At 62.6% G+C, this 56,870-nt stretch carries 50 protein-coding genes, 6 tRNA genes and 1 riboswitch (1 of these 57 only partly in view); of the genes, 25 read left to right on the forward strand and 31 right to left on the reverse strand.

What is annotated here, in order from left to right; genetic code table 11:
• Positions 1–761, reverse strand: partial view of a transporter substrate-binding domain-containing protein gene (locus tag AC1DLO_RS12535; protein WP_441437359.1) — the 5' portion only. 196 nt of this gene lie to the left of the window's left edge; the window shows 761 of its 957 coding nt (coding positions 1–761); its start codon is at positions 759–761; its stop codon lies off the left edge, out of view.
• Positions 762–1,217: 456 nt separating this feature from the next.
• Between AC1DLO_RS12535 and AC1DLO_RS12540 the strand changes: the two genes are divergently transcribed.
• Positions 1,218–1,805 (forward strand): DUF1349 domain-containing protein, encoded by a 588-nt coding sequence (locus AC1DLO_RS12540; RefSeq protein WP_441437360.1) that lies wholly within the window; start codon positions 1,218–1,220, stop codon positions 1,803–1,805.
• A gap of 70 nt (positions 1,806–1,875) precedes the next feature.
• Here AC1DLO_RS12540 and AC1DLO_RS12545 read toward each other — a convergent pair whose 3' ends face one another.
• Positions 1,876–3,414, reverse strand: coding sequence for an alpha-L-fucosidase (locus AC1DLO_RS12545; RefSeq protein WP_441437361.1), 1,539 nt, complete (start codon positions 3,412–3,414; stop codon positions 1,876–1,878).
• A gap of 156 nt (positions 3,415–3,570) precedes the next feature.
• On the opposite strand from AC1DLO_RS12545, the gene AC1DLO_RS12550 reads away from it, so the two are divergent.
• From AC1DLO_RS12550 to AC1DLO_RS12600, 11 genes are all read left to right on the forward strand, one after another.
• Positions 3,571–6,003 carry a carbohydrate binding domain-containing protein gene (locus tag AC1DLO_RS12550; RefSeq protein WP_441437362.1) on the forward strand — a complete coding sequence of 811 codons (2,433 nt, stop codon included), beginning with the start codon at positions 3,571–3,573 and terminating at the stop codon, positions 6,001–6,003.
• A 151-nt stretch (positions 6,004–6,154) separates the two neighbouring features.
• Complete coding sequence (locus tag AC1DLO_RS12555; RefSeq protein ID WP_441437363.1) at positions 6,155–7,159, forward strand: LacI family DNA-binding transcriptional regulator; 1,005 nt, start codon at positions 6,155–6,157, stop codon at positions 7,157–7,159.
• A 499-nt stretch (positions 7,160–7,658) separates the two neighbouring features.
• Complete coding sequence (locus tag AC1DLO_RS12560) at positions 7,659–8,969, forward strand: ABC transporter substrate-binding protein (protein ID WP_441437364.1); 1,311 nt, start codon at positions 7,659–7,661, stop codon at positions 8,967–8,969.
• A 69-nt stretch (positions 8,970–9,038) separates the two neighbouring features.
• Positions 9,039–9,914: a carbohydrate ABC transporter permease gene (locus AC1DLO_RS12565; RefSeq protein ID WP_441437365.1), complete on the forward strand. Its 876-nt coding sequence runs from the start codon at positions 9,039–9,041 to the stop codon at positions 9,912–9,914.
• A 1-nt stretch (position 9,915) separates the two neighbouring features.
• Positions 9,916–10,827, forward strand: coding sequence for a carbohydrate ABC transporter permease (locus AC1DLO_RS12570; RefSeq protein ID WP_441437366.1), 912 nt, complete (start codon positions 9,916–9,918; stop codon positions 10,825–10,827).
• A gap of 2 nt (positions 10,828–10,829) precedes the next feature.
• Complete coding sequence (locus AC1DLO_RS12575) at positions 10,830–11,789, forward strand: glycoside hydrolase family 43 protein (RefSeq protein WP_441437367.1); 960 nt, start codon at positions 10,830–10,832, stop codon at positions 11,787–11,789.
• A 75-nt stretch (positions 11,790–11,864) separates the two neighbouring features.
• Complete coding sequence (locus AC1DLO_RS12580; RefSeq protein WP_441437368.1) at positions 11,865–13,772, forward strand: beta-L-arabinofuranosidase domain-containing protein; 1,908 nt, start codon at positions 11,865–11,867, stop codon at positions 13,770–13,772.
• Entirely contained in the window at positions 13,765–14,559 is a 795-nt protein-coding gene (locus AC1DLO_RS12585; protein ID WP_441437369.1) for a ThuA domain-containing protein, read from the forward strand. Before AC1DLO_RS12580 ends, AC1DLO_RS12585 begins: the two co-directional genes overlap by 8 nt.
• Positions 14,556–15,827, forward strand: a complete 1,272-nt coding sequence (locus AC1DLO_RS12590; RefSeq protein ID WP_441437370.1) for a Gfo/Idh/MocA family protein — start codon at positions 14,556–14,558, stop codon at positions 15,825–15,827. The genes AC1DLO_RS12585 and AC1DLO_RS12590 overlap by 4 nt, the downstream gene beginning before the upstream one ends.
• The gene (locus AC1DLO_RS12595) at positions 15,814–16,833 is read left to right on the forward strand and encodes an acetylxylan esterase (RefSeq protein WP_441437371.1); all 1,020 of its coding nucleotides are present in this window, start codon (positions 15,814–15,816) and stop codon (positions 16,831–16,833) included. The genes AC1DLO_RS12590 and AC1DLO_RS12595 overlap by 14 nt, the downstream gene beginning before the upstream one ends.
• A gap of 88 nt (positions 16,834–16,921) precedes the next feature.
• Positions 16,922–17,224, forward strand: a complete 303-nt coding sequence (locus AC1DLO_RS12600; RefSeq protein WP_441437372.1) for a hypothetical protein — start codon at positions 16,922–16,924, stop codon at positions 17,222–17,224.
• A 677-nt stretch (positions 17,225–17,901) separates the two neighbouring features.
• Here AC1DLO_RS12600 and AC1DLO_RS12605 read toward each other — a convergent pair.
• Positions 17,902–17,983 (reverse strand) — tRNA-Leu (locus AC1DLO_RS12605).
• 195 nt (positions 17,984–18,178) lie between these two features.
• Between AC1DLO_RS12605 and AC1DLO_RS12610 the strand changes: the two genes are divergently transcribed.
• On the forward strand, positions 18,179–18,784 hold the full coding sequence (locus AC1DLO_RS12610; RefSeq protein ID WP_028266834.1) for an ANTAR domain-containing response regulator: 606 nt from the start codon (positions 18,179–18,181) through the stop codon (positions 18,782–18,784).
• A gap of 158 nt (positions 18,785–18,942) precedes the next feature.
• Here AC1DLO_RS12610 and pyk read toward each other — a convergent pair whose 3' ends face one another.
• The 11 genes from pyk to hisI all read right to left on the reverse strand — a co-directional run bounded on the left by pyk (position 18,943) and on the right by hisI (position 34,215).
• On the reverse strand, positions 18,943–20,445 hold the full coding sequence (gene pyk / locus AC1DLO_RS12615; RefSeq protein WP_476890153.1) for a pyruvate kinase: 1,503 nt from the start codon (positions 20,443–20,445) through the stop codon (positions 18,943–18,945).
• A 57-nt stretch (positions 20,446–20,502) separates the two neighbouring features.
• Positions 20,503–21,960, reverse strand: a complete 1,458-nt coding sequence (locus AC1DLO_RS12620) for a glutamate synthase subunit beta (protein WP_476890154.1) — start codon at positions 21,958–21,960, stop codon at positions 20,503–20,505.
• Positions 21,953–26,566: a glutamate synthase large subunit gene (gene gltB / locus AC1DLO_RS12625; protein ID WP_476890155.1), complete on the reverse strand. Its 4,614-nt coding sequence runs from the start codon at positions 26,564–26,566 to the stop codon at positions 21,953–21,955. Before gltB ends, AC1DLO_RS12620 begins: the two co-directional genes overlap by 8 nt.
• A 262-nt stretch (positions 26,567–26,828) precedes the next feature.
• Positions 26,829–28,031, reverse strand: a complete 1,203-nt coding sequence (gene lgt / locus AC1DLO_RS12630) for a prolipoprotein diacylglyceryl transferase (RefSeq protein ID WP_476890156.1) — start codon at positions 28,029–28,031, stop codon at positions 26,829–26,831.
• 19 nt (positions 28,032–28,050) lie between these two features.
• Complete coding sequence (gene trpA, locus AC1DLO_RS12635) at positions 28,051–28,863, reverse strand: tryptophan synthase subunit alpha (RefSeq protein WP_476890157.1); 813 nt, start codon at positions 28,861–28,863, stop codon at positions 28,051–28,053.
• Positions 28,863–30,245: a tryptophan synthase subunit beta gene (trpB, locus tag AC1DLO_RS12640; protein ID WP_476890158.1), complete on the reverse strand. Its 1,383-nt coding sequence runs from the start codon at positions 30,243–30,245 to the stop codon at positions 28,863–28,865. Before trpB ends, trpA begins: the two co-directional genes overlap by 1 nt.
• Before the next feature lie 111 nt (positions 30,246–30,356).
• Positions 30,357–31,175, reverse strand: a complete 819-nt coding sequence (gene trpC / locus AC1DLO_RS12645; protein ID WP_476890159.1) for an indole-3-glycerol phosphate synthase TrpC — start codon at positions 31,173–31,175, stop codon at positions 30,357–30,359.
• A gap of 2 nt (positions 31,176–31,177) precedes the next feature.
• Positions 31,178–31,450, reverse strand: coding sequence for an HGxxPAAW family protein (locus AC1DLO_RS12650; RefSeq protein ID WP_184739185.1), 273 nt, complete (start codon positions 31,448–31,450; stop codon positions 31,178–31,180).
• Between the two features lie 89 nt (positions 31,451–31,539).
• The gene (locus AC1DLO_RS12655) at positions 31,540–32,145 is read right to left on the reverse strand and encodes a Trp biosynthesis-associated membrane protein (RefSeq protein ID WP_476890160.1); all 606 of its coding nucleotides are present in this window, start codon (positions 32,143–32,145) and stop codon (positions 31,540–31,542) included.
• Positions 32,142–33,731 carry an anthranilate synthase component I gene (locus tag AC1DLO_RS12660; RefSeq protein ID WP_476890161.1) on the reverse strand — a complete coding sequence of 530 codons (1,590 nt, stop codon included), beginning with the start codon at positions 33,729–33,731 and terminating at the stop codon, positions 32,142–32,144. The genes AC1DLO_RS12655 and AC1DLO_RS12660 overlap by 4 nt, the downstream gene beginning before the upstream one ends.
• Positions 33,732–33,786: 55 nt before the next feature.
• Positions 33,787–34,215, reverse strand: coding sequence for a phosphoribosyl-AMP cyclohydrolase (gene hisI / locus AC1DLO_RS12665; protein WP_184739181.1), 429 nt, complete (start codon positions 34,213–34,215; stop codon positions 33,787–33,789).
• Between the two features lie 89 nt (positions 34,216–34,304).
• Between hisI and AC1DLO_RS12670 the strand changes: the two genes are divergently transcribed.
• The gene (locus AC1DLO_RS12670; RefSeq protein WP_184739179.1) at positions 34,305–34,949 is read left to right on the forward strand and encodes a TIGR03085 family metal-binding protein; all 645 of its coding nucleotides are present in this window, start codon (positions 34,305–34,307) and stop codon (positions 34,947–34,949) included.
• Positions 34,950–35,037: 88 nt separating this feature from the next.
• Here AC1DLO_RS12670 and hisF read toward each other — a convergent pair whose 3' ends face one another.
• The 14 genes from hisF to AC1DLO_RS12740 form a co-directional block, all read right to left on the reverse strand.
• A complete protein-coding gene (gene hisF, locus AC1DLO_RS12675) occupies positions 35,038–35,814 on the reverse strand; it encodes an imidazole glycerol phosphate synthase subunit HisF (RefSeq protein ID WP_476890162.1) in 777 nt (258 codons plus the stop codon).
• 31 nt (positions 35,815–35,845) lie between these two features.
• Positions 35,846–36,706 carry an ATP phosphoribosyltransferase gene (gene hisG, locus AC1DLO_RS12680; RefSeq protein ID WP_476890163.1) on the reverse strand — a complete coding sequence of 287 codons (861 nt, stop codon included), beginning with the start codon at positions 36,704–36,706 and terminating at the stop codon, positions 35,846–35,848.
• A gap of 129 nt (positions 36,707–36,835) precedes the next feature.
• Positions 36,836–37,099 (reverse strand): phosphoribosyl-ATP diphosphatase, encoded by a 264-nt coding sequence (locus AC1DLO_RS12685; RefSeq protein WP_078105460.1) that lies wholly within the window; start codon positions 37,097–37,099, stop codon positions 36,836–36,838.
• Positions 37,100–37,216: 117 nt separating this feature from the next.
• Positions 37,217–37,702: a 6,7-dimethyl-8-ribityllumazine synthase gene (gene ribH, locus AC1DLO_RS12690; protein ID WP_476890164.1), complete on the reverse strand. Its 486-nt coding sequence runs from the start codon at positions 37,700–37,702 to the stop codon at positions 37,217–37,219.
• A gap of 57 nt (positions 37,703–37,759) precedes the next feature.
• Positions 37,760–38,461, reverse strand: a complete 702-nt coding sequence (ribA, locus tag AC1DLO_RS12695) for a GTP cyclohydrolase II (protein ID WP_184739170.1) — start codon at positions 38,459–38,461, stop codon at positions 37,760–37,762.
• Complete coding sequence (ribB, locus tag AC1DLO_RS12700) at positions 38,458–39,078, reverse strand: 3,4-dihydroxy-2-butanone-4-phosphate synthase (protein ID WP_476890222.1); 621 nt, start codon at positions 39,076–39,078, stop codon at positions 38,458–38,460. Before ribB ends, ribA begins: the two co-directional genes overlap by 4 nt.
• A gap of 71 nt (positions 39,079–39,149) precedes the next feature.
• Positions 39,150–39,788, reverse strand: coding sequence for a riboflavin synthase (locus AC1DLO_RS12705; RefSeq protein ID WP_476890165.1), 639 nt, complete (start codon positions 39,786–39,788; stop codon positions 39,150–39,152).
• Complete coding sequence (gene ribD / locus AC1DLO_RS12710) at positions 39,788–40,936, reverse strand: bifunctional diaminohydroxyphosphoribosylaminopyrimidine deaminase/5-amino-6-(5-phosphoribosylamino)uracil reductase RibD (RefSeq protein WP_476890166.1); 1,149 nt, start codon at positions 40,934–40,936, stop codon at positions 39,788–39,790. Before ribD ends, AC1DLO_RS12705 begins: the two co-directional genes overlap by 1 nt.
• Complete coding sequence (pnuC, locus tag AC1DLO_RS12715) at positions 40,933–41,631, reverse strand: nicotinamide riboside transporter PnuC (RefSeq protein ID WP_476890167.1); 699 nt, start codon at positions 41,629–41,631, stop codon at positions 40,933–40,935. Before pnuC ends, ribD begins: the two co-directional genes overlap by 4 nt.
• 85 nt (positions 41,632–41,716) lie before the next feature.
• A riboswitch (FMN riboswitch) is annotated at positions 41,717–41,871 on the reverse strand.
• Positions 41,872–41,950: 79 nt separating this feature from the next.
• Positions 41,951–42,613: a ribulose-phosphate 3-epimerase gene (gene rpe, locus AC1DLO_RS12720; RefSeq protein ID WP_184739409.1), complete on the reverse strand. Its 663-nt coding sequence runs from the start codon at positions 42,611–42,613 to the stop codon at positions 41,951–41,953.
• A 93-nt stretch (positions 42,614–42,706) separates the two neighbouring features.
• Complete coding sequence (locus AC1DLO_RS12725) at positions 42,707–44,254, reverse strand: RsmB/NOP family class I SAM-dependent RNA methyltransferase (protein WP_476890168.1); 1,548 nt, start codon at positions 44,252–44,254, stop codon at positions 42,707–42,709.
• On the reverse strand, positions 44,251–45,171 hold the full coding sequence (fmt, locus tag AC1DLO_RS12730; RefSeq protein WP_476890169.1) for a methionyl-tRNA formyltransferase: 921 nt from the start codon (positions 45,169–45,171) through the stop codon (positions 44,251–44,253). The genes AC1DLO_RS12725 and fmt overlap by 4 nt, the downstream gene beginning before the upstream one ends.
• Positions 45,168–45,734, reverse strand: coding sequence for a peptide deformylase (def, locus tag AC1DLO_RS12735; protein ID WP_476890170.1), 567 nt, complete (start codon positions 45,732–45,734; stop codon positions 45,168–45,170). The genes fmt and def overlap by 4 nt, the downstream gene beginning before the upstream one ends.
• A 50-nt stretch (positions 45,735–45,784) precedes the next feature.
• Complete coding sequence (locus AC1DLO_RS12740) at positions 45,785–46,666, reverse strand: cytochrome (protein ID WP_476890171.1); 882 nt, start codon at positions 46,664–46,666, stop codon at positions 45,785–45,787.
• A 152-nt stretch (positions 46,667–46,818) separates the two neighbouring features.
• On the opposite strand from AC1DLO_RS12740, the gene AC1DLO_RS12745 reads away from it, so the two are divergent.
• Entirely contained in the window at positions 46,819–47,967 is a 1,149-nt protein-coding gene (locus AC1DLO_RS12745) for a GGDEF domain-containing protein (RefSeq protein ID WP_476890172.1), read from the forward strand.
• Between the two features lie 76 nt (positions 47,968–48,043).
• Here AC1DLO_RS12745 and AC1DLO_RS12750 read toward each other — a convergent pair.
• Positions 48,044–48,118, reverse strand: a tRNA-Val gene (locus AC1DLO_RS12750).
• 327 nt (positions 48,119–48,445) lie between these two features.
• On the opposite strand from AC1DLO_RS12750, the gene AC1DLO_RS12755 reads away from it, so the two are divergent.
• The 7 genes from AC1DLO_RS12755 to AC1DLO_RS12785 all read left to right on the forward strand — a co-directional run bounded on the left by AC1DLO_RS12755 (position 48,446) and on the right by AC1DLO_RS12785 (position 52,293).
• Positions 48,446–48,518 (forward strand) — tRNA-Gly (locus AC1DLO_RS12755).
• A gap of 55 nt (positions 48,519–48,573) precedes the next feature.
• Positions 48,574–48,644, forward strand: a tRNA-Cys gene (locus tag AC1DLO_RS12760).
• A gap of 41 nt (positions 48,645–48,685) precedes the next feature.
• Positions 48,686–48,760 (forward strand) — tRNA-Val (locus AC1DLO_RS12765).
• A gap of 58 nt (positions 48,761–48,818) precedes the next feature.
• Positions 48,819–48,894 (forward strand) — tRNA-Gly (locus AC1DLO_RS12770).
• 257 nt (positions 48,895–49,151) lie between these two features.
• The gene (locus tag AC1DLO_RS12775) at positions 49,152–50,561 is read left to right on the forward strand and encodes an amino acid permease (RefSeq protein WP_476890173.1); all 1,410 of its coding nucleotides are present in this window, start codon (positions 49,152–49,154) and stop codon (positions 50,559–50,561) included.
• Between the two features lie 110 nt (positions 50,562–50,671).
• Positions 50,672–50,884: an antitoxin gene (locus AC1DLO_RS12780; protein WP_476890174.1), complete on the forward strand. Its 213-nt coding sequence runs from the start codon at positions 50,672–50,674 to the stop codon at positions 50,882–50,884.
• 191 nt (positions 50,885–51,075) lie between these two features.
• Entirely contained in the window at positions 51,076–52,293 is a 1,218-nt protein-coding gene (locus AC1DLO_RS12785) for a benzoate/H(+) symporter BenE family transporter (RefSeq protein ID WP_476890175.1), read from the forward strand.
• 11 nt (positions 52,294–52,304) lie between these two features.
• On the opposite strand, the gene zapE is transcribed toward AC1DLO_RS12785, so the two are convergent.
• Positions 52,305–53,342: a cell division protein ZapE gene (gene zapE / locus AC1DLO_RS12790; RefSeq protein ID WP_476890176.1), complete on the reverse strand. Its 1,038-nt coding sequence runs from the start codon at positions 53,340–53,342 to the stop codon at positions 52,305–52,307.
• 208 nt (positions 53,343–53,550) lie between these two features.
• On the opposite strand from zapE, the gene AC1DLO_RS12795 reads away from it, so the two are divergent.
• The 3 genes from AC1DLO_RS12795 (at position 53,551) to ybaK (ending at position 55,541) form a co-directional block, all read left to right on the forward strand.
• Positions 53,551–54,474, forward strand: coding sequence for a sulfurtransferase (locus AC1DLO_RS12795; RefSeq protein ID WP_184739145.1), 924 nt, complete (start codon positions 53,551–53,553; stop codon positions 54,472–54,474).
• A gap of 101 nt (positions 54,475–54,575) precedes the next feature.
• The gene (locus tag AC1DLO_RS12800) at positions 54,576–55,031 is read left to right on the forward strand and encodes a SufE family protein (protein ID WP_184739143.1); all 456 of its coding nucleotides are present in this window, start codon (positions 54,576–54,578) and stop codon (positions 55,029–55,031) included.
• An 18-nt stretch (positions 55,032–55,049) separates the two neighbouring features.
• A complete protein-coding gene (gene ybaK / locus AC1DLO_RS12805) occupies positions 55,050–55,541 on the forward strand; it encodes a Cys-tRNA(Pro) deacylase (RefSeq protein ID WP_476890177.1) in 492 nt (163 codons plus the stop codon).
• A gap of 47 nt (positions 55,542–55,588) precedes the next feature.
• On the opposite strand, the gene AC1DLO_RS12810 is transcribed toward ybaK, so the two are convergent.
• Positions 55,589–56,839 carry an alpha/beta hydrolase family protein gene (locus AC1DLO_RS12810; protein WP_476890178.1) on the reverse strand — a complete coding sequence of 417 codons (1,251 nt, stop codon included), beginning with the start codon at positions 56,837–56,839 and terminating at the stop codon, positions 55,589–55,591.
• Positions 56,840–56,870: the final 31 nt, after the last annotated feature.

The raw sequence follows: 56,870 nt of genomic DNA on the forward strand, positions 1-56,870 counted from the left end.
TACAGCGGATCGCCGGGCAACACCGTCAGGCCCGGGTTGTTGCGGAGCCCGTTCATGACATTGAAGATCGATGCCAACGTGATGTCCGCACGGCCCGAAGCAACCTCTGCGATAGCCACAGTTGCATCGGCCAAAGCAACGAACGTTGCCCTGGGGTATCGTTGGGCGCCGATAATGGCCTGCGAGGATCCCTGGATCACAGCGATCTTCACGGCTGGATCGTTCAGTTGGGCGTCCTTTTCAAGAGTGCTGCCAGGCCTACGAAGAGCGTAGATGGCTGCATAGTTCGCCGGGATATCCGCGAACATGCCCTCGTTTGCCCGAGTCGGCAGGTTCGTCACCGGTTCGAGCATTTCGACTTTGCCCGACACCAGCGCAGGGACCAGCTGAGCGAAGGGCATCTCGGTGAAGTTGATCTTAATGTCCTTGTCCAGGTCCGCCATCATCATCTTGATCATTTCAACGCTGAACCCGTCCGGCTCCCCTGCGGAGTTGCGGAACTGCATCAAGGGGGTGGAGAACTCCCAGCCCAGGTTGGCTTCCTTTGTACGACGCCACTTGTCCACCAAAGGTTCTTTGTCCGGCGCGCCGGCACCCCCAGAGCTCGCACCGCCGTCGGCGCCCGGAATGAGGCGGGTCAGGCCAAATACGGCAGCACCAGCGGCTGCGCCGGCAATGAGCCCGCGGCGTCCGGGGTGCTCAGTGGCCTTGGTTGCCTGGGCTTCCTGCGTGTCGTTCTCGGTCTTGTCGCTGATGGCCATCTCAAGTCCTTCCTTGTGGGGACGCGGCTCATTCGATCCACGTTGCTGTGATGTAAATCATGCTATCTCATATCGTATAGGAAAACCTACAGGTTCTTGATCGTATTTGAAGTTTCGCCAAATTTGTCTGGGCAGCGTTTGATTGCGGCTTTGACTAGGCCGGTTGTGCCGGCAATTCCCGGGTCATGAATACCCGTGCATGCGCGTCAGGCTGCCGAGTACCGTTCCTCGCTCTGGCAGGCAGTAGTGTTATCTCATCTGCCGTTGCCGTCGTACCACTCGACTTTCCTGGGGAAATCTATGAATGAGAACGCTCTGCATGGATTTGGGGCTCGGCACTGATCGTCATCGCTTTGACGGCTTGCGGAGGCAGCGGCACGTCGAGCGACGCCGTGTCCAAGCCTGCCAGCAAGACAGCCACGCCGACGCCGACTGCGGCGAAAAGGAATTGACACAATGACTGAAATTGCTTGGACCGAGGGAACTTGGACGACCGAACCTGCGAACGTGGAGTTTGCCGAAGACGGCATGCTGGTGACCGCCGTCGAGAAGAGTGACGCCTGGCGCGTCACTTCGTACGGATTCATTCACGACACCGAACACGCCCTCCTCGCCCCTTTCGGGCAGGACACTGCCATGGAGGTGTCTTTCCATCTCGATTTCTCGGCCCAGTTCGACCAGGCCGGGATCTTCGTCCGTGTCGATGACACGACATGGATCAAGACGGGCATCGAGTGGAGCGACGGCGAGGGAAGCCTCGGAGCGGTGGTGACGCGTGGTGTATCTGATTGGTCTTTGTCCCCGGTTCCCGGCTGGGATGGCCGGTACGTCACTGTCCGGGCCAGTAGGTCCGGCAACGCCCTGACCGTCCGGGCCCGAGTTGATGACGACCTATGGCAGCTGGTAAGGGTAGCGCCTCTTGACCCGGAAGCTGTCGTCACCGCAGGGCCCTACTGCTGCGCCCCTTCGCGCCCTAACCTCACCGTGCTCTTCACGTCCTGGCGAACGACAGCCCCGGACGACAGCTTGCACCCCGACGCTTAGGTGCCCATCGAAGGCCGCGCTCCCCCGCCTGCCCTAACTGTCCTGCAGTCTCCCAGCACGGATATCCTCCTCATCCGTGCAAGAAGTCTTGACGGGGTGGGCGAGCCTCGTCTTCGAGATAGAGCCGCACGACCGGACCCGCCGCCGTCGACGATTGGGGCGGCAACGTCACATCAAGCGACTCAGCGGAACGCTGCCAAGCAACGTCGTCGGCAGAACCGAGGACTCGAACCTCCCGGATTCCTCGGGTAAGGAGCCCGGCGCCGCTTCCAAACGATCGGATTCTGGCCTTTCCATCCTGCGGATGTGCAAGCAATGTCGCATAAACGTAGTCGCCGGTGACATCGTTCCGAGTCGTGAAACGAACATCGGCGCCGGTGTAATCAGGCGAGGAAGTGTCGACGAACGAGCCGGCCGTGACCACCGTTGGACCTTCCCCGGGAATGATCCACGGTCGACTGCCGTAGATCGCTTCCCCGTTTCGGGTCAGCCACTCCCCGATGGCTTTGAGGAGCTGTCGTTCCCTTTCCGGGATGGTGCCGTCGGGCTTCGGTCCGACGTTCAGGAGGAGAACGCCGTTTTTTGAGACGGTGTCAACCAGTTCGGCAATTAGCTCGTCGGCGCCTTTGTACACGTGTCCTTCGACCCAGCTCCACGATGTTCGCGACACCGACGTGTCATTCTGCCAAATGTCGTCGCGAATGCCGCCCATCGTCCCGCGTTCGATGTCGTAGACAGCGCTCCCGGGCGCGAATGAATTCCACTTGAAGTTGATGACGACCTCACGGCCCCACTCGGCGGCGCGGTTGTAGTAGTACGCAGCGAAGCGACGCAGATACGGCTCGAACGCAGCCGACTCGATCCACCAATCGAAGTAGAAGATCTGCGGCCGGTATTTGTCGACGATCTCGACACACCTCAGAAGCCAGTCCTCGAGAAAGCGCTCATTCGGAGCGATCTCCTCACGCTGGGCCGGTCCATAGAAGTCCGCGTAAGCGGGATCGCGAACGTCGGAGTCGAACCGGGCACCTCCGTTCATGAAGAACCAATGCTCTGCGCGATGACTCGACGCGCCGAGAACCATCCAGGCACGATCCACTGCGTCGCCGAGCTGCCGGAACACGTCCTGGCGCGGGCCCATCTGCGTCACGCTCCACCGCGAACGGCCGGTGTCGTACAGGGCGAAACCGTCGTGGTGCTCGGCCACCGGCACCACGAACTGCGCCCCGGCCTCCTTGAACAGCGCGGTCCAGTCGTCGGGCTGGAACTTGTCCATGGTGAAACTTGGGATGAAGTCCTTGTACCCGAATGTGCGCTGCGCTCCGTATGTGGCGATGTGATGCTCGAATGACTTCGTACCCTGCAGGTACATGGAGCGGGAGTACCACTCGTCCTCAAACGCAGGGACGGAGAACACTCCCCAATGGAGGAAGATCCCAAACTTGCCGTCGCGATACCACAGCGGTGCCCGGTACCTCTGTAGCGACTCCCAGGTCGAGTCGTAGGGCCCGGCATCGATGACCTGCTTCACGCCCGCCAACGCCGCGGTGTTATCAGAAACATCGACCGGAACGGGGAGGTCGTCAGGGTTGATCAAGGGCAACGTCATTGTGGATCCTTCTCACGAGCGTCATCGAATCGAGGTTTTTGGGCCAAGCCGACCTGTTGGAAGGTTGACAGCATTGGGCGTTCTGCAGGACAGTGTACCTCAACTTGGAGCGCTCCAAGGATATGACTGTTCAAAGGAGAATGGAATGGAAATCCCATGCTGAAAAGTCCGAAACGTCCCCGAGCCATGCTTTCCCTCCTCGCCGCCGTACTCCTCACGGTGGCGGCACAAAGCAACGCCGGGGTGGCAAACGCTGCAGGATCAGACCACTTCGTTGATTGCTCGGCCAGCACGAATGGCCTGGGGACTCAGGCGAGTCCGTGGAATTCGCTGGCACCGGTGAACTCCCTGCAGTTCGGCCCTGGCGAACGAGTCCTGTTCAAGGCGGGAACGACCTGCGTTGGTCAGCTGACACCGTCCGGGTCGGGAGCGGCAGGCAGCCCCGCCGTCATCACAAGCTATGGATCTGGTGCCAGCCCGACCATCGATGGCAACGGCGTGGTGGGTGCGGTGATCAAGCTCCTCAACGTCCAGCAGTGGCAACTCTCGGGTCTCGAGGTCCGTAACGCCGCGGCGTCCCCCGCGTTCAGGAGCGGAGTGCTGGTCGAGAACTCGTCGGGGACGACGCTCTCGGGCATTTCCATTACCAACATGACGGTTCGCAATATCTCCGGATGGTCAGGCGGCTGGTACTCGTCGAACGCGGGAATCGGCGTCCAGACCGACCAGACGGCGTCCGTCTCCACCTGGAACGACATCACGATCGCCAACAACACCTTCGACCACGTCGACCGCATCGCCATTGCTGTCACACCAGACGGCAACGCTCGTGGTACGGGCCAGACGACGAACGTTCGCATCCTGAACAACAACATCCGGTACTCCGGCGGCGACGACATCCTGGTCGTCAACGGCGCTGGAGCGCTGATTGACGGGAATGATGCGGCATACGGCGGGGTCAAAGCGACGACCGGCTGCCCGCCCTCCGGGAACATCTGCAATACGGCCGCAGCTTCAATCTGGGTGGCCGGCAGCAGCGACACGACGATCCAGAACAACACAGTGGCGTGCACGATCAACCAGCAGGACGGCATGGCGTTCGACGTCGACTGGGGCAACCACAATACGACGATCCAGTACAACTACTCGCGCAATAACTCCGGTGGCTTTCTCTTGATGATGCAGCAGATCGGGAGCGAACCCCCAAGCGACGGAACGGTCGTCCGCTACAACGTGAGCGAAGACGATACGAACACGGCCGGTTGCCCGATTACCAGCAACTTCAACCGAGCTCACAACGTGTTTGACTTTCCCGGGGCCATCCCCAACCAGAGCGGCTCAGCCGCGCCCCTTCCGGACATCTACAACAACACGATCTATATCTCATCCGGACGGGCGACATCGGTGATCGGAACGCGAACCGGCAATACGCAGTCAGGTTCCTACAAGCTCCGAAACAACCTGGTGCTGAACTTCGGATCCAAGGGCTACCTGCAGACGACGGGTTCCGTCTTCGCCAACAACCTGCTGTATGGGCCGCGCAATAACAATGAGCCGACGACGGGGACCATCTATCTGTCGCCACAGTTGGTCGGTCCGCTGCAATCCGCGACGCAGGCATCGGGCGGCGCGGCGGCCTATCAGCCGCGCGAGTCCTCGCCCGCCTTGGGCGCTGGCGTCCCCATCGCCTCGAACGGCGGCCGGGATTTCGTCGGCAACCCGGTTGCGGCTGTACCCAGTATCGGTGCCTATGAGACAGCCAGCACGAATCTTGTTCCAAATGGCAGCTTTGATTCGGGAGCCCTCACGCCCTGGACGCTGAGTGGGTCAGGATCGTCAGTGACGACAAGTACGTGGTCGAACGGCCCCTCTGCCCTGCAGACCGGCAATGCGAACAGCGGAGCCGAAAACACTGTCAGCGGGCTCACTCCCTCGACCACGTACCTCCTCTCGGCATGGGTCAAGGTGGGTGTCGTCGGCGAGCAGCTCGCGATAGGAGTCAAGAACTACGGCGGAACGGAGACCTTCAGCAAATCGACCGACACGGCCTGGGCGCTCAATACGGTGGCATTCACGACCGGATCCACCAACACGACCGCGACGATCTACTGCTACAAGAACGCCGGGACCGGCCCGGGCTTCTGTGACGACTTCAGCATCGTCAAGCTCACCAACCCAGGAAGCCTGGTGTCTAACGGAGGGTTCGAGACCGGCTCTCCATCACCCTGGACGCCGTCGTCGTCAGTCCCCGTCAGCCTCAACGCTGGTGCCGCCCACAGCGGGTCGTTCGGGCTCGCGACGGGACCGGCGAACAGTGGGGTTCAGCAAACGATCAACGGGCTCCGGCCCGGCACGACGTACGTTCTCACGGGGTGGCTGCATGCGGTGGCGGGCGAGGAGATTGCTCTCGGCGTCAAGTCATTCGGCGCTGCCGAGTCATTCCACGCGGTGGCCGGGGCGACATACGCTCCCGCGGCAGTGGTGTTCACCACGGGCACTGCCAGCACGCAAGCAACCGTCTATTGCTACAAGAACGCGGGATCGGCGGCCGGGGCATGCGATGACCTCGCGCTGAAAGAGGTGGGCTAGTCACCAACTCAATCTGTGGCTGTGTCGGCAAATCGCCGACACAGCCACATCGCGCTACTGTCTTTCGTACGCTACTGTCTTTGTTACGCTCCAAATCGGCCGCCGGCCGATGGATCTTCAGGCGCGGCGAGTTAATTATCGAAGGACGGGAATGGGCCGGCAAGTAACACTGGAAGACGTCGCCGCCGAGGCGCACGTCTCGAAGAGCAGCGTTTCGAACGTGATCCGAAACCATCCGAATGTTAGGGAATCGATGCGCCAGCGCGTCAACGCGGCCATCGAAAAACTCGGCTACCGCCCCCAGGCCATTGGCCAGAATCTCGTCTCAGGGCGGACGGGTCTCGTGAGTCTTGCGATCCCCAATTTTGCGCAGCCCTACTTCGCCGAGTTGGCGCGGGCCGCGGTTGCCGCAGCCGACGATGCCGGGATGCGCCTGATCGTTCAGCAGACCGATAATCTCCTGGAGCGTGAACGAGAAGCTGCGGACTCGTGGAATCTGGGCTCCGCGGATGGTCTCATCTTCAGCCCATCGGTGATCGAGGACGAAGAGATCGAACTGAGGCGTGGCCGGGCACCGCTCGTGCTGTTGGGTGAGCGATCGAAGTTGTCGTCCGTTGATCGCGTCGGCATTGACTCGGTGGCGATTTCACACACTGCCACCAAGCACCTGTTGGATCAGGGCCGGTCGCGACTGGTGATGATCGGGGACAAGACGTTCGGTGACCCATTCGTGGTGTCGGAGCGTGAAGCCGGTTTTCACCTGGCGCTGGAGGAGGCCGGTCTGCGCGAAGCCGGGCCCGTCACGGCCGTTCGGGATTGGACTCGCGACGACGGAGCCCGCTCAATCGAAGAGCTCGTCGACGCCGGCGTCGAGTTTGACGGGGTTTTCTGCGCGAACGACCTGCTCGCACTGGGCGCGATGTCGGCGCTTCGGCGACGCGGCCTGAAGGTCCCGGAGGACGTCGCGGTGATCGGAATCGACGACATCGAAGACGGCCGGTTTGCTTCACCGACGCTTTCCACGATGTTCATCGACAAAGAGTGGATGGCGCGTGAGGCGATCCGGCTGCTAGCCAAGCAACTCACCGACCCGGACTCGGTCCCCGAACAACTCAGCGTTCCGTTCCACCTCGTCGCGCGCGAATCAACCGCTTAGCCCGCTGACCCCGGGGAAACCACATCAGTTGTCGCCGGCACCTGCGCAGCGACTGCCCCCTGCCCTGCCCAGCAGAACCGCAGAGCCTCCATCACCGGCTCCCCGAAGGGCGGACGCTGCGGCGCCCGCGGGTGCACGGCCCTCAGCCTCCGGTGCTATCCGCACGGCCTTCCGTCCATGGTCCCGATGCAGCCGGTCCTCGCACACAAACTCCTCCGGAACCTGCTTCTCGCTGCCAGATTGAAGCGGGCGTAGCGGGTCGATATCGCCTTCGTGACGTCACTGCGTTCGCTTTTTGAAAGCTCCCCGGTGGAGCGTGCCGTAGCGGCGCGCGCCAGACGGCGCCCGCCGCTACGGGACATTCACAGAGGATTCCTCGAACACCGCTCCCGGGCATCTCTGAGAAGTCGAAAGCGCTGACTTGACAAATCCATGGTGCGAGATCATTCTGTAGATGCGCCCATTTGGAGCGTTACAAATTCTCAATGGAGAGGACACCATGAATCACAGCACCCGACCTGTTCGCAGGGATGTTGCTCCTTCAGACAGCACTAGAGGCCGTCGCGGACGCCTGGTCGTGGGAGCTGTTCTCGCCCTGTCCGCGCTCCTGATGACGGGTTGCTCGTCGACTGGCGCAAGCGGAACCGGCGACAAGACTGTCCTGAAGGTGTATGGCTGGAAAGGCGGCGACGCCGAGCCGGCGAACGTGAAAGAAATCAACGCCGCCTTCGAGAAGGCGAATCCTGATATTTCGCTCAAGTACGAATTCATCCCGTCAGCTGCATATCCCCAGCGTGTGCAGTCCGAACTTCTCGCCGGAAACACCGCCGACGTCATCATGACCGACTCGGCCAAGGTTCAGGACTGGGGATCCTCGGGATACCTCGAGGATCTGTCGTCGCAGCCCTGGGTGGGCGGGGTGCGCAAGGAGATCAAGCCGTTCGTTGAGAACGAGGGTAAGACCTATGCGATGCCGATGGAGGTTATTGGCATTTCGCTGTTCGCCAACAACGCCCTGCTGCAGAAGGCAGGAATCACGTCGACGCCCGCGACGTGGCCCGAGTTCGAGGCGGCCCTTCAGAAGGCGAAGGACGCCGGCATCACTCCAATTTCTTTGCCCAACAAGGGCGGGTGGACGGGAGACGCGGCGATCAACGCCATTGCTGCCACGCTCGTGTACAAAGACAACCCGACGTTCGACGCGGACTTCGTGCAAGGAAAGGCGTCTTTCTCTACGTGGAAGTCGTCGCTGCAGCAACTGATGGATCTGCAGTCGAAGGGGTTTGTTGATTTCAAGAGCGAGCTTGGCGTTGATGAGTGGAGCACTGGGATCTCTGACTTCCAGGCGGGCAAGAGCGCATTCTATGTGCAGGGCGCGTGGAACCAGTCAGCGTTCACGAAGGCCGGGCTGGATGACTCGTTGATCCCGTGGCCGGCGACCAGCAAGGCCGATTCGAACGCGAACCTGTTTGTCGGGACGATGTTCAGCGTCAATGCCAAGTCGAAGGTCAAGTCGGCGGCAGAGAAGTATGTCGAGTTCTGGTCTGAGAGCAAGAACGCCTCTCCTTATCTGGAGGCCGAGAATGCAGTGTCGCCGTTCACCAACGGCGAGAACCCGTCCGGAGCCGCGACAAAGGCCTTCGTTGCGGCGGTGAACGAGGGAAGGTACCGCATCCTTCCTTCCAACACGTGGGCGGATGCCGCGGGCGAGAAGACATTGCAGGAGCAGATACAGGCCCTCTGGCTTGGTCAGCAGAGCATCGATCAGACGGTCAAGAACCTCGACGAGAAGCTCAAGCCCAAGAAGTAGGCAACGGCGGCAGGGGCCGTGTGGCATCCAGCTCGGCCCCTGCCGTTCAGTTCAATTGAAGGAATTTCGATGATCCACCGCAGACCGCTCGTAGCCGTCGCTTTCATGGCCCCCGCCCTGGCGTTGTACTTCGCCATTATTGTGTACCCGCTGGTGCAGGGGCTCGTGTTGAGCGTCACGGACAGCAAGATTGGCAATGCCGGCGACTTCGTCGGAGCGGCGAATTACGCCGCCATGGCAAAGGACGGCGACGTCATACGAGCACTGGGCGTCACGGTGGCGTATGCGGTCGTGGTGGTCATCGCACAGAATGCGATCGGTCTGGTCCTGGCCAGGGCTCTGTTCATGCGCCCGCGCGTCCGCCAGCTGGGCAGCACAATCATTCTCGTTCCCACTCTCATGTCAGCCGTGATGGCCGCGTTCGTCTGGAACTCGCTTCTGGCACCAGACGGAGCTGTCAACTCCCTCCTTAAATCGCTGGGTTTGAACACGCTCACACATGTGTGGCTCGGCGATCCGTCAACGGCACTCTGGGCGATCGCGCTGGTCAACATTTGGATGTTTTCGGGCTATTCAGCTGCCATCTTTTTAGCCGGGTACATGAACCTCCCGGCCGAACTCCTCGACGCATCGAGCGTGGATGGAGCGACAGGCTGGCGCAGATTTGTCTCGGTCGAGTGGCCGCTTCTCGCCCCGGCCACGACCGTAAGCGTCACCCTTTCCCTTCTGGGGTCGCTCAAAGTTTTCGAACTCCCCTTCGTGATGACGAACGGTGGGCCAGCCGGTTCAACCACGACCCTGACCATGCTGATCTTCCAAAAGATCTTCGGAGGACAGGGAAGTTTCGCCTATGGCACGACCATTGCCGTCCTGCTTCTGGTTGTCGTCGTGCTGTTTGCCGGAGCCACCCAATCCCTTCTTCGACGTCGCGAGGAGCGAATCTAACATGGAGAACACAACGATCACCGCAGCTCCAACACCCCCGACAGCATTCCGAGGGGAACGTCGAGCGGAACGTCGAGCCGGGGCACGACGTCGGCGCGGGCCCCTATCGCTGGTCGGCGACGTGATCCTGGCCATGTCCGTCATCCTGATCTTCGTCCCGTTCGCCTACACAGTCGTGACATCCTTGCGCCCGCCTTCCGACGTGATCAACGATCCGCTGGGCTGGCCGACGAGCCTGACGATCGATAACATCACGAACGCCTATTCGAAGATGAACTACACCCAGGGGGTGCTCAGTTCGACCATTGTCTTGGCGGGCGCGTTGATCTTGACCATCATCGTCGGAGCGCTTGCCGCGTACCCGCTTGCACGTATCACCCGTTCGTGGACGACGTGGGTGTACCGCCTCTTCCTTGCGGGCTCGACGGTCCCGATCTTTGTACTAATCGCACCGCTATACCTCTTGCTTCGAGACGTTGGCCTTCTGAACAGCTACGCGGGAATCATTCTCGCCTACACCGCCATCAACCTTCCGGTCGCGATCTTCTTCTACACGTCGTTCTTCCGACAGATTCCGATCGAGCTGGAGGAAGCGGCCGCGATCGATGGATCGGGACCGGTGCGCACGTTCTTCGTTGTGCTGTTCCCTCTCCTCCGACCCGTCACTGCGACCCTTGCCACGTTCCTGACTCTCAGTGTCTGGAATGACCTGCTCATTCCGCTGGTCTTCGTGCAGGATCCATCGTTGAAAACGGTGATGGTGAATGCCTACTCCCTTGTTGGCAGCTACACCCTGGACCCGAGTTTGCTCTTCCCCGCCGCGTTGCTCGGCGTCGCGCCCCTACTCATCGTGTTTGCCTTCTTGCAACGGCAAATCGTAAGCGGACTCACGATGGGTGCCGTGAAGTCCTGACAATGGCGAACAACAACTTACAACAGGCAACCGCTCTCCAAACAACGAACCCACGCCACGCCACGATCGAACGGTCCGAATTGCGCATCCGAGACCCGTACATCGTGGAGTACGAGGACCGCTACCTGCTCTTCGGGACGACGGATCCGAGCCCCTGGCACGGGCCGGGGGCCGGGTTCGACCGTTACGAGAGCGATGACCTCGAGCAGTGGAGTGGACCCTTCCCTGCCTTTCGTCCGGGTCCTGGATTCTGGGGCGAGACCCAATTTTGGGCGCCAGAAGTGCATTACTACAACGGCACATGGTGGATGTTTGCGACCTTCGCCGACCGCGCGGGCCGCCGCGGCACCCAGGTGCTGGCAGCAGCAGCCCCAGATGGGCTGTTCCAACCATGGAGTGACGGACCTGTCACACCGAGTGGATGGATGTGTCTTGATGGCACCCTGTACCAGGATCGCTCCGGTGCGCCATGGCTGGTCTTCTGTCATGAATGGCTTCAGGCAGGGGATGGCGCAATTTATGCGCAGCGTCTCAGTGACGACTTGCGAACCTCGAGAGGGGATCCGATTCTCCTGTTCACGGCCTCCGAGGCGCCCTGGACACGACCCTTTCGCAATGAGGAAACGGGTTACGACGACATCGCGTTCATCACTGATGGTCCCTTCGTGATCCACGATGACGCGGGGCTTGCACTCCTCTGGTCCAGCGGCGGCGAAGGAGGCTATTCAGTCGGAGTGGCCCGCAGCTCCACCGGACTCATCACCGGACCTTGGGTGCACGAATCGCAACCCCTCGTTGGATCTGATGGCGGACACGCAATGCTGCTCACAACACGAAATAGCCGCTTTCTGGTGTTTCACCAGCCCAATGAACTGACCTTTGAGAGGCTTACGATCCGATGCGTGGCCGAAACCAACGGGATCTACCGGGTCCCAGCTCCAAATGACGACTATTCCAACTAAACAAAACAATCGCCTCAGTGGCTTAGCCGGGCGACCTTTCCTTAGTGTCCTTTTTTGAACTGATCGGGAGATCTTGTGAATCAGAGAATTTCCGTTGGCTTCGTAGGACCTCGTGATGCTGAACTACTTGAGGGTCCCGCGCTGTCCAGAGCACAGGTGAATCGCGAATATTTGATGAGTCTCACCGCTGAGAACTTACTTCGCCCCTATCGCATGGAGGCGGGGTTGTGGCGATACTCCGGCTCTGTAGGGACAACTGTCGGAGAAACTGCAGCCGACGGCCCCGAAAACTGGCACTGGGGATGGGAATCGCCCACGAGTGACCTTCGCGGACATATCCTCGGTCACTGGTTGTCGGCCGCAGCCTACCTGTCAACACACGACGAGGAAGTACGAGCGCGAGCCAACCACATTGTCAAAGAGCTGGTCAGATGCCAGGAGGCGAATGGCGGTCAGTGGGTGGCTGGGATTCCGCGCGGATATATGGACCGGGTTGTGCAGGGTCAGGAGGTGTGGGCACCCCAATATACGGTTCACAAGATCCTCATGGGGCTGTGGGACATGTACGCGATCGGAGGCAGCGCCGCAGCGCTGAAGCTGCTCACGAACTTCGCTGATTGGTTCGTGCAGTGGACGGATCATTTGAGCCGCGGGCAGCTTGACGATGTTCTGGATGTGGAGACCGGGGGGATGCTGGAGATTTGGGCGAATCTCTACGGCGAAACGGGCGAGAATAAATACTCAGTGTTGATGAGCCGCTACGACCGCCCACGCTTCTTCGATCGTCTGCTCAGCGGTGAGGACGTGTTGACCAACAGGCACGCCAATACGCAAATCCCTGAAATACTGGGCGCTGCCCGAGCGTGGGAGGTTACGGGAGACCGGCGCTGGCGTGACATCGTCGAAGCGTTTTGGTTTCAGGCCGTTACTTCCCGTGGCACTTACTGTACGGGTGGGTCTACATCGGGAGAGGTCTGGCAACCTTCGAAAATTGTACTTTCGCGTTTGCACCGCGTGCAGGAGCATTGCACTGTTTACAACATGATGCGTTTGGCGCAAACCTTGTATAGCTGGACGGGCGAAAAGAGCTATGCGGACTACTGGGAACGGAACCTCGTAAACGGAATTTTTGCGCAGCAAAATCAGAGGACAGGCATGGTGACCTACTTTCTTCCCCTCGCGCCTGGCAGTGAGAAACAATGGGGTTCGCGCACCAACGACTTCTGGTGCTGCCACGGCACCCTCCTGCAAGCGCACTCTCACCACGCGACGGCTGCCGTGCAGCGGGACGAGGATGGTCTCCGCATCAGCCAATACATACCCTCGGACACACGTTGGGACGATGTCGCCGACACAAGCGTCGCCATTCGGATTCAGCAGGATCCTCTCGACGGTGTGGTGTTCGGACAAACTGAAACCCTGGACGGTCTAAACGCTATCCAACGTCTGGAGCCGGATCTGCCGACCGAACGCCCCGACCGAATGGTCTTCGATATCAAGGTGCGTCCAGACCAAACGACGCGATTCACCTTGCGACTACGAATACCAGATTGGGTCCGTGCCCCACTTCGCGTGTATTGCAACGGGAATGAGCTTGCTTACGTCGAGGAAGAAGGGTGGGTTCTCGTCGATCGCGACTGGTCGGCGGGAGATCTCCTACGCGTCGAATTCCCGACCCGGGTTCGCGCCATCCCGGCTCCCGAGAACCCTGGCGTACTGTCCTTCGAAGACGGACCCTATGTTCTCGCTGGATTGACCTCACGGCGCGTGCCAGTCGAACGCGCACATGGCGGGGACGCCACCACTATTCTCGCGCCGGATGAGACCAGGACGCATCACTGGTGGAATGCAGGCACGTACCGCACCATCCGCACCCCTGACATACAATTCGTACCCCTTTCCGACCTAACTGAAGGCGACTACACCGTCTACTTTCCCGTGGAGTCCGGCGATGACAGAAGTACAAGGAGCTTCAATGAGTAAAAGCACCCCGATCCGGGTCACAGTTTGGAACGAAAACCGGCATGAGCAGGAACACGAGCAGGTGGCAAAACTCTACCCCCGCGGCATTCACGGCGCAGTGAAGGAGGGTATCGAGGAGAACCTGGGTGCCGCCGTCGTCGTCCGCACCGCCACCCTGGACGAGCCGGAGCACGGCCTTACCGAAGAGGTCCTGGCCACCACGGACGTCCTGACCTGGTGGGGGCACATGTCCCACGCCGATGTCGATGACGAGATCGTGGAGCGGGTGCACCGCCACGTGCTCTCGGGAATGGGGCTGATCGTGCTCCACTCAGGCCACTGGTCCAAGATCTTCACCAAGCTCATGGGCACCACGTGCACCCTGCGCTGGCGGAGCGAGCAGGACCGCGAGCTGGTGTGGACCGTGGACCCCACCCACCCCATCGCCAAGGGCGTTCCGCACCCCATCATCATTGATGAGCAGGAAATGTACGGCGAATTCTTCGACATCCCTGGGCCGGAGGAACTGGTCTTCATCAGTTCGTTCAGCGGCGGCGAAGTCTTCCGCTCCGGCTGCACTTTCCGACGCGGCCACGGCAAGATCTTCTACTTCAGCCCCGGCGATCAGGACTTCCCGGTGTATCACCACAAGGACATCCGCCGGGTCATCTCCAACGCCGTCCAGTGGGCATTCACCGACCGGTCGCGCCGGGAACTTCCGGAACTGCTGCAATATGACACCGATGAGTTCTACAAGGGCGCCGACTACAAGGGCGCCACCGCGATCTACGAGGAAACCACGGCATGAGCCGCCCGTTCGCGACAATTGAGGACGATCGGGGTCCGCTAAAAGTGCTGCTGGTCGGCGCCGGAGCCATGGGCCACACCTGGCTGGGGGCGGTGGAGGCCTCGCCGCTCGTGGAGCTCAGCGGCATCGTTGACCTTAACCTGGACGCCGCGCGTGCCAGCGCCGCCTCGATCGGCAAACCTGACCTTCCAGTGGGGAGGGGAACAGCGCAACTGGCGTCCGACGTCGGCGCCCAGGCGGTCATCAACGTCACGGTTCCGGCCGCCCACCACCCCGTATCCGCCGAGGCGCTCTTCGCCGGGCTTCCCGTGCTGGGCGAAAAGCCGGTTGCGTCCACCGTGGCTCAGGGCCTGAGCCTGGTCGCTGCCGCCGAGCTCACCGGCCAGTTGTTCATGGTCAGCCAGTCCCGCCGCTACAACCGCGACCTGTTCGCCGGCAAGGCTCTCGCCGGCGGGCTCGGCCGGCTGGGCACGCTGTCCGCCGATTTCTTCAAGGCACCGCATTTCGGCGGATACCGCGACCAGATGGAGCACCCGCTACTGCTGGACATGGCCATCCACCAGTTCGACATGGCGCGCTTCCTCCTGGACGCGGACCCCGTCTCCGTATTCTGCGAGGAATACAACCCTGCTTGGAGCTGGTATCGAGGGGACGCGGCAGCCGTAGCGTCCTTCGAAATGTCCGGCGGCGAGCGGTTCGTGTTCAACGGAAGCTGGTGCAGCCCCGGGCAGGAAACCTCCTGGAACGCAGCCTGGCGGCTCGGCGGCGAAAACGGGACTGTCGTGTGGGACGGTGATAATCCCCCGACCGTGACCCCATCCTCCCCCGCAGACGCCGCTGCTGACATTGCTGTAGAGGATACTGTTCAGGTGCATGCCCCCGTTCACCCGGGCCGGAGAGTGGTGGAGGAGCCGGGCCCGGACGTCCACGGATCCTTGCACGAGTTCGTTTCAGCGCTCCGAACAGGAACTCCGCCCATGGGTCAGGTTCACGCGAACATCCTCAGCCTGGCCATGGTGGAAGCAGCCATCGAAAGCGCAGCCACCGGCTGGCGGGTGCAGATCGACGCACTACTGGAACGTTCCTATGAAGAGGCTGTCCGGGACGAGAAGCGGCAGGACGTGGCCGCCGTCCTCCACTCCTGGTCCATCGATGGTGCCTTCTCCGCCGCAGCCGCCCTCGGAGCTGCTCCTGGTACGGAAATGCCAAGCCAGATCCAGCCAGCCCCTCCAGAAAACAACAGAATCGGACGCGATGCCACTTTTTGACCTCCCGTTGGCCCAGCTCCGCAGCTATACCTCCGATGTGACGATGCCGGAAGACCTTCGCGAATTCTGGGATGCCACGATCGCGGATGCCAGAGCCTACCCCCTGAACGCCCGGTTTGAGCCCGTCGAGAACTACCTTTCTGTGATCGACACCTTTGACGTGACCTTCGCAGGGTACGGTGGGGAACCCATCAAGGGATGGCTGCACCTCCCTGCCACCAGGGACTCAGGTTCCAGGCTGCCTGTGGTGGTCCACTACGTCGGCTACTCCGGTGGGCGGGGACTGGCGAACCAGGAAACAGGGTGGGCGCAGGCGGGGTACGCGCATTTCATCATGGACACCCGTGGCCAGGGTTACGGTTTTGCTGTGGGTGAGACTGCTGATCCCCATCCGTCGGCTGGCGGCGTGGGTTATGCCGGCTTCATGACCCGGGGCGTCGGCAGCCGCGAAGACTACTACTACCGGCGGGTGTACACGGATGCCTTCCGGGCAGTGGAGGCAGCACAATCCCACCCTGAGGTGGATGCGGCACGAGTCGTCCTCGCCGGCGGAAGTCAGGGCGGCGGCATTGTGGTAGCTGTCTCCGGGCTGGTGGCCGGTCGGCTCGACGGCGTCGTGGCAGCTTTGCCCGACGTCCCGTTCCTGCAGGATTTTCCGCGCGCTATCGACATCGCCCCGCGTGGCCCGTACCCGGAAATCGCCGCCTTCCTTGCCCGTCATCGGGACCGGTATGAGCAAGTACTTGACGTCCTGCGCTATTTCGACGGCGTCAACCTCGGACGATGGGCTACGGCGCCTGCGCTCTACTCGGCAGCGCAAAGTGACGACATCTGCCCGCCCTCTACTGTCTTCGCCAGCTTCAACGCGTACGGCTCGGGCACTTCTGACGCGTCCCGTCCCGGCCCAACGAAGGAGATGGAGGTGTACAGGTTCAACAACCATGAAGGAGGGCAGGAACACCACTGGATAAAGCAGGTTCTGTTTCTCCGCCAGCTCCTAGTCTAACTCCCGGTTCAAATCGGCCGAAAAGACAAACCTGCTACTAGTGGGTTTGTGCATTTTCGACGGCAATCCTCATCAAGAACCTCGCCGCGTGCTGTCAATGCTCCCGGTCTCTGTGTCCCGTGGGTACTTCGACGTTGCCCTCATGTCGGCAACCTTGGCGATCATCGGCTACCGCTGCATCCATAAGTTCTCCCACATCGTAGCGGTCCTCAGCGCCGTCGTGTTCGTGATCCTGCTTGTCCGCATTATCACCGACTCGAACCTGGGCGCGGTCGTCGAAACGAACGTCTTCGATGGTGCCGCATTCGTCCTCGGGGTTTCCCTGTCGGCCGAGTTCCAAGGCGAGTCTGAGAAATCAACGCCCCTGACGGTCCCCTCTTCCTTAGCTTGACGACAGGGCACTTATCGGCAGACTGGCCGCTTCCGCACGCTCGGCCGTCAAGCGCGTGATCCGGCAAACCTCCACAGCCCCTGCCAACGACTAAGAGCCCGCGCCGCCCCCCTTGCATTCGTAGTGCCGCATCGACTAAACGGATAAATCCGGCCTGAATGCCCTCGGTCGGCTCAGCGACGGAACCGCGCACGCAATGAAATTCAAGACCGGCGTCATGTCGTCATTGCACGCGCATGCGATGAGCAGAATGTGGGCCGAAGGAGGACTAGGCAAATGGCTGCGAACAGCTACGAAAAAGCGGATTTAAGTGTGGACAATGTACACACCCCCTTTGGCCTGACAAAGCCGTCCCCAGCTAAGGCTCTCCGCTCCGGCAATGAGCCAGAACTGAAGAACTTTGACGCAGGCTCTCGAAGTCATGTCGCGCTCAGTACCCCTACCCATGAAGAGGTGTAGGCCAACCACGACCTACCGAACGAACCAAGAGAGGAACATATAACCCCAGCTCACAGCACGCGGAGGGCCAACCAGCCACGACCCTGAACCCGCTCCCCCACAACAAAACAGGCGAACCGCGGCGCCAGGCACACCCCGCGGTCAATGTCAGAGGGAACTGACCACCTAATTTGTACACACGTTAAAGCAAATACCCCCTCTGACGAGGGGGTATGCCGTGCCCGAGGTGGGACTCGAACCCACACACCTTTCGATACCGCATTTTGAGTGCGGCGCGTCTGCCAATTCCGCCACTCGGGCGCGGAACACCGAAACAAGACTAACCGACGTCGAAGTCTTCGCAGAACTCAACGCTCCCTGTTGCAGTGCGCGAAACTACTCTACATGCAGATAGGCTGTTTTTCAGAACCGGCTCGGCCGAGCAATAAATCATACGCAAGGACCGGGTGCAACTAAGATGGTTGAGAACCCGCCGTACGTCTTGAAGGAGATCCCGTGTCAGAACAGACGGAGTCCAAGCCCGCATCCCAGCCGGCCCGCCGTGTAGTTGTCGCAGAGGATGAGACCCTCATCCGCCTGGACATCATCGAGATCCTGAAGGGCGAAGGTTACGACGTCGTCGGCGAGGCCGACAATGGTGAGAAAGCAGTCCAGCTGGCCGAGGAGTTGAAGCCGGATCTGGTCCTCATGGACGTCAAGATGCCAGTCATGGACGGCATTTCCGCCGCGGAAAAGATTGTCAAGGCCAGGATCGCCCCCGTGGTCCTCCTGACGGCGTTCAGCCAGAAGGAACTCGTGGAGCGCGCCCGCGACGCCGGGGCCATGGCCTATGTCGTCAAGCCCTTCACTCCGGCGGATCTGATTCCGGCCATCGAGATCGCTTTGTCCCGCCACGAGGAGATCAAGGCCCTCGAGAACGAGGTGTCCGATCTCCAGGAGCAGTTCGCCACGCGCAAGCTCGTAGAGCGCGCCAAGAGCCTCCTGACCACCAAGATGGGCCTTACGGAGCCGGAAGCGTTCCGGTGGATCCAGAAGACCTCCATGGACCGCCGCCTCAGCATGCGTGAGGTCGCCGAGACCATCATCAACCAGGTCAACTAGCACTCCGCCACGAAGGGCGCCTGCTTTCCGATGGGTAGCAGGCGCCCTTCGTCGTCCCGGAACCAGCCGGCGACGCCAACAAAAAAGCCACCAAAAAAGGGAGGCCCCGCCGCGGCGGGGCCTCCCCTAACTCTTCCGAGAAGTTGATCCGGGAAAGATCAGGCCTTGGACTTGGCCTTCTTCTTCTTTTCGGGCCACGGCCCGAGCTTTTCCTTGCGGGCTGCGGCCTCTTCCACGCGGGACGTGTCGGCGAGGTCGCCCACCCTGTGGACCTTGAGCGAGTTCGTTGAACCGGCTTGTCCGGGAGGCGAACCGGCCGCGATGACCACGAGGTCGCCGTTCTCGACGATCTTCATCTCGAGCAGGCTGCGGTCCACCTGGGCCGTCATGGCGTCAGTGTGGCCCACCATGGGGACCAGGACGGGCTGGATGCCCCAGGTCAGCGCCAGCTGGTTCCAGACGTGCTCCACGGGAGTGAAGGCGAACACCGGCTTGACGGGCCGCAGACGGGACAGGCGGCGGGCCGAGTCACCGGACTGCGTGAAGGTACAGATGTACTTTGCGTCCAGCTGGTCGGCGATTTCGACGGCGGCACGCGTGATGGCGCCACCGCGGGTCTTGGGCTTGGTACCCAGCGGCGGGACGCGCTCAAGACCGTGCTCTTCGGTGGACTCGATGATGCGGGCCATGGTCTTGACCGTCTCGATCGGGAACTTGCCCACGCTGGTCTCACCCGAGAGCATGACCGCGTCGGCGCCATCGAGCACTGCGTTGGCGCAGTCCGACGCTTCAGCACGGGTCGGGCGCGGGTTGTCGATCATGGACTCAAGGACCTGGGTGGCCACGATGACCGGCTTGGCCCAGCGGCGGGCCAGTTCAATGGCTCGCTTTTGGACGATCGGCACTTCCTCGAGCGGGAGTTCCACACCGAGGTCGCCACGGGCCACCATGATGGCGTCGAAGGCGTCGATGATTTCGTGGAGCTGGTCCACTGCCTGCGGCTTCTCGATCTTGGCGATCACCGGCACGCGGCGGCCTTCTTCGTCCATGATCTCGTGCACGCGCTTGATGTCGGAGGCATCACGAACGAAGGACAGCGCGACCAAGTCGACGCCGCGCTTCATGGCCCAACGGAGATCGTCCTCGTCCTTTTCGCTCAGCGCGGGGACGTTGACGGCAACGCCAGGCAGGTTGATTCCCTTGTTGTTGGAAACCCAGCCACCGACTGTCACCGTGGCGACTACCTTGACGTCGTCGACCTCGACGGCGCGTAGTGCAACCTTGCCGTCGTCGATCAGCAGTGCATCTCCGACGTTGACGTCTTCTGTCAGGCTCTTGAGCGTGGTGGAGCAGATGTCCTTGGTGCCCGGCACGTCCTCGGTGGTGATGGTGAACGTGTCGCCGACGGCGAGCTCGTGGGGGCCATCGACAAAGCGGCCGAGGCGGATCTTCGGGCCCTGCAAGTCGGCCATGATGGCAACGGGCTTGTGGAGCTGGGCGGAAGCCTTGCGGACGTTCTCGTACGTGTTGTCGTGTACAGAGTAGTCGCCGTGGCTCATGTTCATACGGGCGACGTCGACGCCGGCTTCCAGCACCGCGAGGGTGTTGTCAAAGCTGGAAATTGCCGGTCCGAACGTTGCCACGATTTTTGCGCGTCTCATATACCTACCCTAGTAGTGTGCTGCAGTTGGAGTTGGGAAAGCGTCGTGCGCCGGTCCCTAGAGGACCGATATAGCCCGATCGGTGGGAGCCACCGGCGCGGGGAGAATGGTGCTGCCCATGAGGTACTTGTCGACGGCGGCAGCGCAGGCGCGGCCCTCGGCGATAGCCCAGACAATCAAGGACTGCCCGCGGCCGGCATCGCCTGCCACGAAGACGCCCTCGGTGCTGGTCATGTAGTACCCATCTCGGGCCACGTTGCCGCGGCCGTCGAATTCTGCGCTGACCTGTTCGGTGATACCGGCAGGTTCCGCACCTGTAAAGCCGAGCGACAGGAAGACCAGATCAGCCGGAATGATGCGTTCCGTACCGGCCTTGGGAAGTCGCTTGCCGTCGACGAATTCGGTCTCGGCAACCTTGACCCCTGTGAGCTTGCCGTTTTCGCCGACAAATTCAACGGTGGAGGCAAGGTAGGTGCGTTCGCCACCCTCTTCGTGTGCGCTGGCTACCTCGAAGAGTGTGGGGAACGTTGGCCACGGCTGGTGCGAGGCACGCTCGAGGGGCGGTTGCTTACCGATCGCGAGGGTGGTGACGGACGCTGCGCCGTGCCTGTGGGCCGTGCCAAGGCAGTCGGCGCCAGTGTCGCCGCCGCCGAGGATCACCACATGCTTGCCCTTGGCATCGATTTGGCCTTCCACGGTTTCACCGGCAACCACGCGGTTGGCGGGCACCAGGTAATCCATGGCGTAGTGGATGCCATCAAGCCCGCGGCCAGGGATCGGAAGATCGCGCGGCACGGTAGCGCCCGTGGCGATCACCACGGAGTCGTAGCGACGGCGCAGTTGCTCCCACGTCACGTCGCTTCCGACAGCCACACCGGTGCGGAACCGGGTGCCCTCCGCCTTCATCTGCTCGACCCGGCGGTCGACCTGTTCTTTCTCCATCTTGAAGTCGGGGATGCCGTAACGCAGCAATCCCCCGATCTTGTCGTCGCGCTCGTAGACGGCCACAGTGTGTCCGACGCGTGTCAGCTGCTGAGCAACTGCAAGCCCCGCGGGCCCGGAGCCGACGACGGCGACTGTCTTGCCGGAGAGACGCGTCGGCGGCAGCGGCTGTACCCAGCCATTTTCGAAGGCGTCGTCGATGATGGAAACTTCAACCTGCTTGATGGTCACAGCGGGCTGGTTGATGCCCAAGACGCAGGATGCTTCACACGGCGCAGGGCACAACCGTCCGGTGAACTCCGGGAAGTTGTTGGTCGCGTGCAGGCGCTCGATCGCTTCCTCGCCCTTGCCTCGCCAGGTGAGGTCGTTCCACTCGGGAATGAGGTTACCCAAAGGGCAACCCTGGTGGCAGAACGGGACGCCGCAGTCCATGCAACGGCCGGCCTGGCTCTTGAGCACACCCTTGTCCTGGGCCTCGTAGACTTCCTTCCAGTCCATGATGCGGACGGGAACGGGACGGCGTGGCTGCGTCTCGCGCTGCCGGACTTTCAGAAATCCGCGTGGATCAGCCACCGGTTACCTCCAGGATTCGAGACCATACTTCTTCGCCGTCGGGGTCAAGGCCCTCTTCGATGGCGTCGAGACGGGTTTGCAGGACTGCGGCGTAATCACGCGGCAGAACTTTAGTGATGCGGGCAGCTGTGTCGTCGAAGTTTTCGAGCAAGCGGCCCGCGAGGACGGATTCGGTTTCTTCCACGTGTTTGACCAGGAGGCCATGGACGATGTCCCGGTCCTCGGCGTCAAGCTCGAGCAACTGAAGCTCCCCGGAATCCAAGGCTTGCTTGTTGACCCGGGCAGGCTGGAGGTCCAGCACATAGGCCGTACCACCGGACATGCCGGCGCCGAAGTTTCGGCCGGTTCGGCCGATGATCAGCGTCTGGCCGCCTGTCATGTATTCGCAACCGTGGTCGCCGATGCCTTCGACGACGGCGGTGGCCCCCGAGTTGCGTACCAGGAAGCGTTCGCCCACCTGGCCACGCAGGAACATTTCGCCGCTTGTGGCGCCGTAGCCGATCACGTTGCCGGCGATGACGTTGCGTTCCGCCTGGAAGACATTGGTGCGGTCCGGACGGACGATGATGCGTCCGCCGGAAAGGCCCTTGCCGACGTAGTCGTTGGAGTCGCCGAACATGCGCAGGGTGATGCCTGCAGGAAGGAAGGCGCCCAGCGACTGCCCGGCGGTGCCCTTCAACGTGATGTCGATGGTGTCCGTAGCGAGCACATCGATGCCGAACGTCTTGGTCACGACGTGCCCCAGCATGGTGCCCACGGAACGGTCTGTGTTGATGACGTCGACGGCGATCTTGACCGGGGTGCGGTCACTCAATGCCTCTGCGGCCATGCCGATGAGGCGCTGGTCGAAGTGCTTGTCGAGCTCGTGGTTTTGGCCTGTGAGGTTCCGCAGTGGAACGTCATCGTCGAATTCGAGGCCGTGCAGAATCGGGTCGAGGTCCAGGCCCTCGGCCTTCCAGTGGTCGATTGCTTCGCGGGAGTCCAGGACTTCTGCGTGGCCAATGGCCTCTTGGAGGCTGCGGAAACCGAGTTCGGCGAGCAGTTCACGGACTTCCTCAGCGAGGAACTCGAAGAAGTTGACCACGAACTCGGGCTTGCCGTTGAAGCGCGAACGAAGCTCGGGGTTCTGCGTTGCCACACCGACCGGGCAGGTGTCCAGGTGGCAGACGCGCATCATGATGCAGCCGGACACCACCAGGGGCGCGGTCGCGAAGCCGTATTCCTCAGCACCCAGCAAGGCGGCGATAACAACGTCGCGGCCCGTCTTGAGCTGGCCGTCCACCTGAACCACGACGCGGTCGCGGAGCCCGTTAAGCATGAGCGTCTGCTGGGTTTCGGCGAGGCCGAGCTCCCACGGAACACCCGCATGCTTGAGCGAGTTCAGCGGCGAGGCGCCGGTTCCGCCGTCGTGCCCTGAAACGAGCACGACGTCGGCCTTCGCCTTGGTGACGCCGGACGCCACCGTACCGATCCCGACTTCGGACACGAGCTTCACGTGCACGCGTGCCGAGGGGTTGGCGCGCTTGGCATCGTAGATGAGCTGCGCGAGGTCCTCGATCGAGTAGATATCGTGGTGCGGGGGCGGGGAGATGAGTCCGACGCCGGGGGTCGAGTGGCGCGTCCGGGCTACCCAGGGGTAGACCTTCTGCGCCATCAGCTGGCCACCTTCACCGGGCTTGGCCCCCTGGGCCATCTTGATTTGGATGTCCTCGGCGTTGGTCAGGTACAGGCTGGTCACACCGAAACGACCAGAGGCAATCTGCTTGATGGCGGAGCGGCGCTCCGGGTCCAGCAGGCGGTCGACATCTTCGCCGCCTTCACCGGTGTTGGACTTGGCGCCCAGCCGGTTCATGGCGATCGCAAGAGTTTCGTGGGCTTCCTTGGAGATGGAGCCATAGCTCATCGCCCCGGTCGAGAAGCGCTTCACGATGCTGGAAACCGGCTCGACTTCCTCGAGCGGCACGGCAGGTCGCAGGCTGTCCTTGAACTTCAAGAGCCCACGAAGGGTCATCAAGTTCTCGGACTGATCGTCAATCCCCTTGGTGTAGGACTTGAAGATGTCGTAGCGGCGTTCGCGTGTTGCGTGCTGCAGCCGGAATACGGTCTCCGGGTTGAAAAGGTGCGGTTCGCCGTCGCGGCGCCACTGGTATTCACCGCCGCCGAGCAGCGGACGGTGCGGTTGCTCGATGCCGCCCTCCGGATACGCCATCTGGTGGCGTGCGGAAACTTCGGCGGCGATAACGTCCAAACCGACTCCACCCAGCTGGGAGTGGGTTCCGGAGAAGAATTCGTCCACGAGTTCCTGGGACAGGCCCAGCGCTTCGAAGGTCTGGGCACCGGTGTATGAGGCCACTGTCGAAATGCCCATCTTGGACATGATCTTCAGGACACCCTTGCCGAGCCCCTTGATGAGGTTGTAGACACCGTCCTCCGGCGTCACACCCACTACCTCGCCGGTGCTGATCAGCTGCTCCACGGATTCCATGGCCAGGTACGGGTTCACTGCGGAAGCGCCGAAGCCCACCAGAACTGCCACATGGTGCGTTTCGCGGACGTCGCCGGCCTCGACCACGAGGGCGGTCTTGGTGCGGTTGGCGCTGCGGAGCAAGTGGTGGTGCACGGCGCTGACGAGCAGGAGGGACGGGATGGGCGCCCACTGCGCGTTGGAATCGCGGTCGGACAGCACGATGTACTGCACGCCGCGGTTGATGGCGCCGGAAACCTGCTCGCAGATTTCGGTCAGGCGACTGCGAAGGGCTGCTTCGCCGCCTTCCGGACGGTACAGTCCGCGGACCTTCATGGCGACCTTGTCGCCGTCGGCGTTCTCGATATTGGCGATCTTTGCCAGCTGATCGTTGTTGATCACCGGGAACGGCAAGGAGATCTGCGGCTGGCGAACTTGCCCGACGTCGAGAAGGTTGCCGTTGGGACCGATGGCGCATTTCAGCGAGGTGACGAGCTCTTCACGGATGGCGTCCAGCGGCGGGTTGGTGACCTGGGCGAAAGACTGCACGAAGTAGTCGAACAGCAGGCGCGGCCGCTTGGACAGAACGGCAACCGGAGTGTCGGAACCCATGGCCCCCAGCGGTTCGGCGCCGGTGCGGGCCATCGGTCCGAGCAGGATCTTCAATTCTTCGGTGGTGTAGCCGAAAGTCCGCTGGCGGATGTTGACGGACGCGGCCGTGTGCAGCACGTGCTCGCGCTCAGGGAGATCGTTGAGGTCAATCAGGTTGTCCTTGACCCATTCAGCCCAAGGATTCGCTGCGGCGACCTCGGCCTTGACCTCGGCGTCGTCGATGATGCGACCGGCTTCGGTGTCCACCAGGAACATCTTGCCCGGCGAAACACGGCCCTTCTTGACCACCTTTGAGGCTTCGACGTCGATCACGCCAACTTCGGAGGCGAAGATGATCAGGCCATCTTCGGTGATCCAGTAGCGGCCGGGGCGCAAGCCGTTGCGGTCAAGGGTGGCCCCAACAAGATTGCCGTCGGTGAAGGATACAGCTGCGGGACCGTCCCACGGCTCCATGAGCAGCGAGTGGTACTCGTAGAAGGCGCGGCGTGCCGGATCCATGGTGGCATGGTTTTCCCAGGCCTCCGGGATCATCATCATGATCGAGTGGGTGATGGGGCGGCCGGAAAGCCAGAGCAGCTCGGCAACCTCATCGAAGGACGCGGAGTCCGACGCACCCGGCGTGCAGATGGGGTACAACTCTTCCGGGGAATCGCCCAAAAGGGGGTTCGCGAGCTGGGACTGGCGGGCGCGCATCCAGTTCCGGTTGCCCTTGACGGTGTTGATTTCGCCGTTGTGGGCGATGGTGCGGAAAGGCTGGGCCAGAGGCCACGAAGGGAAGGTATTCGTGGAGAAGCGCGAGTGCACGATGGCCAGCTTGGTCTTGAAGCGCTTGTCCGAGAGATCCGGGTAGAACGGCTCCAGCTGTGCGGTGGTCAGCATGCCCTTGTAAACGATGGTGCGCGAGGACAGTGAGGGGAAGTAGACGCCGAACTTGTTCTGCGCGCGCTTGCGGATACGCCAGGCACGGGAGTCCAGTTCATTGCGGTCCAATACCTCGCCGGTAGCGGAAGCAAAGAAAGGCTGGGAGAAGTACGGCATGCAGGCTCGGGCCATGGCGCCCACGAGATCCCCCACCACGGGCACTTCGCGCCAACCAAGAACCGTCAGGCCCTCGTCCACGGCAAGCGCCTCGATGCCGGCCTTTGCAGTCTCGGCTTCGCGGGTTTCAGCAGGCAGGAAGGCAGTACCAACCACGTATTGGCCTGGTGCTGGGAGCTCGAACACGGTGACGGCCCGGAAGAACTCGTCCGGAACCTGCATGAGGAGGCCGGCACCGTCACCGGTGCCTTCGTCGGCGCCGACGGCGCCGCGGTGTTCAAGGTTGCGCAGGGCAGTCAGGGCAGCTTCCACGATGTCGTAGCCAGGTTCGCCACGCAACGTGGCGATTATGGCCAGGCCGCAAGCGTCCTTCTCCTGCTCGGGGTTGTAGAGACCCTGGGCTTCCGGGAGCGCAGCAAAACGCTTGAAGGGCGACATGGCACCCTGCGGTTCGACTGCTTCGGACCAACTTGGGTTATGAAGATGKGTCATTGAAGACGTCCTTCCTCGAGATCGTGCGAATGGAAGGGACAACGTTGGCCCCACCTTGCCTGCCGTGTGACGGGCATAACAAAGCGCTAATTACTTGAAATTGTAGGCCAGCAGGCAAGACGCAACGAACAGTTACGCTTGACCCTGGCCCAAGCTTGACCGCGGAGCATCTGTGTGCTGCCGGGCGACTGCCAAGGGCGCCACGACGCTGTGGCCGGGGGCCTCTGGGCGGTAGCCCGGTGCCCCTGTGCCGTAGCGCTGGCTACTTGGTGTTGCCAGCTTCCGGCCCGGATCCGGGGGCGCTGCTGGCGGTGGTTCCGGTGGATGCGGAGCCGGTGTCCGACGTGACGCCGGCATGTGACTCCTCAGCCGTTTCCGTAGGCTCAGCAGTATGGCCCAGATCGCTTTGGTTATTCCGGAGATTACCATGTGCACCGGTATCTGAGACAGATCCGTCCGTATCATGGTCCGTCGTATCGGTCACAATTGTGCTGTTGGCCTCATCGTCAACAGCGCTGGAGTCTCCCGTGCTTGAATTATCAGCCGCGGCCGCCACGGCAACAGGTTCGCGCCCGGGAAGGTAGGCCGTATCCGGCTCTGGCTTGCCGCGAAGGCTCAGGACGACGAAGACGATAACTGCTGCGACGAACACGAAGATGCTCGTCCACACGTTGAGCCGTGTGGTGATGCCGAAGAGGCTGATCTGTTCTGCGTCGTCAATCCGCAGGGCTTCGATCCATACGCGGCCTAGCGTGTAGTAAATGGCGTACAGCCAGAAGAGCCTGCCGCGGCGGAAGTGGAAACGGCGGTCCAGGATGAGGAGGATCGCGACGCCGATGAGGTTCCAGAGGGATTCGTAAAGGAATGTCGGGTGGAACAAGGTGCTGCTGGGCATCCCGGCCGGGAAGTTCGGGCTGTTGGGATCGATCTGCAGCCCCCAAGGCAAAGTAGTGGGACCCCCGAAGAGTTCCTGGTTGAACCAATTCCCCCAACGCCCAATCGCTTGCGCGAGGAGAAGACCTGGGGCCGCGGCGTCGAGGAACGCGGTGAGCTTGACGCCGGAGCGGCGGCAGCCCAGCCAGGCACCGAAAACGCCGAGAACCACGGCACCCCAGATGCCCAGGCCACCACGCCAGATCTGCGGTATCAGGGAGAGGTCGCCAGTGCCGTTGAAGCCGGGGCCGAAATACGCATCAGGCGAGGAGAACACGTGGTACAGACGGCCGCCCACAATGCCGAACGGGATCGCCCAGATGGCGACGTCCCACAAGCTGCCTTCGGGCGTGCCGCGACGCTTCCAGCGCACGGCCGTGAGCCAAAGTCCCAAGATGATCCCCAGGAGGATGCACAGGGCGTACGCATGGATGCGGAGAGTCCCCCACGGCAGCGGAATATCAAATCCGGACCATGAGGGGCTCGGAATGCTCATGGGAGCCATTGCCGCGACGTGGAGGAGACTCTGCATTGTCTACGCTTTTCCTTTTCTAGGCCTGCGCTGTTGCCCGGCCGAGGCCGGCGCTGAGGTTCTTGGTGAGTTGCGCGACGGCGTCAACGCCGCCGTCGCGAATGGCCGCGACCAGCGCGGTACCGACAATCACACCGTCGGCGTATGCCGCAATCTCGCGGACGTGATCCGCGGTGGAAACTCCAAGCCCGACACAGACCCGCTCGGCACCAGCCGCATGCGTGTCGGCCACGACCTTCTCCGCGGCGCTGCTGACAGACTGTCGGGCTCCAGTGACACCCATGATCGAGACGGCGTAAACGAAGCCGCGGCTCGCCTCCACCGTCATGACCAGGCGTTCCGGCGTGGACGACGGTGCCACGAGGAACACCCGGTCCAGTCCATACTTGTCCGATGCCGCAAACCATTCTGCGGCTTCGTCCGGAATGAGGTCCGGCGTGATGAGCCCGGCTCCCCCGGCTTCAGCCAGCCTGCGGGAGAACTCGTCAACGCCCATGCGCATCACGGGGTTCCAATAGGTCATGACCAGCACTGCGGCGTCTGTGGCGGCGGTGATGCCTGCCACGACGTCGAAGACGCTAGACACGCGGAATCCGTTGGCGATTGCCTCCGTGGTCGCGGCCTGGATGACAGCGCCGTCCATGACAGGGTCCGAATACGGGATCCCGATTTCGATGAGGTCCGCGCCGTTGCGGGCCATGGCGATGCCTGCGTCGATGGTTGATTGAACGTCCGGGTAGCCTGCGGGCAGGTAGCCGATCAACGCGGCCCGGCCTTGTGCCTTGGCGCGGTCGATCGCGGCCGCGGACTTGCTGGTCATCTGCTCAGTCATCAGTTCTGGTCCTCGCCTGCTTCATCAGTGCTGATCTCAAGATTGCTTCGCTCCGCCGGACCCTTGGGCTTGCGGGTGGAGAGGGTGGTGCCCTTCACGTTGCCGTCTTCATCCAGCATGTCGAACCATGCCGCCGCCGTTTCCACGTCCTTGTCACCGCGCCCGGACAGGTTCACGATGATGATCGTGTCGGCCGGGTTCTCCTTGCCCTGCGTGAGCTGCTTGCCCACCTTGATGGCACCGGCGAGAGCGTGCGAGGACTCGATGGCCGGGATAATGCCTTCGGTACGGCAGAGCAAGCGGAAGGCATCCATAGCCTCGGTGTCCGTGATGGGCTCGTACGTCACGCGACCGATGTCCGCGAGGTAGGAGTGCTCCGGACCGACGCTCGGGTAGTCCAGTCCCGCGGAGATCGAGTGCGATTCGATGGTCTGGCCGTCTTCGTCCTGCATGAGGTAGGACCGGGCGCCGTGCAGCACACCGGGGCGTCCGAGAGTGATGGCGGCTGCGTGACGTCCGGTTTCAACTCCGTCTCCACCAGCCTCAAAGCCGTAGATCTTCACGGAAGCGTCGTCCAGGAAGCTGTGGAAGATGCCGATGGCATTGGAACCGCCCCCGATGCAGGCACAGACGGCGTCGGGCAGTTTGCCGGTCTGCTCCAGGATCTGTGCGCGGGCTTCCTCACCGATGACTTCGTGGAAGAAGCGGACCATCGCCGGGAACGGGTGGGCTCCAGCCGCTGTGCCCAGCAGGTAATGCGTGTTGTCCACGTTGGAGACCCAGTCGCGGAGGGCATCGTTGATGGCGTCCTTGAGCGTTTGTGATCCGTTGGTCACTGGAACCACCGTGGCGCCCAAGAGCTGCATGCGGGCCACGTTGAGTGCCTGGCGGCGGCAATCCTCGGCGCCCATGTAGACGACGCATTCCAGTCCGAGCAGGGCTGCAGCGGTGGCGCTGGCAACGCCGTGCTGGCCAGCGCCGGTCTCGGCGATGACACGAGTCTTGCCCATGCGCTTCGCGAGCAAAGCCTGGCCGAGGACGTTGTTGATCTTGTGCGATCCGGTGTGGTTCAGGTCTTCGCGCTTGAGGAAGATGCGCGCCCCGCCGGCGTGCTGAGAGAAACGCTTGGCTTCCGTGAGCAGCGACGGACGGCCCGAGTAGTTCTTGTTGAGGTCCTTCAGCTGGGCAAGGAACTCAGGATCGGCTTTGGCTTTCTCGAACGTGTCCTCGACTTCGTCAAGGGCGGCGATGAGGGACTCGGGCATCCAGCGTCCGCCATAAGAGCCGAAGTACGGCCCCGGGGCGTTGCGGAGCGAGGCTCCACCCTGTAGGAATGCGTCGACCACATTCTCTTGCGAGTCGGCTGTCGGTGCGTCCACCATCAGTCTCACCGTCCTGTTCAATTGGTAGTTGAGTTTTTCCAGGAGCCACAGGACAGCCACCAGCCGCGTTGTCTGCTGCTGTCCGGTCCACGCCGCGGGTTCGGGCCTGTCTCAGGTCCTGACGGCGATGGCGGCAGCTCCGGCCGCCTTGAATTCACTGATCCGCTCGCGCGGGGTGGAGTCGCTCACGAGGGCTTCGCCCACAAGGATTGCGTGGGCACCGTTCCCCGCATAATGCGCGACGTCGTCGGCGTTCCGCACGCCGGACTCAGCCACGACAACCGCTCCCGCTGGAATGCTTCCGGCGAGCGAGGCAAACAAGGAACGGTCGACGTCGAGCGTCTTGAGGTTGCGGACGTTGACCCCGATGATCCGGGCTTGGGCCGCAGCGGCACGCTCGATTTCCTCGGCTGTGTGGGTTTCCACCAGGACATTCATCCCCAGCTCGTGGCTCAATGCGCTGAATCCCTGCAATTGTGCATCGGAAAGCGCCGCGACGATCAGCAGGATGAGGTCCGCGCCGTGGGCGCGGGCTTCCCAGATCTGGTATTCGTCAACCGTGAAGTCCTTGCGCAGCAGCGGAATGTCGACGGCGGCACGGACGGCGTCCAGGTCCGCGAGGGACCCGTTGAAGCGCCGCTGTTCGGTGAGGACGCTGATCACGGAGGCGCCGCCGTCGGCGTACTGCACTGCAAGTGCCGCCGGGTCGACGATGCTCGCGAGATCGCCCTTGGAGGGGCTGCGGCGCTTGATTTCAGCGATGACCTTTAGATCGTCTCGGTTGGCCGACGGGCCGCCCAAGGCAGCCCACGCGTCCAGGGCGGGCGCAGAGGCCGCGGCACGGTCTTTCAGCTCGTCAAGACCAACGAGGCGGCGGCGGGCCTCCATGTCCTCCCTGACACCGACGATGATGTCATCAAGAACAGTCACAGTCAGTGGCCGGCGTTCTTCAGCTTGCTGCCGTCGACGCCGTAGCCCGCCTTGCGCATGGCCCAGCCCGCAATCAAGCCGGCCACCATCACGACGATCCCGGCGACGAAAATGGGGGTGCTGGCAATAACAAAGGCGATGGAGGACACCAAGGCCCCAACCAGCATGACAATCACGCAGGTCCACGCGGCCGGGCTGTTGCCGTGGCCGATGGCGTCGCTGTGGCTCGCAGCGGTCACAGGGGCCTTGCTCGCGGACACTGTGGTTTTGCTCATGTGAAAATCTCCTCAGGATGAATACTGCTTACATTCTGCCATTTATTGACGGCGCCCGGGACATCGTTCGACGTCCGGACGGTCGAGTCTTACGTGGGGTCTTCTCCGCGCGAGAGGCTGTCCCAGCTGTCGATCTCGTCAACGGGTCCGGAACCTGCGCGAGCTGCCCGGCTGGCGACGTCGTACTTGGTACGGGCCTTCCAGCGCCGGCCTGCCAGCGGCAGCAGGCCGCCACACAAAGCCAACAAACCGGCCGCCACGACGGCGAGGACCGGGAACACGGTGGACGACGCCGCCGCCTGACCACCCGAGATGCCTGTGGTAGCCGCAATCGTTCCTTGCGCAGCACCGAGGGGGTCGGCCAGGACCGTCACCGCGGCAACAATGATGCCTGCCGAGGCAAGCACGATGATCGATGCGATGATCCAGCGCGAAACCTTGCCGGCGATGGATGATGCCAGGCCGCCGGCGAGGGCCACGAGCGCCAGCGCTGTCACGGCGGTCGCCGCCTTGCTCCCCTGAACGTGGAGATCGGCATTCGCCGCGGCAGTGGGATCGAGCCGGACGTTGATCCAGGTCTGCGTCGTCGTCCCGAAAACCGCCAACGCAAGAATTGCCATGGCGAGTACAACATTGGCTTTGCGCGCCCACAGGGGAAGCTTTGTGGTGGGCGTCTGCTGACCTGCAGCGCTCACGGGGTGGGGTTCCCGCGGGCCGCGTCAGCCGAAGCCGCATCGGCAGACACGTCCGGTGAAATGTTGTGGAGCGATCCGGCGGTGTGCACGGCACGCAAAGGGGCAGCCGCCTTGTTGACGCTTTCCAGTGCCTCGGTGGGCTTATCGGAATCGGCCACGATGCCGCCGCCGGCCTGGACATAGGCCCGGCCCTCACGCAGCAAGGCCGAGCGGATGGCGATCGCCATGTCCATATCGCCCGCGAAATCCAGATAACCCACCACGCCGCCATAGATCCCACGACGGTGCGGTTCGAGTTCATCCAGGAGACGCAACGCGCGGGGCTTGGGGGCGCCGGAAAGCGTGCCAGCGGGGAAGGTTGCCTTCAGCACGTCGTATGCCTTCGCACCGGGGGCCAATTCTCCAACCACCGTAGACACCAAGTGCATGATGTGGCTGAAGCGTTCGACCTCCATGAACTGTGTGACGTCGACGGTTCCGGCCACGCAGACCTTGGAGAGATCGTTGCGCGACAAGTCCACAAGCATCAAGTGCTCGGCGCGTTCCTTCTGGTCCGCGAGCAGCTCGGCGGCCAGTGCCTTGTCGGCCTCGACGGTCTTGCCGCGTGGCCGGGAACCGGCAATCGGGTGCGTGATGACTTCGTTGCCCGTCACCGTCACCAAGGCCTCCGGGGAGGATCCGACGATCGTGTATTCGCGGCCGTCGGCGTCTTCGAGGCTGAAGAGGTACATATACGGGCTCGGGTTGGTGTTGCGCAGCACGCGGTAAACATCCAGCGGGTCGGCGGCGCACTCCATCTCGAAGCGGCGCGAGATGACCACCTGGAAGACCTCGCCGTCGACGATCGCTTCCTTGCCGCGATCGATGGCATTCAGGTACTCCTGCTCGTCCCAGCGTTCCTGCACGCTGGACGCGAAGTCGAGGGCTTCGGATTGCAACACGGACACAGGCTGCTTCACAGGCGTGCTGATCTTTTCCAGCAGCCCCTTAACCCGGGCGACGGCGTCGTGCCAGGCTTCGTCGACCCGTTCGGAACTGTTGTCGAAATTGATCGCATTGGCAATCAGCAGGACGGTGCCATCCATGTTGTCGTGGACGGCCATGTCGGTGACCAGGTTCAGGGCCATTTCCGGCAAATGGAGGTCATCCTCCGGCGGGCTTGTCAACTTCTCCCAGTGCCGAACTGTTTCCCATCCGAGGAAACCGACAAGGCCCGAGGTGAACGGAGGAAGATCCGGAAAGCGGTCGGTCTGCAGGGCCGCTACGGTGTCGCGAACGGCGTCGACGGGGCTACCGTCTACCGGCACGCCGACGGGAGGCTCGCCGATCCAGTGAGCCTGGCCGTCCTTGCTGGTCAACGTGGCGCGGGAACGGGCACCGATGAACGAATAGCGGGACCATGCTCCACCGACGGCCGCCGATTCCAGGAGGAAGGTGCCCGGCTGGCCTTGGGCCAGCTTGCGGTAGAGCCCGATGGGAGTCTCGGCGTCGGCCAGGACCCTGAGCCGGACCGGGATGACCCGGCTGTGTGCGGCGAGTTCGCGGAACTCCTCCAGGCCCGGGCTGATGATTCCAAGGTCCTGCATGGTTTGTGTTCTCCGCCTCTTCTTGTGTTGCCTACAGTGGATGGTGGGTGGTGGTCTAGTTCCGCTCGCCTGTCACCGCGGCGAGGCCCCGGCCATCGAAGCATGTGCGCGTACCGGTGTGGCAAGCAGCTCCCACCTGATCGACGCGGACCAGGAGCGCATCGCCGTCGCAGTCCAAGGCCACCGACTTGACGAACTGGACGTGCCCTGAGGTGTCTCCCTTGCGCCAGTATTCCTGGCGGGAGCGGGAGAAGAACGTCACGCGGCCGGTGGTCAGGGTCCGATGCAGCGCTTCGTCGTCCATCCAGCCGAGCATCAACACTTCATCCGTGTCGAACTGTTGGATGATCGCTGCCACAAGGCCGGAAGAATCGCGCTTGAGCGCGGCGGCCAGCTCATGAGGGAGCGGACTTCCGGGCTCGACGACGGACTCCGCGGCGGAAGAGGCCGCGGACGTGGCTGGGGGTGTTGACTGCTCAGACATCAGATCAAGTCTAGTGCCTCATGTGGAGCCGAAATTCAGCGGCGGTTCCACTGCGCAACAGAGCGCGTCTCGTGCTAGTTTCACAAGTGATGCATTTCGTCGATCCCTCCCGCGAAGTACTGGCCGAAACACTCCTGGCGGCCGGACCTGACTCCCCCACGCTCTGCGAAGGGTGGCTGACAAGGGACCTCGCGGCGCACTTGTACCTGCGGGAGCGCAAAGCGGCCGTTGGTATCGGCTTGGTCATCAAGAGCCTCGCCCGGGCCTCGGACAAAGCCACTGCCAAACTGGCCTCCAAGCTCAAAACCACGGAAGATTACGCCGAGCTGGTAAATACCTTCCGCTCAGGGCCGCCCGCCTTGTCTCCCCTCAAGATCAAGGCCCTCGACGAGTCCTCCAACCTCATTGAATATTTCGTGCACACGGAAGACATTCGCCGGGCCGGAGACCGTTGGGCTCCACGGGCCCTGGACGAGGAATACTCGGACGCCTTGTGGGACGAACTGATCAAGCGCGCCGCCATTCTCTACCGCGGTGTGGACCTTGGAATCGTCTTGGTACGCCCCACCGGTCCACGCCATGTTGCCAAGCGTGCTCCGGTCTCGGTCGCCATCGTCGGCGAGCCGGGCGAACTGCTGATGCACGCTCACGGCCGCACACACCACGCCCTCGTCACCTTCGAAGGCCAGCCGGACGCCGTCGCACTGCTCCAGTCAGCCGAAGTCGGCCTCTGACCGGCCATTAAACCCCAACTGACTCGCAGTTGTTGTCGTTATGGGGGCTCAAAACGACGTTAACTGCGAGCTAGTTGGGTTGGAAGCCTTAGCGGACCAGGAAGCCTGCCTCGCGAATCGCGGTCTTGACCTGGGCGATCATGTCATCCGGACCGAAGTGGAACACTGACGCCGCCAGAACGGCGTCGGCACCCGCTTCTACTGCCGGAGGGAAGTGGGCTGGTTCCCCCGCACCGCCGGAAGCGATGATGGGGATGTGCACGGCTGCGCGGACCAGGCGGATGAGCTCAAGGTCGAAGCCGTCCTTGGTGCCGTCGGCGTCAATGGAATTCAGGAGAATCTCCCCCACACCGCGGTCCGCGGCTTCCTTGGCCCAGGCAACGGCGTCGATTCCCGTACCCTGGCGCCCGCCGTGGGTGGTCACCTCGAAACCGGAAGCCGTAGGCACAGAGCCGGGCCTCGTCCGCCGGGCGTCCACCGACAAGACAAGCACCTGCGATCCGAAGTGGCGCGTGATCTCGTCGATGACGTCCGGACGTGCGACCGCCGCCGTGTTGATGGAGGCTTTGTCCGCACCGAAACGCAGGAGCTTGTCCACTTCAGCTACGCCGCGGACGCCACCGCCCACGGTCAGCGGGATGAAGACTTCCTCTGCGGTGCGGCGGACGACGTCGAACGTGGTTTCCCGGTTGCCGGAAGACGCCGTGACATCAAGGAACGTGAGTTCGTCCGCCCCGGCGTTGTCATAGCGGTGCGCCAGTTCGACGGGGTCTCCGGCGTCGCGAAGGCCCTCGAAATTGATGCCCTTCACCACACGGCCGGCATCGACATCTAGGCAAGGGATGACCCGTACTGCTACAGCCATTGCTACTCCTGGAATGGTCTCTTGGATGGCGTCAGATGCGGCAGGCGTGGATGCTGCTGACCAGGATGGCTCGGGCCCCGAGATCGTACAGTTCGTCCATGATCCGGTTGGTTTCCTTTTTCGGGACCATCGAGCGGACGGCAACCCAGTCGGAATCGCGCAGCGGCGACACCGTGGGCGATTCGAGGCCCGGAGTGAGAGTGGCGGCTTCTTCCACAAGATCCTTGCGGATGTCGTAGTCCATGAGGACGTACTGACGGGCGACGAGTACGCCTTGCAAGCGCCGGATGAGGACCTCAATCTCTTTCCCCGTGCCGTTCGCGGCACCACCCTCACCGGTGCGGCGGATCAAGACGGCCTCGGACTTGAGGATCGGCTCACCGAAGATCTCCATCCCGGCAGCCTTGAGGGTGTTGCCGGTTTCGACGACGTCGGCGATTGCGTCGGCGACGCCGAGACGCACGGAAGACTCCACGGCACCGTCGAGACGGACTACCTTGGCCTTCACGCCGCGCTCGGCGAGGTAATCGCGCAGGAGGCCGTCGTAGCTTGTCGCGAGGCGCTTGCCTTCAAGCTGCTCGACTCCGGAGAAGTCACCGACGGGACCGGCGAAACGGAACGTCGAAGCGGCGAAGCCGAGGGGAAGCAATTCTTCTGCTTCTACCTGCGCGTCCAGCAGGAGGTCGCGGCCGGTGATCCCGACGTCGAGGGTTCCTTGGCCGACATACACGGCGATGTCGCGGGGGCGGAGGAAGAAGAACTCAATGTCGTTGTCGGGATCGACCATGACCAGTTCGCGGGTATCGCGACGCTGACGGTATCCCGCCTCGGACAGCATCGCGGAGGCGGCTTCGGACAAGGATCCCTTGTTGGGGACGGCTACTCGCAGCATGAGGGGACTTTCTTGGGAAGTGGAAGGGTATGTTTCAGGCATTGCACCGAAGGCGCATTGTGCTCAAGGCACGGGGGCCACGCTGGGGCTCCGGCAGACCTCTTTGGGGTCCGGACGGAGCGGACGTGGCTAGAGATGCTTGTAAACGTCTTCCAGGCCCAGACCCTTGGCGAGCATCAGGACCTGCAGGTGGTAGAGCAGCTGGGAGATTTCCTCGGCCGCGGCTTCATCGGATTCATACTCTGCAGCCATCCAGACTTCGGCTGCTTCCTCCACGACCTTCTTGCCGATGCCATGGATTCCGGAGTCCAATTCGGCGACGGTGCGGGAGCCTGCCGGACGGGTCGCTGCCTTTTCGCTCAGTTCTGCGAACAGCGTCTCGAAATTCTTCACGCCCTACAGCCTACTTGCTCGGGGCCGGAGACGGCCTGTCGGGGCATTGCATGACGAAAGGGATGTGAGCGAACGCACAAGGTACGTCGGTCCGCCCACATCCCTTTCGTCGATTTGCTACGCGTATTGCTTGAGTGTCAAAGCCGTTGCCAGAGCGGCAGTGACGGCTTCGTGCCCTTTGTCCTCCGACGAGCCTTCCAGTCCGGCGCGGTCCAGTCCTTGCTGTTCGGTGTCGCACGTGAGCACGCCAAAGCCCACCGGCACGCCGGTGCGGACGCTCACTTCGGTGAGTCCCGACGTCGCGGCCTGGCACACGTAGTCAAAGTGCGGCGTACCGCCGCGGATGACGACGCCGAGGGCAACTACCGCGTCAAAATGCGGGGCGAGCCGTGCCGCCGCTACGGGAAGCTCAAAGGATCCCGGAACCCGCAGGACGGTGGGCTCGGCTATGCCGGCTTCCTTCGCCGCGCGAAGTGCTCCGTCGAGGAGCCCGTCCATGATCTGCGTGTGCCAACTGGCAGCCACGATGGCGAGCTTCAGGTGTTGGGTTTCCTCGGGGTCGAGGGTGGTGAGGTCGATGGTGGGGGCGCCGTGTCCGCTCATGGGTGTGTGGTAGTCCGTTCAGTTTTGTTAATGCAGTTCAGTCTGGTCATGTTCAGTTCAGTCTTGGTCGAGTTCAAAAGTGCTTGCAGTTACATGGGTACCCGCTGGCTCGGTGTCGCCAAGGGTCAGCCGGTGGTCCATGCGGTCCTTCTTGGTCTGCAGGTACCGGAGGTTTTCTTCACGGGATGGGACCTCGGTAGGCACCATCTCGACAACCTTCACGCCAGCTTCGGCCAGCCGGTTCTGCTTGTCCGGATTGTTGCTGAGGAGACGGATTTCGTGAAGGCCCATTTCAGCAAGGATCTGGGCTGCGGCCTTGTAGCAGCGTGCATCGACCGGGAGTCCCAGCTGTTCGTTGGCCTCAACCGTGTCGAATCCGGCTTCCTGGAGTGCGTAGGCCTTGATCTTGTTGGCCAGGCCGATGCCGCGGCCTTCCTGGCCTCGCAGGTAGAGCAAGGTGCCGCCCTCTTCGCGAATCAGTTCCAGGGCATAGGCAAGCTGTTCGCCGCAATCGCAGCGGTACGAGCCGAAGACATCCCCAGTGAGGCACTCGGAATGCAGGCGCACCAGTGGCGCCTTGCCTGGTCGTGGTGTGTTCGGAGAACTTACCGCCAGATGCTCCGCCCCGGTCGCATGGTCGGTCCAGGCCTGTGCCACGAACTCGCCGAAGGCAGTGGGTAGCTGGACTATCGGCCCACCGCTCACGGGATGGGGTGCGCGCGCAGCCCTGCCGCCGTCGTGCGTTGTCGATGTGGTCATCGCTGCTCCTCATTTCCTGCTGAGATTGCACCCTGCTGTTCGCCCTCCGACGCAGCCACATAAGCCACGAGGTCCTCTATCGAAATCAACGGGCACCCATGCTCGGCTGCGAACTCCCGGAGGCTATCCAGGCGCATCATTTCACCATCGTCATGAACCAACTCGGCGATCACGCCCACCGGGGCAAGCCCCGCTAGCCGGCAAAGGTCAACTGCAGCCTCCGTATGTCCCGGACGTTCACGCACTCCCCCTTTAACGGCCCGGAGCGGAAAAATATGCCCGGGCCGGGTGATCGAGGATGGGGTGCTGCTGGAATCGGCCAAAATCCGGGCCGTCAGCGCCCTGTCCGTAGCGGAAATGCCGGTGCTCACACCCAAAGCGGCATCGCAGGACACGGTGTAGGCCGTGCCTTTGGCGTCTTCGTTGACCACTACCATCGGCGGAAGCGCCAAGGCATCAGCCCGCGACTCCTCAAGGGGAACGCAGATGACACCCGAGCTATACCGGATAGTCCAGCCCATGAGGGCAGGGGTCGCGTGCTCGGCGGCGAAGATGATGTCGCCTTCGTTTTCGCGGTCCTCATTGTCCACAACTATGACGGGACGGCCGGCTGCCATGGCCTGCACAGCCTTCTCGACGGGGTCCAGTCCTTGGCGCACCACCGTGGCACTGCCGTTGTGTTCCGCGCTCACAGGGCGGCCTCCCCGGCAATTGCGGTGGTACGGAAGGACAGCAGCCGCTCGGTGTATTTAGCGAGAACGTCCACCTCAAGGTTGACTCGCCCACCGGCGGCCTTGGCCCCGAGCCCGGTTTCGTCCAGCGTGGTGGGAATGAGGCCTACCTCAAACCATGGGTCCGCTTCTTCCGCGGGGCTGACGGCGGTGACCGTGAGCGAAACGCCGTCGACGGCGATTGATCCCTTTTCGGCGATGTACCGTGCCAGCGGGGACGGGACGGCGAAGCGGAGACGGTCCCAGTTGCCCAGCGACTCGCGCTCAAGAAGTTGCCCGACGCCGTCGACGTGCCCCTGCACGACGTGGCCGTCCAAGCGGCCGCCGGCTTGGACGCAACGCTCGAGGTTCACGGTGTCGCCCGCGCTCAGTTCGCCAATGGTGGTCCGGATAAGGGTTTCACCCATGACGTCCACGCTGAACTCTTGGCCGTCAATGTCCGTTGCGGTAAGGCACACGCCGTTGACAGCGATGGAGCCGCCCAAAGCGAGCCCTTCGGTGGTGCTGGGGGCCGTCAGGCGCAGCGTGGCACTGGCCTCGCCCTCGTGCTCAACGGACAGGACCGTGCCTTGTTCAGCAACGATTCCGGTAAACATCAGTGTCCTCCTGTTGTGGTGTCCGAGGCGTCTATGCCTGGAAATGGTTCATGGTGTTCGTCGTGGGATTTCCACGCAGGTTTGTTTCCGTCTGTTGGCCCGGACCTCAAATGCAGCCGGAGGTCACGGCCCAAAGCATGGACAGCACCTCCGCCGGCGTCGTCCCAATTCCATTGCTGGGCGTCGGCCAGGGTGGAAATGCCGAGATCCGTCAGGGCAGGCGTACCTGCGCCGAGCAGGGTGGGCGCAAGATAGACGATCAATTCATCAACGAGACCCGCGCCGAGGAAAGCACTCAGGATGCGGGAGCCGCCTTCCACCATGACGTGCCGGACGCCTTGGGCGAACAGCAGGTCCAAGGCCTCGGCCGGGTCGCGCGTTGGCAGCTGGATGAACTTGCCGTCGATCCCCCGCACCGCGGCATCAGCGGGAACGTCGCGCAACCCCATGACTGCTCGAAGTGGCTGGCTTTCCGATTCCTGGCCGTCCGCTTCCCGCGCCGTCAGCCGTGGGTTGTCCACGAGGACGGTTTCGGTGCCTACCAGGATCGCATCGATCAGGCGGCGCAATCCGTGATTGTCGGCCAGCGATTCCGGACTGGAGATCCATTGGCTGGTCCCGTCCGTGGCGGCAATCCTGCTGTCCAAGGTCTGTGCAATGTGAAGCGTGACGAACGGGCGCCTTGCCTCCACCGCATGAAACCATTCGCGGTTCAGCTTCAACGCCTCGGCTGCGGCTAGTCCGGACTGAACGTCCACACCAGCTCCGCGCAGCGTGCCGGCGCCCCCTGCGGCAGGATCGTGGGGGTCGTCGACGGCGTAGACCACCCGCGAAATCCGGGCGTCAATGATGGCCCGCGCACACGGTCCGGTGCGCCCAATGTGGTTGCAAGGTTCCAAGGTCACCACCATGGTTGTTCCGGTGAGGTCCAAGCCCTTTGCCTGCGCCTTGGCAATCGCATCGGCCTCAGCGTGGGGCGTGCCGGCGCCGCGGTGGTAGCCGGTGATGAGCTGCTCCCCGCCGCGTCCAAGTACAACCGCCCCCACCAACGGATTGGCACCTCGGTGTCCCCTGAGAGCCACGTGCAGCGCGATGTCCATGGCTGCGGCCTCAGCGTCCGAGAAATCCTGGTTCATTGCGTCACTCATGAGAGGGCTCCTACAGTTGCGGGCTCGGCCGTTGGCTTGAGTGGATGGCCTTCATGTCGGTCTGCACGCCACCACACAAAGAAACCGGCAAGCGTGAAGAAGCCGTAGAAGAGGTACATGAAAGCGCTGGCGAAGTAGCCTGCGCTGAAAAGCAGCGGCACCCCCACGATGTCCACCGCCACCCAGATCAGCCAGAATTCCGTCCAGCCACGCGCCATGCCGTAGGTCGCGAGGAGTGAACCCATAAAGGTCCATGCATCGGCCCACACGGGCGCGTAAGAACCCATTGAATCGAAAACGGGAGTCAGGGCCGCGGTTCCGGCGAACATTGCAACCACCATGGCGATGCGGGCTTTGGGACTTGCCCAGCCGGGCACAACCGTGCGGCCTTGGGGACCGGATTGAAGGCTTTGGCGCCAGCGGTACCAGCCGTAGGCGGCAACGCTGATGAACATGATCTGGCGCCCGGCCTGGCCCCAGAGCGTTGCCGGCGAAGCGGCACCGAAGAGGTTGCCAAGAAAGACCGTCAGCAGAAGCAGGTTGCCTGCGATGCCGATGGGCCATGCCCAGACTTTGCGGCGCATGCCGCCCAGGGCGCTGGTGAGCCCGAAAATATTACCTAGCACTTCGCGAAGAACAAGGACAGATCCACCTACGGGAATCTGTGCTTCGAAGAGCCATCGCAGAAAGTCCATGTCGTTCCTTCCCTCGAATGCCGCGATGGCTCCGGGGGTGTACGACAGCGCAATGCCGGGCGCACAGAACGCCCAAGGCATGACTGTACGTGCTTCTCCCATCCAGACTTTAACTGTCGGTACCGGAATTCCACCAGTTCAACCGTCCGCCGTCGTGAATCCCGTCAAGGAAACGCGATGGCTCGCGGGTCGCGGACTATAACCGCCGGTTCGGAATTACACCGACCCCGGAGCACGTATGTGTGTTGTTATTCTGTCACAACTGGAGGCCTGGCCGATGTATTCCCGGAGCAATATGCATGCAATTGCGTCATTGTCGTCACATTGCCGCCAAGCCCGCAGCGCGCAGCCGTTCAATGGCGGCAGCAGGATCCTCGTGGCCGTAGACGGCGGACCCGGCGACGAACACATTCGCCCCGGCCTCGGCCGCCCGGACGATGGTCTCCTCGGTGACGCCGCCGTCAATCTGCAGGGCGACGCCGATGCCAGAGCCGTCGATCGCGGCACGCGCCCGCCGGATCTTGGGCAGGGTGACGTCCAGGAAAGACTGTCCACCGAAGCCCGGTTCCACGGTCATGATGAGGAGCATGTCCAATTCGCTGAGCATGTCCAGGTACGGTTCCACCGGAGTGGCCGGACGAAGCGCCATTCCGGCCTTCGATCCACGCGCACGGAGCTCACGGGCGAGCTTGATGGGAGCCATCGCAGCCTCAGCGTGAAAGGTCACGGAAGCCACCCCGGCGTCGGCGTAAGCCGGTGCCCAGCGGTCGGCGTCGGCGATCATCAAATGGGCGTCCAACGGGACCGGGCTCACTGCCTGGATCCGCGCCACAACCGGCAGCCCGAGCGTCAGGTTGGGCACAAAGTGGTTGTCCATCACATCGACGTGGACGGCGTCGGCGTTGCTGATTCTCTTCAGCTCGGCTTCCAGGTTCACGAAGTCCGCGGACAGGATGCTCGGGTTGATACAGCACTCAGTCAAGGCAGTCCCCTCAGGGTTGGTGGCGATCTGGTAGTTTTGGCAATTCCCCAGCTTAGGCATGCCGCGCCTTCGGCCGGGGAAGGGCATGGAAGGTTACGGCTTCTTCCGTATCAGCGCCAGGAACATCGCGTCTGTTTGGTGCACGTGCGGCCAAAGTTGCGCCGTCAACTCGTGCCCTGCGCCCAGGCTTCCCGTCAGGCTGACCGCGTCCAAGGCCGCGCCCGCATCGATTTGCTCCAGGTCTTCCCGCTTGCGCAGGACGTCGCTGACGACCGCAATGGTTTCGGCCGGGTGCGGCGAGCACGTCACGTACGCCACCACTCCTCCCGGTTTGACGGCGTCGATAGCCGAGTTGAGCAATTCACGCTGCAACGGACCAAGATCGGCGAGGTCCTTGGGGGTCCTGCGCCAGCGCGACTCAGGGCGGCGACGCAGCGCGCCAAGGCCGCTGCAGGGGACGTCGACCAACACCCGGTCGAAGGCTTCCGGTTGTTCCCTGCCGACGTCGCGTCCGTCTCCAACCCGGACGGTCCAGGCGTCCGCCGGAACCGCTGAGAGCGCCTGGCCGACCAGCTTTGCCCGGTGCTCCGCGGGCTCGTTGGCCAAGAGTGTTGCGCCTTCTTGATGAGCGAGGGCGGCCAGCAGTGCAGCTTTGCCGCCCGGACCTGCGCAAAGGTCAAGCCATTTCTCGCCGTTGGCGATGTGCCCAAGGTTCACGCCCACGACGGCGCGGGCTACCAATTGGGATCCGACATCCTGGACGCGTGTGGTGCCTTCGCGGATGGAAGACATGCGGCCGAGGTCGCCACCGCTGGACAATGCCGAGTCGATCACGAGCTCGCCGGGAGTGGCGCCACTCTCGAGTGCTTCGTCCAGGCTACCGATGCCGGGCAGCGCGACGAGGTTCACCACGGGGGCTGCGTTGTCGGCTTCGAGGAGTTCGGTGATTTCGCTCGCGGGACGGCCATGCATGACGAGCGATTGGCGCAGCGCCCTGACAATCCATTCCGGGTGCGCATGGCGTACCGAGGCGATCTTGGTTTCGTCTGTCTCGTGTTCCAGCAGGTGGTCGAGCCATTCCGGCAACGTCCTCGCCGTGACCTTTCGGAGCACTGCGTTGATGAGCGACGACGGGCCGGCACCAATGACTGCGCGGGCAAGCCCGACGGTCTGGTCGAGTGCAGCGTGAGCCGGAACGCGCATGGCGAGCAGCTGGTGGGCCCCAAGGCGCAACGCATCAAGGACTGCCGGATCGAGTTGGGCAAGCGGCCGGTCGACGCACTTGGCAAGGACTGCGTCGTACGTTCCCTGGCCGCGCAGTGCCCCGTAGCTTAGCTCGGTGGCGAATCCGGCGTCGCGCTTGTCCAGGTGATGGTGGCGGATCCGAGACGGAAGCACGAGGTTTGCATACGCGTCTTCCGAAGCGACTGCTCGTAAGACTTCGAACGCCACCAATCGTGCCGGATCCGCGCGCCGGGTCCGCTGCGATGGTGCGTTTGCGGAAAAACCGCGCTGCGGACCCCGATTGCGTTCACGGCCTTGGGCGTCGCGGTTGCTTTCGCCGCGGAGACCGCGGTTGTCGCGTCCCCCACCGTCCCTGTTCCCCGTGTTGTTGGGGCCGCGCCGGCCGGACTCACTCATTCGAATTCCACGCTTTCTTGTGTTGCCAAACCACGGGCCCAATCGGCCGACGGCATCATCTTCTTGCCTGCTGGCTGGATCCGCCCGAGCTGCACTGCATGGGATCCGGTCCCAACAAGGACGTTCTTGCCATCAACCCGAATCCGACCCGGCGCAAGATCGCGCGTGTCCGGGCGCATGCCCACCGGATCGAGCTTGACCCTCTGCCCGTCGAGCATGGTCCATGCACCGGGTTCCGGCGTGACGCCCCGGGATCTCCGGTTGATGGCGAGGGCCGGTTGCGTCCAGTCGAGCCGGCCGTCGTCGAGCGTTAGTTTGGGCGCCAGCGAGACTTCGCCTTGCTGGGGTTGAGGTGCCGCTCTTCCGGCGTCGACCGCCGATAGCGTCTGGCTCAGCAAGACCGCGCCGCTGCGCGAGAGCCGCTCCAGCAAGTCGCCTGCGGTGTCATCGGGCCGCACGACTTCCGTCAAGGTCCCGAAAACCGGTCCGGTGTCGAGTCCTTCCTCGAGGAGGAAGGTTGCCGCTCCGGTGATGTCGTCACCGGCGATGACTGAACGCTGCACAGGTGCAGCTCCCCGCCACGCTGGGAGGAGGGAGAAGTGGAGGTTGATCCAGCCATGGCGCGGCACCCCAAGTGCGGCCTTGGGGACAAGGCCCCCGTAGGCAACAATCGCGGCGACGTCCGGCTCATAGGAAGCGATCCGCTCAGTGGTGGCGAAGTCCACCTTGGATGCGTGGATGATATCTATGCCAAGTTCGGCCGCGCGGGCTGCCACGGGCGACGGCGTGAGGATACGCTTGCGGCCGACAGGGGCGTCCGGCCTGGTCAGCACCGCCACGATCTCGAAGCCTCCCTCGATCAGTGCATCGAGGGAAGGAACGGCGACGGCGGGGGTGCCGGCGAAAAGCACCCTCATTCGGCAGCCCCGAAGCTGCCGAAGCTGGAGCCCACTGTATTGGCCCGCTTGGCCGCGGTTTGCTCAGTGACGGAGTGGTAGTTCGCCGCGCGGATGGCTCGGAGGGCGGTTTTGCGATCCTCCCCTTCCAGACGGTCCGTGAAAAGGATGCCGTCCAGATGGTCGGTTTCGTGCTGGAAACAGCGGGCGAGCATGCCCTCTGCCTCAACCGACACGGGGTTGCCGTTGATGTCCACGCCCGTGGCACGGGTGGTTTTGCGGCGGCGAACCGGGAACGCGAGTCCGGGAATGGAGAGGCAGCCTTCTACTTCGTCGGTCTGGAAGTCATCGCTGTTCTCAAGCACGGGGTTGATGATGTGGCCTTCCATGCCCCCGATCCGGTAGGTAAAGACCCGCTGGCTGACGCCGACCTGCGGGGCAGCGAGGCCGGCACCGTCCACGTCTTCCATGGTTTCGGTCATGTCCGACACAAGCTTGGCGAGCTCAGGCCCGAATTCCGTGACTGGATCAGCAACCGTGCGGAGCACGGGATCGCCGATGATACGGATACTCAAAATGGCCATGTACTGTCTTTCCTCACGATCGGCAAAGCTTCGGTCCCGCAAAAGGGGACCTAGTTCAGTTTAGTTGAGCCTGCGGGCGCCGCGGTGGCGGGGTACGACGGCGGAGCAACAGGAAGCAGCGCCGTTCCGGCTGCGGCAACATCAGCGGACATCTCCCACACCCGCTTCAAGGCGCAGAACTTCCACCAGTGGTGCTTGAGAACGTCCGGATTGGCCCGCTGGGGACGCACTTCAGTCTCGCCAATGGCCACGGCAAGCAGAACAGGGTTCTCGCCGTATTTCCACGGTTCCCACTCCCCTGCCACCGGATCCACGAGGCTTTCCTCGGCCTTCATGCCCGCGACCAGTTGCATCACCACTTTGTCATCGAGGGGTTTTACGGTTCCATCACGGGTGGTGCCCTTGGTCTTGTAGTCGATCAGGCAGATCCGGCCGTTGATTTTGGCGACGAGGTCAAGGGTTCCGGCGTAACCGACGCTGGCGTTCCACACAGTGATTTCGGGGGCTATGGGCTCCACGCGGTACAGCTCCCACCATTCGTCGAAGCGGGCTGCGAAGGCTTCCTCGCCGTTTGAGGCGAGCTCACCGAGGGCTTCCTTCACTCGGTGTGGGCGTCCGAGGGCCTGGAGGGCTACTTGTTCGCAGTAGTTATGCACACGGTCGCCGCGGCGTGCGGCGTCGTCCCGGTACACCTCGGCCGCTTTGGCTGCTTTGTTGACGGCCTGCCGCATCTTGGCAGGACTGGAGAGATGCTGCGGAAGTTCCGGGTCTTTCGCAAGGCTGCTCGCACCCATGTAGCCGAACCAACCGTCCAGGGAGTGGGCCTGCTGGCCGATCACCGTGGTGATGGAAGGGACAGAGAAGGACTCGGACGTGGACCGGGCGTACATCCGGCCGTATTCGGTGGCGTGGGCAAGCAGTGGATCTGTCATGGGAAAACTCTTTCACACACCGCTGACAGGAAGACGCGCACGGGGTCGGATCGCCCCTACCCCGTAACGAAAGAGGCACGGATGCACGGCGAACCGGATTCGTTGACCCCCGATGCCATAATTGGTCACGTCCTCGGCTACGGGAGCGAACAATGGTCCTCGATATAACAACCCTGCGGGTGGCCCTTGGCGTGGTCGCCCTTACCCAGCTCCTTCTGTTCTACGCATCGTTTCGGCGCACGCGGTCGTCCTACAACGGATGGTGGTGCATCGCCCTCCTTTTCTTCCTCTCCGGGAACCTAGCATTCCTTCTCAACGGGACACCGCATCAAGTCTGGGCAAATCCGTCGGGGAACGTCCTCCTGGTAGGTGGAGCGTTCAGCGTGTGGACCGGTGCCCGATCCTTGAGGATGCTGCCGCCGCCAAAGTGGCAATTTGCCGCGGCGTGTGGCATCACGGCCCTCGCCTCTGTCTTGGAAAGCCCTGGTTACAACACGTGGTCCGGAGGCTTGGTGTATCTGGGTTTCATGACGCTTGGCATCGCGCTGGCTTCCCGCGATCTGTGGCTACTGGATTCCAGTTACTCCCATGTCCACAAATCGATGGCCCTGGCCGCCGGATTCCTGGCGGCTTACTATTTCTGCCGCCTGTCCGTATATGTCGTCGAAGGACCGACCGGCCCAAATTTCCGCTTATATTTTGGCCCGGCCATGGCCAGCTTGGTGACGCTGATACTGCTGGTTGCCGTGTCATTCAGCATGACCGCCCTCAGCAACGACCAGTTGATCAACCGGCTAAGCGAACGCGCTGCCCGTGACAACCTGACCGGGCTCCTCAACCGTGGCACCTTCCTGGAGTTGGCCACCAAGGAACTGCAGCGCCTACAAACCACAAGTTCGGTGGCTTCCTTGATCCTGGCTGACTTGGACCACTTCAAAACGATCAATGATGAGTACGGCCATGCTGCCGGCGACGCCGCGCTCAAAGCCTTCGCGGTTGCCTGCACGGAATCGGTACGGTCCACCGACTTGGTTGGACGATACGGTGGCGAAGAGTTCATCCTTCTCCTGCCTGGAGCGAGCCAGGAACGGGCTGAGGGCATCGCGGCCGACATCAATCGCGCATTGGCGGAAACCAAACGCCTCGCGGGCATTCACATTCCAACGGCGAGCTACGGCGTTACTGCTAGCTCGCACGACGGCGTCGACCTCTCAGCGATGATCGCTGCCGCAGACGCGGCCCTCTACCAAGCCAAGTCCCTCGGAAGGAACCGGGTGGTCAGGGCAGCCCCTCATTCGTGAGCGCATCAGGGATTTCACGAGCAACGACAAGAGGCCCTGTTCGAAACATGAACCATGTTTCGAACAGGGCCTCCCTTGGTGGGCGATACTGGGTTCGAACCAGTGACCTCTTCGGTGTGAACGAAGCGCGCTACCACTGCGCCAATCGCCCGTGCACAAGAAGACTAACCGACCCCAGCCGGAATTCAAAAATCGGGAAAACGGGAGGAAAAGTCGCTCGGAAACTCACCCGTCGCCAAGACGCATCGGAAGAGACAATCCAGCGCCTCCACGGTTCAACAACTCCCACGAAAGGCGCGAAACGGCCGATGAATCACAGCCATGTAACTCGCAAAACCCGCGCCAATTCAAGGAAGTTGAGGACATTGCTTTCGATTCGGGCCGATCGATTTGGAGTTTCCCGGAACCTCCTATAGAGTTTTTACTCGTCGGAAAGCGACGGAATGCCCCGTGCGGGCAGGCCGCCGAATAAGACTATGCGGACGTAGCTCAGCTGGTAGAGCACCACCTTGCCAAGGTGGATGTCGCGAGTTCGAATCTCGTCGTCCGCTCGCAGGACACTGTCACGGCATTGACTTCTTGGAACCCCAGGAATCGTGCTTACACGGTGGGTTGGCCGAGAGGCGAGGCAGCGGCCTGCAAAGCCGTATACACGGGTTCGAATCCCGTACCCACCTCGGTGAAAACCTTGGTTTCCGGTCCAGGCCGGATAGCATTTGGGCGATTGGCGCAGCGGTAGCGCGCTTCCCTGACACGGAAGAGGTCACTGGTTCGATCCCAGTATCGCCCACCAAGGCAAGGCAACTTGCTTGTTGATGAACGTTCGGCCCAGGCCGGAGTGGTCATCATGTGCGGACGTAGCTCAGCTGGTAGAGCACCACCTTGCCAAGGTGGATGTCGCGAGTTCGAATCTCGTCGTCCGCTCCAACCTACCGGCTTCCGGCAATCGCCAGCCTTCAAAACAGCGCCACCATCCAAGCAGCTCCGCGGAGCTGCTTTTTTTGTGTCCACAGCCGCAGCAGGCACGCCGCCCAACGGAAAGATCGGCAGAACTGATCAATACCACTCAGCAAAAATCACTTTATCCAATGTGATTCGGATCGCATACTTTTCTTCAGACCCAATTCGTCCACGCCAACAGGCAGGAGTACACGGTGAATCAACAAACACTCGTCCGTTCGATCATGAGGAAGAAACCTATTGACGACATCGAGGAGGAAAGCAAGCACAGCGGGCTCTTCAAAAGCCTGGGCCTCTGGCAGCTGACGGCCATCGGCGTTGGCGGCATCATCGGCGTCGGCATCTTCTCCTTGGCCGGCCTGGTCGCCCACGGAAGCAAAGACACCCCCGGCGTTGGCCCTGCGGTGCTGATCTCATTCCTGGTGGCAGGCCTTGCCTCGGCCGCCGCGGCCCTTTCCTACGCAGAATTCGCCGGCATGATTCCCCGCGCCGGTTCGGCCTATACCTATGGCTACGTTGCCCTGGGCGAGGTCATCGGTTGGTTTATCGGCTGGGACCTGCTGCTTGAGTACATCGCGATTGTCGCCGTCGTCGCGATCGGAATTTCCGGCTACTTTGATGCGTTCCTGTCCGGAGTCGGCATCCACATGCCCACCTGGATGACCTCGACCGTGGACGAAGGCAAGGGCGGCGTCATCAACCTGCCCGCCATCCTGGTCTGCCTGCTGGTCACCTGGATCCTTAGCCGCGGAACCAAGGCGTTTGGCCGCTTCGAACTTGTGGCCGTGGCAATCAAAGTGGTGCTCATTCTGTTCATCATCGGCCTGGGCATTTTCTACATCAACACCAACAACTACAACCCGTTCATGCCCAGCGGCTTCGGTCCGGTGCTGGCAGGCTCCGCCACCGTCTTCTTCGCAGTGTTCGGCTACGACGCCATGAGTACTGCGGCCGAGGAAGCCACGGATGGCAAGAAGCACATGCCGAAAGCCATTGTTCTGTCTCTTGTCATCGCCATGCTCCTCTACGTTGCAGCGACCCTGGTGCTCACGGGAATGCAGAACTACAAGGACATCAACCCCACCGCGGGTTTCGCCTCCGCCTTCACCGGCGTCGGCTTGCCCGTCATCGCAACTATCATCTCCGTGTTCGCAGTCCTGTCCATCCTGACCGTGATGCTGACCTTCCTCCTGGGCGTCACCCGCGTCTGGTTCTCCATGAGCCGCGATGGCCTGCTCCCGGGCTGGTTTGCCGGAACCGACAAGCACGGAACCCCGCAGCGCGTCACGTGGATCGCTGGCATCGCTTCGGCCTTGCTCGCAGGAGTCTTCCCGATCAAGGCTGTTGCCGACCTGACCAATATCGGCATCCTCGCCGCGTTTGTGGTGGTGTGCTTGGCGGTGATCGTCTTCCGCTACAAGAAGCCCAACGCTCCTCGCACCTTCAGGCTGCCTCTCATGCCGCTGGTTCCCGCCTTCGGCGTCCTCGCCTCGGCCTTCCTCATGATCCAGTTGCATTGGGAAACCTGGCTGCGCTTTGTGGTGTGGCTGGTCATCGGGCTAGTGATCTACTTCAGCTACGGCCGCAAGCATTCGCTCATGAATCCGGACAGTCCGCGGCACCAGCAGATTTGACCGCCGGGATGGGTCACTGACATCCCCCGTCAAACCAGACCTTGGCACCCCCAAGGTCTCGGGTTAGGATCGAGAACGGAGGAGCGATCTGGCTCCGCGATTGAAGGGAGGTGCCCGTGGGATTACTTGACGATCTGAAGGGCAAGGCTCAGGATCTCATTGGTGGCAATGAAGAAGCCGTCAAGGACGGCATCGAAAAGGCCGGCGATTTCATCGACGACAAGACCGGTGGAAAGTTCACCGATCAAGTAGATGCAGTTCAGAATGCAGCTTCCGATTTCGTGGGCAACCTCGACGGCGACGCTGACAAGGCTCCGGCCTAGGCAGCTCCCTCCGCGGATGAGGCTCCACAACCGGTTTATCCGGCCCGAGCTCCCGATTACAGTTACGTCAACGGGGCACCGGTCCCGCCGCGAGGCGCCGCCGGTGCCCTAGGCGTTTAACCGCCAAGTCCTCTTGGCTAGCGCTTAACCGCCATCCCAGCCGAGTGCCGGCTCCGGTAACGTGGGTGTCTATGCCAGCGTCACCTCTCCAGACCGGACAGCCACGCCCGATTTCCGCCTCCCGGCAGCTCTCCCGCCCTCTTGTGGCCGGAATCGTCACCGCGTTGGTCGGTTTCACTTCCTCCTTCGCCGTGGTCCTCGCAGGCCTGAGGGCCGTTGGGGCCACACAAGAGCAGGCCGCCAGCGGGCTCCTTGCCCTCACCCTGACCTTCGGGGTCGGCGTGCTCTGGCTGTCCTGGCGATCACGATTGCCTGTCACGCTAGCGTGGTCGACGCCGGGCGCCGCCTTGCTCGCTGGGGCTGGAACGCCCGACGGCGGGTGGCCGTCCGCCGTCGGCGCCTTCCTTATCGCCGGTGCGCTCATCACCCTGACCGGATTGATTCCGCCCCTCGGCAGGCTCATCGCGAGGATTCCCACGGCCCTCGCCCAAGCAATGCTCGCCGGGGTGCTCCTGTCCCTCTGCCTTGCCCCGTTCAAAGCCCTGGGCACCGCTCCCCTGTTGGTGGCTCCCGTGATCCTCTGCTGGCTGATCATGATGAAGCTGGCACCCCGTTGGTCCGTCCCAGCGGCACTAATGGTGGCGCTCGCGGTCATGGGGTTCTACATCGTGCTGAACGGCGTGAGTATTCCCGCGAACCGCCTCTTGCCCGAATTGCACTGGACAACCCCCGCTTTCACGCTCAGCGCGGCAGCCGGCATCGCCCTGCCGTTGTTCATTGTCACCATGGCATCCCAGAACATTCCGGGGGTGGCCGTGCTGAAGTCCTTCGGCTACACCGTCCCGTGGCGGCCGTCGATGCTGGTGACCGGGGCAGGGACGGTGCTAGGGGCACCTTTTGGGGGGCACGCGATCAACCTGGCCGCGCTGAGCGCAGCGCTGGCAGCTGGAGAAGAGGCGGGCGAAGACCGGGGCCGGCGCTGGATCGCCGCCTTCACGTCGGGCCTTGCCTACCTCGTCCTTGCGGCCTTTTCCGCAGCCCTCGTGGCCGTCGTGGCGTCCGCACCGCCTGGGCTTTTGGAAGCCGTTGCGGGCTTGGCCCTCCTTGGCACGATGGCCTCCGCCGTCGCTTCGGCGCTTGCCGTCGCAGAAGAGCGCATCGGAGCATCGGTGACGTTCCTGATCGCTGCGTCGGGCCTTAGTTTCGCGGGGATCGGCGCAGCGTTCTGGGCACTGGCCGCCGGAATCCTGGTGCGTTGGGTACTCAAGGACCGGAAGCCCCAAAAGTAGCGTTGGGCAGCTTAGGAGGGTTCGTGGTTCTGGCCCTCACGCGCCAAGGCAGTCAAGCGGGACACAGCGCGGAAGTACTTCTTCATGTACCCGCCGGTCATCATGTCCTCTGTGAAGAGCTTGTCGAACGGCACACCGCTCGCGAGGATCGGGACGTCCTTGTCATACAAACGGTCGGCCAGCACCACGAAGCGAAGGGCAACAGCCTGCTCGGTGATGGTTTCCACGTCCCGCCAAACAACGGCATCGATTCCTGCGATCAGCTTGCGATACCGGCTGGGGTGGACGCCGGCGAGGTGGTCGATCAAGCCGCGGAAGTCGTCGACAGCCACGGTCTGGCCATCGAATTCAGCGTGCATCTGGCGCTTGAGGTCCTCGGTCTTCAGCGGTGCCGGTGCGGCGGGCAAGCCGCGGTGCCGGAAGTCTTCGCCGTCAATCCTGACAACATCGAACTGGTCGGCGAGGACCTGGATCTCCCGTTGGAAGTCGACGGCGGCAAAGCGGCCCTCGCCGAGTGAGCCGGGAAGGGTGTTGGACGTCGCAGCGAGCTTGACGCCGGCGTCGGCCAACTCCCGCATGAGTCGGGACATCAGCACCGTGTCTCCCGGATCGTCGAGCTCAAACTCATCAATGCAGACCAGCTTGTAGCTGCTCAGGGCTTCAACGGTTTTACGGAAGGACAGGGCGCCCACGAGGTTGGTGTATTCGACGAACGTTCCGAAAGCCTTCGGCCCCGGAGCCGAGTGCCAGAGAGACGCCAGCAGGTGGGTCTTGCCGACGCCGAATCCACCGTCAAGGTAGATGCCGGCCCTGTTGTTGACCTTCTTGCTGAAAAGACGCTTGAACAGGCCGTCTCCGTCGCCGGCACCGATCGTTGCCCCGAAGGCCTCCAGGGCCTTGACTGCCGCCGCCTGGCTCGGCTGGTTGGGATCCGGCCGGTAGCTGGTGAAGGACACCTCGCCGAACCGTGGCGAAGGGTAGAAACCCTTGAGAATCTCATCCGCTGAGACCGCCGGCGTGCGCGCGGCGAGCTGTTCGATCTGTACCAAGGCGGTCCGTTCTTTGTGTCGTAAGTCCCCAGCAAGAATACCGGCAATATCATGGGCTCGACGGACACGTGATCAAGGCCATATTTCACCATATGAACGAGGAAGAGCTTTAGTCCCCCGCCCTCGATAATGTGGGATCAATGCCGGGCACGTCCTCATGCCCGGCGCCGCCCGGTGTCAGTGAAAGTGTCAGTGAAAGGCCATACCAATGTCCTACCCCGTTGAACAGAACGAGAAGTTCGCCGCGTACGCCCACCCCGAGCGTCTGGTGTCCACCGAGTGGCTTGCCGCAGCCCTTGAAGGCGGCGCGCTCGGCGACGGCAAGCTGGTGGTTGTCGAATCCGACGAAGACGTCCTCCTGTACGAGACCGGCCATATTCCAGGCGCAGTCAAGATCGACTGGCACACGGACTTGAACGACGAAGTCACCCGGGACTACGTCGATGGCGCGGCTTTCGCAACCCTGGCGGCCGCAAAAGGCATCTCGCGCGACACCACTGTGGTGATCTACGGCGACAAGTCCAACTGGTGGGCCGCGTACGCCCTCTGGGTCTTCACGCTATTCGGCCACGAAGACGTCCGGCTCCTGGACGGTGGACGCGACAAATGGATCGCCGAGGGCCGCGATATCACCACCGACGTCCCCCAGCCGGTTCCGGGCGAGTACCCGGTCATCGAACGGAACGATGCCCCGATCCGCGCCTTCAAGGATGACGTCCTGGCTCACTTTGGAAAGCCACTGATCGATGTCCGCTCCCCCGAGGAATACACGGGCCAGCGCACGCACATGCCGGCCTACCCCGAAGAAGGCGCCCTGCGCGGCGGCCACATTCCCACCGCCGCTTCCATCCCGTGGGCACGCGCTGCGGCCGAGGACGGCACATACCGCAACCGCACGGAACTTGAGGCTCTCTACCTCGGCGAAGCCGGCCTCGCCGAGGGCGACGACGTCGTGGCGTACTGCCGCATCGGCGAGCGTTCCAGCCACACCTGGTTCGCGTTGAAGTACCTGCTCGGCTTCGAAACGGTCCGCAACTACGACGGTTCCTGGACCGAATGGGGCAATGCCGTACGCGTCCCGATCGTCAAGGGCGCGGAGCGGGGCACGGTCCCCGTCCTTGCCGGAAAGTAACCCTGATTCCCTGTGCCTTGCCATATCGGCCTGCCATATTGGCCTGGCCATATTGAAGTAACGGGCGCCGGACCGGCCCTGACTTGCGTAAGCTGGAAGTGATGAGTACCAATACCTTGCCCGCCGCGTTGGCGGAAATTGTCGATGACTTCCAGGCACTGACCGAGCCGGACCGCCTTCAGTTGTTGCTTGAGTTCTCCCGCGGACTCCCGGCCCTGCCGGAACGGCTGCTGGACCACCCGGAGCTCCTGGAGCAAGTGGTGGAGTGCCAGTCGCCGCTGTTCCTGACCATTGAACAGGAAAAGAACGCCGACGGCGTCGCTTACCGTTTGTTCTTCAAGGCACCACCGGAAGCGCCAACCACGCGTGGTTTCGCGGGTGTCCTGCACGAGGGACTGGACGGATTGACGGCCGCGGAGATCCTGGCAGTTCCGGATGACATGCCGGAACTGCTTGGCCTCACGCGGGCCATCACGCCGCTGCGCATGCGTGGCATGACCGCCATGTTGGGGCGCATCAAGCGCAAGGTCGCCGCAGCGGACCGCCTGCTGTCCTGATCCGGGATACCTCCGAGAATGGCCAAGAAACAGGCTTCACAGGGAACGCCGGCCACAGCCGTACTGGCTGCGGCCGGCGTTTCTTTCACCCTCCACCCGTACGCGCATGATCCGTCGGCGGCCAGCTACGGACTTGAGGCGGCCGAGGTCCTGGGAATCGATCCTGACAGGGTGTTCAAGACCTTGATGGTGGACGTCGAGGGCAAGCTTGCAGTGGGCATCGTTCCGGTCAGTGGAACCCTTGACCTCAAGGCAATCGCCGCCGTGCTTGGATCGAAGAAGGCCACCATGGCCGATCCCCAAGCGGCCGAGCGGCGCACCGGATATGTGTTGGGCGGGATTTCGCCCCTTGGCCAACGTCAGTCATCGCCCACTGTGCTTGACGAATCGGCGTTGGCCTTCGGGACTGTCCTTGTTTCCGGTGGACGGCGCGGCCTCGACATTGAACTGGATCCTGCGGACCTGATCCGGCTCACGAACGCCCGGACTGCCCCGATCGGGAGCCACTAACAAACGCTCAGAGGCTCCCGTAGGCGCCTAAGCCCTAGGACTACAGGTCAAACGGACGGCGGCCCGCTCCGCGGCGCGAGCCTCGGCGCCAACCACGCGTGCACCAGCCGCTCCCACTTCTGCGGATCCACGTTCCACTCTTTGGTGTGTCGCGCTCCTTCGAACGCTTCAAACGTGACCATGTCCGGATTCTTTTCGGCGAGACTGGCTGAAGGTCCGTAGGGAACGTACTCATCGTCCACACTGTGGATCACCAGCGTCGGAGTCCGGAGTTCGACGGCACGTGAATCCCAGTCCATCGCTTTCAAGTCAACGGGGGCGGCCAGGCCGGTGAGGCGTCGGCCGAGGGGGTGCGCCAACATCAGCTGCCCGTAGCGGCCCACAGCGTAGGGAATCCTGTTGATTTGGGCGTGGTGTGCAAGGACGTTGACCCAATTGATCACCGGCGCGTCCAGAACCATGGCCCTGATGACATGGCGGTGGTGGGAAAGGTCAGCTGTCTGCAGGCAGATTGCGCCGCCCATTGACCACCCGAACAAGACCACCTCGTGCGCGCCATGGGCGAGCGCGTACTCAATGGCTGCATCGACGTCGCGCCATTCCGTAGACCCCAGGCCGTATCGCCCGTCGGGGGCAGAGGGTGCCAAGCCGTCGTTCCGGTAGGAAATCAGCAGGCTGTCGAGTCCGAGTTTGCGTGCGGCGCGCACCGCGCGCAGGCCTTCGAGGCGCGTAGCACCGCGGCCATGGACCATGATGGCCCACACCTTTGCGGGCTTTCCCGCACCGGAAGGGATCAGCCACGCCGGGGCTTGGCCGCCCTCGACATCGATCTTTACGTCTTTCGAGTCCAAGCCAAGTGCCGCAGGGGAGTTAAAGACGGCGCCGCTCCACCAACCGCGACGGGCTGTAGACAGGTCCCCGCTGTAGACCTCCTCTACTTCGCGCTGCACGGTGCGCTCTGCGGGCGAATAGGACACGATCCGGCCGATCCGCGCAAACCCGGTCCCCTCGGCGAAAAAGAGGCTGAACACTCCATCGATGGTGGTGTCCGGGGTAGCTGCAAGGATGACCTGAAGTCCGTTGTCACTGCGCACCACCGCCAGTACTTCCTGGTCCGCCTCCCGTACCGAGGGGGTGATGATGCGCCGGGCGAAATAGGCTGCGAGCGCCGAAGATCCGGCGCCCAGCAGGCCGGCAATGCCGCTTCCAGCGATGATCCCCGCGACAGCCCATTTAGCGCGGGTGGACATTTTCGCACCGTTCTCGACGGCCGGCTCAGCTAGGGTCTTGGATGCCATGTGACCATTGTCCCGGTTGCGAGGCTGTGCT

The organism is Arthrobacter sp. 01T419 (assembly GCF_056398865.1).

Excerpts from the sequence above, each read along its gene's own strand:
- AC1DLO_RS12540 (WP_441437360.1), top strand. The coding sequence starts at position 1,218 with ATGACTGAAATTGCTTGGACCGAGGGAACTTGGACGACCGAACCTGCG.
- AC1DLO_RS12545 (WP_441437361.1), bottom strand. The coding sequence starts at position 3,414 with ATGACGTTGCCCTTGATCAACCCTGACGACCTCCCCGTTCCGGTCGAT.
- AC1DLO_RS12550 (WP_441437362.1), top strand. The coding sequence starts at position 3,571 with ATGCTGAAAAGTCCGAAACGTCCCCGAGCCATGCTTTCCCTCCTCGCC.
- AC1DLO_RS12555 (WP_441437363.1), top strand. The coding sequence starts at position 6,155 with ATGGGCCGGCAAGTAACACTGGAAGACGTCGCCGCCGAGGCGCACGTC.
- AC1DLO_RS12560 (WP_441437364.1), top strand. The coding sequence starts at position 7,659 with ATGAATCACAGCACCCGACCTGTTCGCAGGGATGTTGCTCCTTCAGAC.
- AC1DLO_RS12565 (WP_441437365.1), top strand. The coding sequence starts at position 9,039 with ATGATCCACCGCAGACCGCTCGTAGCCGTCGCTTTCATGGCCCCCGCC.
- AC1DLO_RS12570 (WP_441437366.1), top strand. The coding sequence starts at position 9,916 with ATGGAGAACACAACGATCACCGCAGCTCCAACACCCCCGACAGCATTC.
- AC1DLO_RS12575 (WP_441437367.1), top strand. The coding sequence starts at position 10,830 with ATGGCGAACAACAACTTACAACAGGCAACCGCTCTCCAAACAACGAAC.
- AC1DLO_RS12585 (WP_441437369.1), top strand. The coding sequence starts at position 13,765 with ATGAGTAAAAGCACCCCGATCCGGGTCACAGTTTGGAACGAAAACCGG.
- AC1DLO_RS12590 (WP_441437370.1), top strand. The coding sequence starts at position 14,556 with ATGAGCCGCCCGTTCGCGACAATTGAGGACGATCGGGGTCCGCTAAAA.
- AC1DLO_RS12595 (WP_441437371.1), top strand. The coding sequence starts at position 15,814 with ATGCCACTTTTTGACCTCCCGTTGGCCCAGCTCCGCAGCTATACCTCC.
- pyk (WP_476890153.1), bottom strand. The coding sequence starts at position 20,445 with ATGAGACGCGCAAAAATCGTGGCAACGTTCGGACCGGCAATTTCCAGC.
- lgt (WP_476890156.1), bottom strand. The coding sequence starts at position 28,031 with ATGCAGAGTCTCCTCCACGTCGCGGCAATGGCTCCCATGAGCATTCCG.
- trpA (WP_476890157.1), bottom strand. The coding sequence starts at position 28,863 with ATGACTGAGCAGATGACCAGCAAGTCCGCGGCCGCGATCGACCGCGCC.
- trpB (WP_476890158.1), bottom strand. The coding sequence starts at position 30,245 with ATGGTGGACGCACCGACAGCCGACTCGCAAGAGAATGTGGTCGACGCA.
- AC1DLO_RS12650 (WP_184739185.1), bottom strand. The coding sequence starts at position 31,450 with ATGAGCAAAACCACAGTGTCCGCGAGCAAGGCCCCTGTGACCGCTGCG.
- AC1DLO_RS12660 (WP_476890161.1), bottom strand. The coding sequence starts at position 33,731 with ATGCAGGACCTTGGAATCATCAGCCCGGGCCTGGAGGAGTTCCGCGAA.
- hisI (WP_184739181.1), bottom strand. The coding sequence starts at position 34,215 with ATGTCTGAGCAGTCAACACCCCCAGCCACGTCCGCGGCCTCTTCCGCC.
- AC1DLO_RS12670 (WP_184739179.1), top strand. The coding sequence starts at position 34,305 with ATGCATTTCGTCGATCCCTCCCGCGAAGTACTGGCCGAAACACTCCTG.
- hisF (WP_476890162.1), bottom strand. The coding sequence starts at position 35,814 with ATGGCTGTAGCAGTACGGGTCATCCCTTGCCTAGATGTCGATGCCGGC.
- hisG (WP_476890163.1), bottom strand. The coding sequence starts at position 36,706 with ATGCTGCGAGTAGCCGTCCCCAACAAGGGATCCTTGTCCGAAGCCGCC.
- ribH (WP_476890164.1), bottom strand. The coding sequence starts at position 37,702 with ATGAGCGGACACGGCGCCCCCACCATCGACCTCACCACCCTCGACCCC.
- ribA (WP_184739170.1), bottom strand. The coding sequence starts at position 38,461 with ATGACCACATCGACAACGCACGACGGCGGCAGGGCTGCGCGCGCACCC.
- ribB (WP_476890222.1), bottom strand. The coding sequence starts at position 39,078 with ATGGCAGCCGGCCGTCCCGTCATAGTTGTGGACAATGAGGACCGCGAA.
- AC1DLO_RS12705 (WP_476890165.1), bottom strand. The coding sequence starts at position 39,788 with ATGTTTACCGGAATCGTTGCTGAACAAGGCACGGTCCTGTCCGTTGAG.
- ribD (WP_476890166.1), bottom strand. The coding sequence starts at position 40,936 with ATGAGTGACGCAATGAACCAGGATTTCTCGGACGCTGAGGCCGCAGCC.
- pnuC (WP_476890167.1), bottom strand. The coding sequence starts at position 41,631 with ATGGACTTTCTGCGATGGCTCTTCGAAGCACAGATTCCCGTAGGTGGA.
- AC1DLO_RS12725 (WP_476890168.1), bottom strand. The coding sequence starts at position 44,254 with ATGAGTGAGTCCGGCCGGCGCGGCCCCAACAACACGGGGAACAGGGAC.
- fmt (WP_476890169.1), bottom strand. The coding sequence starts at position 45,171 with ATGAGGGTGCTTTTCGCCGGCACCCCCGCCGTCGCCGTTCCTTCCCTC.
- def (WP_476890170.1), bottom strand. The coding sequence starts at position 45,734 with ATGGCCATTTTGAGTATCCGTATCATCGGCGATCCCGTGCTCCGCACG.
- AC1DLO_RS12740 (WP_476890171.1), bottom strand. The coding sequence starts at position 46,666 with ATGACAGATCCACTGCTTGCCCACGCCACCGAATACGGCCGGATGTAC.
- AC1DLO_RS12745 (WP_476890172.1), top strand. The coding sequence starts at position 46,819 with ATGGTCCTCGATATAACAACCCTGCGGGTGGCCCTTGGCGTGGTCGCC.
- AC1DLO_RS12775 (WP_476890173.1), top strand. The coding sequence starts at position 49,152 with ATGAGGAAGAAACCTATTGACGACATCGAGGAGGAAAGCAAGCACAGC.
- AC1DLO_RS12785 (WP_476890175.1), top strand. The coding sequence starts at position 51,076 with ATGCCAGCGTCACCTCTCCAGACCGGACAGCCACGCCCGATTTCCGCC.
- AC1DLO_RS12795 (WP_184739145.1), top strand. The coding sequence starts at position 53,551 with ATGTCCTACCCCGTTGAACAGAACGAGAAGTTCGCCGCGTACGCCCAC.
- AC1DLO_RS12800 (WP_184739143.1), top strand. The coding sequence starts at position 54,576 with ATGAGTACCAATACCTTGCCCGCCGCGTTGGCGGAAATTGTCGATGAC.
- ybaK (WP_476890177.1), top strand. The coding sequence starts at position 55,050 with ATGGCCAAGAAACAGGCTTCACAGGGAACGCCGGCCACAGCCGTACTG.
- AC1DLO_RS12810 (WP_476890178.1), bottom strand. The coding sequence starts at position 56,839 with ATGGCATCCAAGACCCTAGCTGAGCCGGCCGTCGAGAACGGTGCGAAA.